Here is a 56,922-nt window from a genome sequence, read left to right as displayed (position 1 = left end):
GCGATCACGGTGGCGCTCCTGGCGTGGGCGGCCTGGTGGCTGGGCGAGTGGCAGTTCCACCGGCTCGAGGACCGCAAGCAGCGCAACGCCATCGTCGAGCGCAACGAGCAGGCGCCACCGGCCGAGGTCGGCGACGTGATGCCGCTCGACGGCGAGGTCGCCGAGACCGACGAGTGGCGGATCGTGACCGCGACGGGCGAGTACGCCGTCGACGACACGATCATCGTCCGCTACCGCACCCGCGACGGCGCACCGGGAGTCGACGTCGTCGTCCCTCTCGTCGTCGACGACGGCGGAACGGTGCTCGTCGACCGGGGATGGCTCCAGACCGACGCACGCGAGGTGACCGCTGCCGACGTGCCCTCACCGCCGTCGGGGACGGTCACCGTGACGGGCTACGTGCGTCGCAACGGCACCGGCGACAGCACCGCGGTCACCGACCAGTCGACCCGGGCCGTCTCCAGCGAGCAGATCGGCGAGGCGCTGGGCGTGGAGCTGCACGACGGCTTCGTCGACCTGGCGTCGGAGGAGCCGGCTCCCGACACCTCCCTGGCACCGCCCGAGCTGCCGGAGCTCGACAACGGTCCCCACTTCTTCTACGGGCTCCAGTGGTGGTTCTTCGGGGTGCTGGCCGTCGTCGGATTCGGCTACCTCGCGTGGGACGAGCGTCGCGGCGGCCGCGGCGGCCGCCGGTCAGAGGGCCCGCAGCATCCCACCGTCGACCGGGAGCATCGCGCCGCTCACGAATGACGCGGCGGGCGAGAGCAGGAAGGTGGCCGCGCGCCCGAACTCCTCCGGCTCTCCCTGCCGTCCGAGCGGGATGCTCGCGACGGCGCGCTGCCGGTTGCCGTCGGGGTCGCCGCTCGCTGCATCGAGCTCGGCGAGCCGGTCGGTGCCGACCCGGCCGGGCAGCAGCCCGTTGACCCGGATCCCGCCAGGTCCCAGCTCGTCGGCCAGCGACTTGGCCACCATCGCGAGCCCGGGCCGGAGCCCGTTGGAGATCGCCAGGTTGCCGATCGGCGCGCGGACGCTGCTGGACAGCACGAACGCGAGCGCACCGCCGGGGGGCAGCTCGGCCCCGATCTCACGGCCGAGCCGGACGGCGCCGAGGAAGACCGAGTCGAACGCGGCGGTCCACTGCTCGTCGGTGACGGCCAGCGTGCCGCCGGGAGGGGGACCGCCCACGGAGATCAAGGCCCCGTCGACCCGGCCCCACGTGTCCCGCGCCGCGGACAGCAGCCGCGCGGGCGTCGCCGGATCGGCGTTGTCGGCGACCACGCCGACGGCCTGCTCCTCCCCCAGCTCGGCAACGGCGTCCTCCAGCGACTCCGGGGACCGCCCGGAGAGCACCACGCGCGCCCCCTCGGCGACGAGGCAGTCGGCCGTGGCGCGGCCCAGCCCGCGGGCGCCCCCGGTGACGAGGAAGACGCGGTCGGCGAGGTCGAGGTCCATCCCTCGACCCTAGCGAGACCCGTGCCCGCGTCAGGTCGTCGCGACGTCCTCGAGGAACTGGGTGCGGTAGAGGTCGGCGTAGAGCCCGCCCTCGGCGAGCAGCTCGGCGTGGGTGCCGCGCTGGACGATGCGGCCCTCCTCGAGGACCAGGATCGTGTCGGCGTTGCGGACGGTCGAGAGCCGGTGGGCGATGACGAGCGAGGTGCGGCCCGCGAGGGCGGCGTCGAGCGCGCGCTGCACCGCCACCTCCGACTCGCTGTCGAGGTGGGCGGTCGCCTCGTCGAGGACGACGATGGCCGGTGCCTTGAGCAGCAGCCGCGCGATCGCCAGGCGCTGGCGCTCGCCGCCGGACAGTCGGTAGCCGCGGTCACCGACGACGGTGTCGAGGCCGTCCGGCAGGCCCCGGACGAGCGTGGCGACCTGGGCGGCTGACAGGGCCTCCCACATCTGCTCCTCGGTGGCGTCGGGCCGCGCGTAGTGCAGGTTGGCCGCGATGGTGTCGTGGAACATGTGGGCGTCCTGGGTGACGTAGCCGACGACGTCCTCGAGCGACTGGAGCGTCACCTCGCGCACGTCGCGGCCACCGACGAGGACGGCCCCCTCGCCGGCGTCGTAGAGCCGCGCGACGAGGTGGGTCACCGTCGTCTTGCCCGCACCGGACGGCCCCACGAGAGCGACCATCTGACCCGGCTCCGCCCGGAAGCTGATGTCGTGGAGGACCTCGCCGGTGTCGCGCGACTCGGCGCGGGCCACCGTCTCCAGCGAGGCGAGCGAGATCTCGTCGGCGCGGGGGTAGGTGAAGGAGACCGACTCGAACTCGAGCGACGACGCGTCGCGCGGCAGCGCGGTCGCACCCGGCTTCTCCTGGATCGTCGACGGGAGGTCGAGCACCTCGAAGACCCGCTCGAAGCTGACCAGCGCGGTCATGACGTCGATCCGGACGTTGGACAGGCTCTGGAGCGGCCCGAGGAGCCGGACCAGCAGCGTGCCGAGGGCGAGCAGCTTGCCGATGCTGAGGTCTCCGTCGATGACGAGGTGACCGCCGACGCCGTAGACGATCGCCAGGGCCAGCGCCGGCACCAGCAGCACCGCGGCCATGAAGATCCGGGTCATGAAGGCGATCCGGACCCCGAGGTCGCGCACCCGGCCGGCCTTGGCGGCGTAGAGCGCGTCCTCGGTGCGGCGGTCGCCGAACAGCTTGAGCAGCATCGCGCCGCCGACGTTGAACCGCTCGGTCATCGCGTTGCCCATGTCGGCGTTGCCGTCCATCTGCTCGCGCGTCAGGGCGGCCAGGCGGCCGCTGACCCAGCGGGAGGTCAGCAGCAGGATCGGGAAGAGCAGCAGGCACAGCACGGTCACCTGCCACGACAGCGCCACCATCGTGATGCCGACGACCACGACCGACACCGAGCTGGAGACGGTGTTGGACAGCGTCGAGGTGAAGGCACGCTGGGCGCCGATCACGTCGTTGTTGAGCCGCGACACGAGGGCCCCGGTCTGGGTGCGGGTGAAGAACGCCAGCGACTGCCGCTGGACGTGGCCGAAGACGCGCGTCCGGAGGTCGAGGATCAGGCCCTCGCCGATCCGGGAGGAGAGATAGCCGCCGGCCACGGACAGGGCGGCGCCGACGACGGCCACGACGGCCATCAGCAGCGCCAGCACGGTCACGAGGCCGGAGTCGCCGCCGGTGATGCCGTCGTCGACCAGGCGCTGGATCAGCAGCGGGTTGGCGACGACCAGCAGCGAGTCGAGGACGGTGACGACCAGGAAGAACGAGATGGCGCCCCGGTGGGGCCCCGCGAAGCCGAGCACGCGGCGTACGGTCTCGCGCGCGACGCGCTGGCGGCCCGCCTCGCGGTCGGTCCGCATGTGGCGCCAGGCCGGTCCCATCCCCATCGACAGCGACACCCAGCCACTCCTCTCACCCGGCGTTGCCGGGAGCTCTCCTAGCCCAGCAGCTGGGCCAGCTCGCGGAACCGGCGGACCTGCGCCTCGCGCTCGGCCCGCCGCTGCTCCTCCAGGCTGCGGCCGCTCGCGGCGAGCAGCAGCGCCTTCGTCTCGGTCACCGCGCCGGCCATCGGGGCGGTGAGGGCGGCTGCGAGATCGGCGACGGTCGCGTCGAGCTGGTCGGCGGGTACGGCGAGCGCGGCCAGGCCGATGCCGACCGCCTCGTCCGCACCGACCATCCGCGCGGTCACGCAGATCTCCAGTGCCCTGGCGTAGCCAACGCTGTCGACCAGTGGCTTTGTTCCCGTCAGGTCCGGCACGAGGCCGAGCGCGGACTCCTTCATGCAGAACTGGGCGTCGTCGGTCACGACGCGCAGGTCGCAGCTGAGGGCGAGCTGGAAGCCGGCACCGACGGCGTGGCCCCGCACCGCGGCGATCGAGACGAACCGCGGGTCGCGCAGGAAGGTGAAGCCCTGCTGGTAGGCGTCGATCGTGGCCGACATCTCCGCATCGTCCATCGCGAGCAGGCCGGCGACCGTCTCCTGCCCGTCGCCCCCGCCGGGGGTGAGCATCGCCCGGTCGAGACCGGCCGAGAACGACTGGCCCGCCCCCGTCACCACGACGACGCGGACGTCGTCGGCGATCTGCTCGCCGAGCCGTGCCAGCGCCCGCCACATGGACGGCGTCTGGGCGTTGCGCACCTCGGGCCGGTCGAGGGTGATGGTCGCGACCGGACCGTCCACGTCGTAGCGCAGTCCGACCGCGGCAAGCTCCTCAGGCGTCATGCCCGCATCCTCTCAGGGGGCACTGACGGTCCTCAGGCGAGGGAGACCAGGTCGGCGTAGTCGTCGGACCAGAGGTCCTCGTCGCCGTCGGGGAGCAGCAGGACCCGGTCGGGGTGGAGAGCGCGGACGGCGCCCTCGTCGTGGGTGACCAGGATGATCGCCCCGGCGTACTCGCGGATCGCCGCGAGGACCTCCTCACGGGAGGCGGGGTCGAGGTTGTTGGTGGGCTCGTCGAGCAGCAGCACGTTGGCGCTCGAGACCACCAGGCTCGCGAGCGCGAGCCGGGTCTTCTCCCCGCCCGAGAGCACCCCGGCCGGCTTGTGGGCGTCATCGCCCGAGAAGAGGAAGGAGCCGAGCACCGAGCGTGCCTCGGTGTCGGTGAGCTGGGGCGCAGAGCTCTGGAGGTTCTCGAGGACCGTGCGGTCGGTGTCGAGGGTCTCGTGCTCCTGGGCGTAGTAGCCGAGCTTGAGCCCGTGGCCGGGGACGACCTGCCCGGTGTCCGGGCTGTCGACGCCCGCCAGGATCCGGAGCATCGTCGTCTTCCCCGCGCCGTTGAGGCCGAGGATCACGACCCGGCTGCCCTTGTCGATGGCCAGGTCGACGTCGGTGAAGACCTCAAGGGAGCCGTAGGACTTCGAGAGCTCGGCGGCGGTGAGGGGCGTACGGCCGCAGGGCGCGGGCGCGGGGAACTTGATCCGCGCGACCTTGTCGGCCTGCCGCTCGGCGTCGAGGCCCGCCACCATCTTCTCGGCGCGCTTCAGCATCGACTGGGCGGCCGACGCCTTCGTCGCCTTGGCGCGCATCTTGTTGGCCTGGTCGGTGAGGATCTTGGCCTTGGTCTCGGCGTTGGCCCGCTCGCGCTTGCGACGCTTCTCGTCGGTCTCGCGCTGGAGCAGGTACTGCTTCCAGCCCATGTTGTAGACGTCGATCTCGGCGCGGTTGGCGTCGAGGTGGAGGACCCTGTTGACCGTCGCCCCGAGCAGGTCGTTGTCGTGGGAGATCACGATCAGACCGCCGCTGTGGGCCTTGAGGAAGTCGCGCAGCCACACGATCGAGTCGGCATCGAGGTGGTTGGTCGGCTCGTCGAGGAGCAGCGTCTCGGCGCCGGAGAAGAGGATCCGCGCCAGCTCGACCCGGCGACGCTGGCCACCGGAGAGGGTGCGCAGCGGCTGGGCGAGCAGCCGGTCCTCGATCCCGAGCGCGTGAGCCATCTGCATGGCCTCCGACTCCGCGGCGTAGCCGCCGCCGGCGTGCAGCTCGGCGTCGGCGCGCGACCACCGCTTCATCGCCCGCTCGCGCTGGTCGGGATCGTCGCTGGTCATGCCCACCTCGGCGTCGCGCAGCCGGCGTACGACGTCGTCGAGCCCGCGTGCGGAGAGGATCCGGTTGAGCGCCAGCACCTCGGGGTCGCCGATGCGCGGGTCCTGCGGGAGGTAGCCGACCTCACCGGTGGTGTGGACGTGGCCGTCGGCGGGCTGGCCCTCGCCGGCGAGGATGCGGGTGAGGGTCGTCTTGCCGGCGCCGTTGCGGCCGACGAGGCCGACCTTGTCGCCGGCTGCGACCCGGAAGCTGACGTCCGCCATCAGCAGTCGTGCCCCGGCCCGGACTTCGAGGTGCTGGGCGGTGATCATCAGGCTCGCTAGCCTAGGCGCGCGTGCGGGACGTCCCCCAATCGCGGAGGACGCTCGACGAGGAGGATCCGTGCGCTTCAACCCCAAGGCTCGGCTCGACACCAGCCGTGTGCGTGACAGCGGACGCGGGAGCGGCGGGGGTCGGTCGGGCGGGGGCATGTCCGGCGGCGGCATGCAGATCCCGATCCCGACGGGCGCCAAGGGTGGCAGCGCCGTCGGCCTGGTCATCGCCGTCATCGTCTTCCTGGTGCTGACCCAGTGCACCGGGGGCGGAGGCCTCAGCGGCCTCGGCGTGCCCGACAACCCCTTCGACCTCAGCCGCGTCCAGGGCGACGACAGCGGCCGCTACGACGCGTGCCGGACCGGTGAGGACGCCAACGACAGCGAGGACTGCGCTCGCGTCGCGGTCGAGAACTCCCTGACCGACTACTGGAGCGAGACCCTCCCGGCGCAGTCGGACGTCGGCTTCCGGCCGGAGAACGTCATGCAGACCTTCACCGGCGCGGTGGAGACCGGCTGCGGGCAGGCCACCTCGGCCGTCGGGCCCTTCTACTGCCCGGTCGACGAGAGCATCTACCTCGACACCGGCTTCTTCCGCGACGTGCTGCAGCAGCAGCTCGGCGGCCCGGCCGGCGACTTCGTCGAGCCCTACGTGCTCGCCCACGAGTACGGCCACCACGTCCAGAACGTCCTCGGCACCATGAGCCGGGTGCGTACCCAGCAGGGCCCGGACAGCGACGCCGTGCGGCTCGAGCTCCAGGCCGACTGCTACGCCGGCATGTGGACGGCCAACGCCACGGGCACCGACGACGCCGGTGGCGAGCCGCTGATCCTCGAGCTGTCCGAGCAGGACATCAGCGAGGCGATCGCCGCGGCCAAGTCGGTCGGCGACGACAAGATCCAGGACCGGACGACCGGACGGGTCAACCCTCGTGAGTGGACCCACGGCTCCGCCGACCAGCGGGTCCGGTGGTTCATGGTGGGCTACACCGAGCACAGTCTCGACGCGTGCGACACGTTCTCCGCCAGCCGTCTCTGACTAGCCCTCCGCCAGCAGCGCCTCGAGCTGGGGGAACTGGCGCTGCAGGGCCCTCAGGTGCGGGGCGACGGCAGGGTGGCGGTACTTCGAGACCAGCGCCCCCTCGCCCCCGGCGACCCTCTCGAGCGCCCACTCCGCGCGGGTGAGCGCGGTGTAGACGGCCGTGACCCGGGCGCCGAGCGCGACGTCGTCGGGGTCGAAGGCGCCGGTCGGGAGCGCATCGAGGTAGGTCTCGAGCAGCGGCTCGAACTCCTCCCGCGCAGCCAGCGAGAACTGACCGAGGTCGCCGCCGACGTGCCCGACCCCGACGGTGGCCCAGTCGACCGCCACGACCCGGTCGCCGTCACGGCCGAGCAGGTTCAGCGGCGTCGCGTCGCCGTGCTGGGCGACCTGCGGCAGTGCCTCGGTCCGCTCCAGGAAGGTCGTACGCCGCCTCCAGAGGGGGTCGGCGACGTCGGCGACCGACGTCCGGCCCAGCGTGGGCCAGCCACCACGGCGCTCCACGCGCGCGAGCCGGTCGCGCAGCTGGTGGTGGGCGAGGAACCGGGGTCGCACGGTGAGGCTGCCGGCGAAGCGGGCGAGCCCCATCGCGACGAAGAGGCCGCTCGTGGCCGCGTCCTCGACCCACTCCCGCGTGATCGTGATGCCGTCGGCGTCCTCGTCGACGGCCGCCGGGGCCGATCGCAACCCGTCGGTCGCCGACACGATGCCGGTGTCGAGGACGTCCGCCTCGCGCCGCCAGTAGGCGAAGTGGACCGGGTCGGAGAGCTCGGCAGGGTCGTGGGACGCGGGCCGCGCCAGCCGCTTGATGACGACCGGCTGCTCGCCGACGGCTGCCCGCCAGACGCCGACGGTCGACGTCCCCGTGCCGCCCGGCAGCGGATGCCAGTCGGGCTCCGGCTCCCACATGGTGGGGACGCTATCCGAAGTCGCGCCGCCTGAAGGTGAACCAGCCCGCGAACGACAGCAGCGCGGCGACACCGAGGACGACGCCGAACGACCCGGGGTCGAAGTCCTCGACCGGCATCCGGGCCAGGTGCTCGAACGGCGAGAAGCCGCGCAACCAGTCGGGGAACCGCAGGATCTCCCCCAGCACGAGCACCACGACGGCGAACGCGAGACCGAGCCAGCCCAGCGTCGCGAGCCGGCCGCGCACGCCGTAGAGGAGGCGCGTCAGCCCGGTGAGGGCGAGCACCGCCGGCAGCCACGCCAGGGTCTGCCACGTGAACTGCCAGACCGAGCTCCCCTCGCCGGTCACGAGCGCGTCGGCGAGACCGAGGCCCAGGCCGCCCAGTCCCAGGACCAGCACCGTCCCCCCCACGGTCACGCTGACGTGGGCTGCCAGCCACTCCGTCCGGGACCGCGCGGTCGCCAGCACCGCCTCGCCGTGGCCGGCCTCCTCCTCGCCACGGGCGCGGGTCGCCGAGGAGATGGCGAAGCCCGCCGCCATCAGGGCGAGGATCGTCATGGACATGGCGTAGAACCCGGCGACCAGGTCGCCGCCGCCCGCGACCATCATCTGGCGGGCGGCCTCGCTGTCGCCGATCAGGTCGCCGGCGTCGTTGCCGATCGAGCCGTAGGAGAGTCCGATGGCGAACAGCCCGAGCCCCCACCCGACGACGGCGCCGCGCTGCAGGCGCCACGCGAGACCCACCGGCGTACCCAGGGCGGCGGAGGCGTGCGGCGTGCCCGGACGCGTCGCGAGCACGCCGGCGCCCCAGTCGCGGCGGTCGAGGACGGCGTAGGCACCGACGAGCGCGAGCACCCCCGCGAGCAGCAGCAGCACCGCCGGCCACCAGCGAAGACCCGAGAAGGCGTACATCTGCTGGTACCAGCCGATCGGGCTCAGCCAGGTCAGGGTCGGTCGCCCGAGGTCGCCGACCGCCCTGAGGGCGTACGCCGCGGCGATGACGACGCCCGTCAGGGCGTAGGCCGTCCGGGTGCTCGCGGTGAGCTGGGCCGCGACCAGGGCCACGCCGCCGAAGAGCATCCCGCAGAGCGCGACGCCGACCCCGAGGGCGACCGAGTCGGCGACGGCGAGGGGCACGGTGACCAGGCTGACCGCGATCCCGACTGCCAGGAGCGCGTTGGCGACCAGCAGCACCCCGACGGTCGCGCTGGTGGTGGCGCGCCGGCCGACCACCCCGGCGCGCAGCAGCTCGTCGCGCCCGCTCTCCTCCTCCGCACGGGTGTGTCGCCCCGCGAGGAACATGCTCATCAGACCCGCGAGGATCGCCCCGAAGGCGGTCGACTGCCACGCCACCTGGCCGCCGACCGTGTTGAGCGCCCGGTCGGGCCCCGCCATCGCGATCAGCGCCGGGTTGGATCCCATGAGCTCGGCGGCCGTGTCGAACTCCTCCTGGGTGGCGTAGAGGCCGGCGACGCTGATCGCCTGCGTCCAGTAGAGGAGGACACCGGCCAGCACCCACCAGAAGATCATCCAGCGGTCGCGGCGCAGGAACGCGCGCAGGAGAAGACCCGCCCCGGTCACGGCGTGACCTCCTCCACCCGGTCGCCGTAGTGGCGCAGGAACATCTCCTCCAGCGTCGGCGGGGTCGCGGTCAGGCTGGTGATCCCGCCCTCCCGCAGCACGCCGAGCACAGGATCGAGCGAGGCGGTGTCGACCTCGAAGCGCACCCGGTGGTCGGTGTGCGCGAGGTCGTGGACGCCGGCGTGGCCGGCGAGACCGTCCGGCACCCGCTCGAGCTCCGCCGTCACCGTCGTCCGGGTGAGGTGGCGGAGCTCGGCGAGCGTCCCGGACTCCACGCACCGGCCCTCGCGGATGATGCTGACCCGGTCGCAGAGTCGCTCGACCTCGGCGAGGATGTGGCTCGACAGCAGCACGGAGTGGCCCTCGGCACGGAACTCGTCGACGCAGTCGGTGAAGACCGCCTCCATGATCGGGTCGAGGCCCGAGGTGGGCTCGTCGAGCACCAGCAGCTGCACGTCGGCGGCGAGGGCGGCCACGAGGGCGACCTTCTGCCGGTTCCCCTTGGAGTAGCTGCGGCACTTCTTGGTCGGGTCGAGCCCGAACCGGTCGACGAGCGCCGCGCGGCGCGTCGGGTCGAGCCCGCCGCGCATCCGGCCGAGCAGGTCGATGACCTCGCCGCCGGTCAGGTTGGGCCAGAGGTTCACGTCGCCGGGGACGTAGGCGAGCCGCCGGTGGAGGTCGGCGGCGTCGCGCCAGGGGTCACCGCCGAAGAGGCGCACGTCGCCGGCGTCCGGCCGGAGCAGGCCGAGCAGGACCCGGATCGTGGTCGACTTGCCCGACCCGTTGGGGCCGAGGAAGCCGTGCACCTCGCCCTGCGCGACCGTGAGGTCGAGCCCGTCGAGCGCCCGGGTGCTGCCGAAGGTCTTGACGAGGCCCGTGACCTCGACCGGTGGTGTCGTCACGTCCCCGACCCTACCCCTCTTTCAGAAGTTTCTGAATCCTGTGATACTCGTGTCGTGCCCGACCCCGAGGACTCCGCGAACCGCTACGTCGAGCGCATGGGCACCGCCCTCGCCGACGCCGGTCTGCAGCGGCTCCCCTCCCGGGTCTTCGCGGCGCTGACCGTGGACGACGACGGGCGGATGACGTCGGCCGAGCTGGTGGCCGCGCTCGACGTCAGCCCGGCCTCGGTCTCCGGTGCCGTGCAGTACCTCTCGCGCATCGGGTTCCTCCACCGGGAACGCGAGCGTGGCAGCCGACGTGACGTCTACGTCGTCGACGACGACGCCTGGCTCCAGGCCATGCTACGCGAGGAGCAGGTCTACGGCCCGATGATCGCGGCGCTCGACACGGCGCTGCGCGACCTGCCCGCGGGAGCGCCTGCCCGTCGGCGGTTGCGGCTGATGCGTGAGTTCCTCACGTTCGTGGGCGAGGAGATGGAGGGCATCGCGGACCGGTGGCTGGCGCGTCGTGCGGAGCTCGAGGCCGAGGGTCTCGACTAGCGTCCGGGCTGTGACTGCTCTCCGCGACGCCACCACCCGCGCCCTCCGCCGCATCGCCCTCGACCGCCAGCGGGTCGGCCGGGTCCCCGGTCTCTACGCCGCCGTGCAGCGCGGCGGCGCGCTGGTGTGGGGCGACGGGATCGGTCGGCGCGAGGTCACCGCGGAGGCGGCGCCGGGGCCTGACGACCAGTTCCTGGTCGCCTCGAACACCAAGACCTTCACCGCGGTGATGGTGATGCAGCTGCGCGACGAGGGTCGGCTCTCGCTCGACGACCGTGTGAGCGACCACCTGGGCGAGGTGCCCCACGGCCTGACCGTCCGCCAGGGCCTGGCCCACGTGTCGGGCCTCCAACGCGAACCCGTCGGCGACGTCTGGGCGACCCTCGTGCAGCCCGACACCGACGAGCTGATGGCTGGGTTCGCCGAAGCCGAGGCCGTCGGCCGCCCCCATGAACGGTGGCACTACTCCAACGTGGTCTACGCCGTGCTGGGCGAGCTCGTGGCCCGCCTCGACGGCCGCTCCTGGGAGGAGTCGCTGCGGGCCCGGCTGCTCGACCCGCTCGAGCTGAAGCGCACGAGCGTCGGGTTCGACGGTGGACCTCAGGCGGTCGGCTACTACGTCCCGCCCTTCGACGACGTGCCGCGGGTCGAGCCGTTCGTCGAGCTGCGCGCCATGGCCCCGTGCGGTGCCCTGGCCTCGACCGCCCGCGACCTGGCGCGCTGGTCGGCGTTCGTCGCGGCCCCGGACCCGTCCGTCCTCTCCCCCGACACGATGGAGGAGATGTGCCAGCCGCAGGTGATGCGCGACGTCGAGGACTGGACCGGCGCGATGGGGCTCGGGTTCTTCCTCGCCCGGTCACCGGGCGGACGTACGTTCGTCGGTCACACCGGTGGGATGCCCGGCCACGTCACCGGGGTCTTCACGCACCGGGAGTCGGGCACCGGCGGGATCGTGCTCATGAACTCCTCCACCCCGCCCGACCCCAGCACCTTCGCGGTCGAGATCGCCGAGCAGGTCGTGGCCCACGACCCCGTCGAGGAGCAGCCGTGGCAACCCGGGACCTCCGTCCCCGACGAGCTGGCCGGGCTGCGCGGCACCTGGTTCACCGAGGGGACGCCCTTCGTCTTCTCCGTCGTGCAGGGGCACCTGGAGGCGCGCCACCCCGACCTCGCGCGCCACAAGCAGTCCTCGGTGTTCGAGCAGATCGGTGACGACCTCTATCGCACCGTCGCCGGTCGCGAGCGCGGCGAGCTGCTCCGCGTCACGCGCGACGAGGCCGGCACCCCGGTCACGCTCCACTGGGCGACCTACCTCTGCACCCGCGCCCCCCTCTCCTTCGGCGAGGAGCTGACCGGGCACTAGGTGTCCCTGCGAGACCGCCGACCGGGCACTCCGCGTCCGCCGTGGGCACGGGAGTGACCGGTCAGCGCCCTTCATGGGCGCGCGAGTGCCCGGTCACGCGTTGTGGACGGTGACCCGGAACGCGCAGGCGTCGAGGACGGCCTGGTCGAGGACGGCACGACGCGGATCGGGCACGGCGAGCCAGGGGTCGACCACGACGAGCCCGAGGCGCGCGAGCCGAGGGTCGGACAGCACCTCGTCCACGGCCGCGTGGTCGCCGCCGGTCACGAGCGGGCCGGCGCGGAGGATCCGGGCGGCATGGTCCGCGGCCGCCTCGTAGGCCGCGCGCGCCTGGTTGTCGCGGCGCCGGGCGAACCGCTGCTGGCTCTGGCCGCCCGCCTTGGTCCGGCCCTGGACGTGACGCTGGCCGATCTTGTGGTCGACGAGGTCGGCCCCGGCCAGCCGGGCGACGGCGAAGCCTCCCTTGCGCACCAGCAGCACGCCCCAGGACTCGGGCGGGGTCGCCCGGACGGCGACCTCGGCGGCGTCCTCCGGCCCGTCGTACGCCGCGGCGAAGGGCAGCCGGGCGACGAACGTCGAGCCGTCGGGAGCCGTCCCCGCGAGCGCGCCGTCGTCGACGGACAGCGACACCCCGCCGTGGCGGCTCGCGAAGTTGTCGACCCACCGGGCGAGTCGCACCGAGGGGACGAGGACCTCGCTCACAGGAAGTCGAGCGGGTCGAACTCGTCGATCGGGATGATCCGGAGCCTCGGCAGCGTCGTGTTGAACGCCTTGACGTCGTACTCGAGGTCGATGATCTCCAGGCCGGGGAGCTCGCGGAAGCCGGCGTTGACGAACTCCTGGAAGCACAGCAGCCCGACCCGGCGCTCGCCGTCGGCGAGCCGTCCCATCTCGTCGAGGAAGTCACCGTCGTGGCTGGCGAGCACCACGTCGTCGTCGCGCTCGGCGAGCGCCGCAAGGGTGCGCTGGATCGCGATGTCGACGACCTTGCCCTCACCCTGGAGCGGGATGGGCCGATAGCCGATCGAGGTCACTGCCTGCACGAAGCCCATCGGCATCTCGCCGGCCACGGCGAGGAAGAACAGCCCCGACACGGGCTGGTCCCAGTGGCGCTCGACGTGGTCGAGCACCCGGTTCCACCGTGGCCGCTCCTCTGGCATCGGGCGCCGCTGCAGGATCGAGGTGCCGAGCGTCGCGTCGAGGTTCTCCCCGTCGACCAGCAGGTAGGTCTTGCGACCGTCCGTGACGGTCTGGCCGTCCGTGCCGTCGTCCATGGCCGCGACCCTAGCGCTCCGGCTCCCACACGACGTCGAGCCGCTCGGTGACGACGTCGCCGCTGACGTCGACCCCGGCGGTCGCCACCAGGACGCGGGGCTGGCCGTCGGCGTCGCAGACGATGCCGAGCGCACCCACCTCGGGCAGCTCCTCGCCGTACTCCTCGCGGGTGCCGCTGAGCTCGGTCGTCCCGTCGGCGAGCAGCTGCTCGAGCTGCTCCTCGTCGTCGAAGCCCCAGGCCGGCGGCGGCACGGACTCCAGCGGTGTCGGGCCGAAGTAGGACGGCATCGAGTTGAGCTTGGCGTGGAAGCGGGCGAGGTTCCAGAAGGCATCGATCGCGGGGTCGCCCTGGGGCTCGGCCAGCGGATCCACGGGGTGCTCGGTCATGTCGTCACCGTACGGCGTGGGTGAGCGCGACCGTGTCACGCACGACCGCCGCGAGGTCGCGGTCGTCCCCGGCGACCCTGCGGTGCCGGTCGGCGGCGGTGCCCTCGGCGAGCAGCGAGGCGACGACGTCGTCGACGAGGTCGCGGTCGCCGTAGGCCGCCAACGGCTCGGCCACGTGGTCGACCAGGGCCGCCACGACGTCGGCCGCCGGTCGTGGCCGGCGTGTCACGGGGTCCACCAGGTCGCCGGCGAGCCCCGAGCGGGCAGCGCGGAAGGTCATCAGGGACGCGACCACCGGGGTGAGGTCGGGCGCCGGCTCGCCGGCCGCCCAGTCCGCGGCCGCCCGCTCGACGAGGGCACGGGCGAGGACGGCCACCGCGGCGGAGACCTCGACCCGGGGGCACACGTCCGCGACGCGCACCTCGATCGTCGGGTAGTCGCTGGCGAGCCGGACGTCGAAGTAGGCCATGCCTGCGTCGACGATCGCGCCGGTGTCGACGAGCTCGGCCACGAGGCCGTGGTAGGCACCGGGCGTGCCGAACGGACCGGGCGACCCGGCGCTGGGCCAACGCCGCCACAGCTGCGACCTGAAGCTCGCGTAGCCGGTGTCGACGCCCTGCCAGAAGGGCGACCCGGCCGACAGCGCGGTCAGGACCGGGAGCCAGGGGCGGAGCCGGTCGAGCGCACCCACCGCCTCGTCCTCCGAGGACGTCGACACGTGCACGTGCATCCCGCAGACGAGCTGCTCGGCCTGGGTGATGCCGAACTCCTCGGCGATCTCGCGGTAGCGCGGGTCCGGCGTGGTGCGGGGTACGACGGGCAGCGGCGACGTCGGGAGCGCCACCACCCGGGCCCCGGCCGAGCGCGCGTGCTCGTCGGCCTGCGCCCGCCAGCGGGCCAGCTCGTCGAGCAGGTCGTCGACCGACGACACCGGCGCCGTACCGGTCTCGAGCTGCTGCTGCATCAGCTCGCCCTCGACACCGGCCCCCTCGTCGGAGCCGTCGGCCGCCGTGCGCAGGGCCGCGCCGGCGACGGCCAGCGGCTCACCGGTGGATCCGTCGACGAGGAGGAGCTCCTCCTCGACCCCGAGAGTGCGGGTCACCAGACCCGCTCAGACATTGAACCCCAGGGCGCGCAGCTGCTCGCGGCCGTCCTCGGTGATCTTGTCGGGGCCCCACGGCGGCATCCAGACCCAGTTGATGAGGACGTCGGCGACCAGGCCCTCGAGCGCGGAGTTGGTCTGGTCCTGGATGACGTCGGTCAACGGGCAGGCCGCCGAGGTCAGCGTCATGTCGATGACGGCGTTGGTGTCCTCGTCGAGGTGCACGCCGTAGACGAGTCCGAGGTCGACGACGTTGATGCCGAGCTCGGGGTCGACGACGTCCTTCATCGCCTCGGTCACGTCGTCCACCGTCACGGTCGAGGTGCCGCCGCCGGCGGCCGGGACCTCGGGCAGGTCCCCGTGGTCGACGGCGGAGCCGGTGTTCAGGTCGGTGCTGTCGGTCATGCCTTCTCCTCCAGTGCTCGGTTCGTCGCGTCCTTCCACGCCATCCACGGCAGCAGCGCGCACTTCACGCGGGCCGGGAACTTCGCCACGCCGGCGAAGGCGATGCCGTCCTCGAGGACGTCCTCGTCGGGCTCGACCTGCCCCTTGCCCTGCATCAGGGTGAGGAACGTGTCCTGCACGGCCATCGCGTCGTCGACGCTCTTGCCGATGACCAGGTCGGTCATGACCGACGTGGCGGCCTGCGAGATCGAGCAGCCGACGGCGTCGTAGGACACGTCGCTGACGGTCCCGTCACTGACGTGGACGCGCAGCGTCACCTCGTCGCCGCAGGTCGGGTTGACGTGGTGGACCTCCGCCTCGAAGGGCTCGCGGAGCCCCGCGTGGTGGGGGTTCTTGTAGTGGTCGAGGATGATCTCCTGGTAGAGCGAGTCCAGCTCGTTGCTCACGGCGTCATCCCACCTTGAAGTAGTCGCGGGTGTAGTGCAGCCCCTCGACGAGCGCGTCGATCTCGGCCGGCGTCGTGTAGAGGTAGGACGACATCCGGGTCGAGCTCTGCACGCCGAAGCGGGCGTGGGCCGGCTTCGCGCAGTGGTGGCCAGCCCGGACGGCGATGCCGCGGGTGTCGAGCACCGTCGCGACGTCGTGGGGGTGGACCCCCTCGAGCTCGAAGCTGACCGCTCCCCCGCGCTCGGCGGCGTCGAGCGGCCCCAGGATCGTCACGCCCGGCACCGTCTGCAGGCCCTCGAGGGCGTAGCCGGTGATGGCCTGCTCGTGGGCGTGGATCCTCTCGAGTCCGATGTGGCCGAGGTAGTCGACCGCGGCGCCGAGCCCCACGGCCTCGACGATCGGCGGAGTGCCGGCCTCGAACCGGTGGGGCGCCGCGGCGTAGGTCGAGCGCTCCATCGTCACGGTCTCGATCATCTCGCCGCCGCCGTGGAAGGGCGGCAGCTCGTTGAGCAGCTCCTCGCGGCCCCACAGGACACCGATCCCGGTCGGACCGGTCACCTTGTGGCCGGTGAAGACCAGGAAGTCGCAGCCCGCCTCCTGGACGTCGACCGGCAGCTGGGGTGCTGCCTGGGAGGCGTCCACGACCGAGACGGCGCCCACCGCACGGGCCCGGGCACACAGGTCGCCGACCGGGTTGATCGTGCCGAGCATGTTCGACACCCACGTGAAGGCGACGACCTTGGTGTTCTCGTCGACCAGCCGGTCGGCCTCGGAGAGGTCGAGATGGCCGTCGTCGGTCAGCCCGAACCAGCGCAGCTCCGCACCGGCCCGCTCGCACGCCAGCTGCCACGACACGATGTTGGAGTGGTGCTCCATCTCGGTGATGACGACGTTGTCGCCGGGGCCGAGGTCGATCGTGCGCGCCAGCAGGTTGAGCGCCTCGGTCGCGTTCTTCGTGAACACGACCTCGTTGCGCGACGGTGCGTTGAGGAACGCCGCAACCCGGTCACGGGCCCCCTCGTAGGCCTCCGTCGACTCCGCTCCGAGCTGGTGCATGGCGCGGGCGATGTTGGCGTTGTGGCGCTCGAGGTGGTCGACCATCGCGTCGATGACGACCTGCGGCTTCTGGGAGGTGTTCGCGCTGTCGAGGTAGACCAGCGGGACCCCTCCCGCGAGCGAGCGCGACAGGATCGGGAAGTCCTTGCGCAGGACCTCCAGATCGGGAAGCAGACCGGGGACGGTCACGGTCAGACCGCCGCCCCGACGTACTTCTCGTAGCCGTTGGCCTCGAGCTCGTCGGCCAGCGCGGGACCGCCCGACTCGGCGATCCGCCCGGCGACGAACACGTGGACGTGGTCGGGCGTGATGTAGCGCAGGATCCGCGTGTAGTGCGTGATCAGCAGGACGGCCTTGTCGTCGTCCTCCGCGAACCGGTTGACGCCATCGGACACGACCTTGAGCGCGTCGATGTCGAGGCCGGAGTCGGTCTCGTCGAGGATCGCGACCTTGGGGTCGAGCAGCTCGAGCTGGGCGATCTCGTGGCGCTTCTTCTCGCCACCGGAGAAGCCCTCGTTGACGTTGCGCTGGGAGAAGGTCGGGTCGAGGCCGGCGCGCTCGAGGGTGCCGTTGACGTCCTTGACCCAGGTGCGGAGCTTGGGGGCCTCGCCGTCGATGGCGGTCTTGGCGGTGCGCAGGAAGTTGGCGACCGAGACGCCGGGCACCTCGACGGGGTACTGCATCGCGAGGAACATGCCGGCGCGGGCGCGCTCGTCGACGCTCATCGCGAGGACGTCCTCGCCGTCGAGGGTCACCGAGCCGCTGGTGATGTCGTACTTCGGGTGGCCGGCGATCGAGTAGGCCAGCGTGGACTTGCCGGAGCCGTTGGGGCCCATGATCGCGTGCACCTCACCACTGGTGATGGTGAGCGTCACGCCCTTGAGGATCTCCTTGGGGCCGTCCTCGGTCTCGACGCTGACGTGCAGGTCCTTGATCTCAAGCGTGCTCACTGCGGGGTCACTCCGTTCAGGGTGGTCTCGGTGTCGACGAACACGTCTTCTCCACGGACGTCGACGGGGAAGATGGCGACGGGCTCGGTCGCCGGGAGGTGGGTGGGCTTGCCGGTGCGGAGGTCGAAGCACGAGCCGTGGAGCCAGCACTCGACGGTGCCCCCGGCGACCTCGCCCTCGCTGAGGGCGACGGCCGCGTGGGAGCAGAGGTTCTCGATCGCGAAGACCTCGTCACCGTCCCTGGCGACCGCGACCTCGTACTCGCCCAGCGTCACCGCGAGAGCGGTGTCGCCGGGGATCTCGGCCAGCGTGCAGGCGCGTTCGAACGCCATCAGATGACCTTGCCGCTGACGTTCTTCGACAGCTCGGCCTCGACGGTGGCGACCAGCTTGTCCTCGATCGCGGGGACGCCGATCTTGCGGATCAGGTCGTTGAAGAAGCCGTGGACGACCAGGCGCCGCGCCTCCTTCTCGTCGATGCCGCGCGAGCGGAGGTAGAAGAGCTGCTCGTCGTCGAACCGGCCGATCGCCGAGGCGTGGCCGGCCCCCTCGATCTCGCCGGTCTCGATCTCGAGGTTCGGGATCGAGTCGGCCTGGCAACCGTCGGTGAGGACCAGGTTGCGGTTCTCCTCGAAGGTCTCGATGCCCTCCGCCGCCTTGCGGATCAGCACGTTGCCGACCCAGACCGTGTGGGCGCCCTGGCCCTGCAGTGCGCCCTTGTAGCTGACGTGGCTGCGGGTGCGGGGCGCGGTGTGGTCGGCGAAGAGCCGGTGCTCGATGTGCTGGCCCTTGCCGGAGGCACCCTCGTCGCCGTCGGCGAAGTAGAGGCCGAGCAGCTCCGCGGAGCCGCCCGGGCCGGCGTACTCGACGTTGGTGTGAATCCGGACCAGGTCGCCGCCGAACGAGAGCGCGGCGTGCTTGACCGAGGCGTCGCGGCCGACCCGGATCGAGTCGCGGCCGAGGTGGACCGCGTCGTCGTCCCAGTCCTGGATCGTCACCATCGTCAGCTCGGCGCCGTCCTCGACCACCACCGAGGTGGCCGCGGAGTAGCGGCTCGAGCCGGTGTGGGTGAGCACCAGCGTGGCGCGGGCGTGACGGCCGACCTTGACCAGCAGCTCGCCCCAGACGAGGGCCTCGGCGTCGTCGCCGTGCAGCTCGACCAGGATCGGCTCGTCGGAGGAGAACTCCGCGGGCACGTCGATGACCTGGCAGCCGCCCGAGAGCTCCATCGCCAGCGCGGCGGGCCGCTCGTTGGGCGGCAGCGCGCCCTGCTCGCGGGCCTCCGACGAGGAGATCACCGGCATGGTGACGCCCTCGGGCAGGCTCGTGGTCCAGGTCAGGCAGTCGTCGGACGCCTCGCCGTCGAGGATGCCGCGCAGCCGCTTGAGCGGCGTGAAGCGCCACGTCTCCTCGCGGCCGGTCGGCACCGGGTGGTCGGCCAGGTCGTAGGACGCCGGCGGGTTCAGGTGGCTCTCGACGTGCTCGACCTCGAGCGCGTCGCGAACAGAGTCGGTCAGTGTCAACTGAGTCGCTTTCTACGGGTGGTGGGTCGGTCGCTGTCGGCTGACTGCGTCAGCCGACTGCTCCTTCCATTTGCAGCTCGATCAGGCGGTTGAGCTCGAGGGCGTACTCCATCGGGAGCTCCTTGGCGATCGGCTCGACGAAGCCGCGCACGATCATCGCCATCGCCTCGTCCTCCTCCATGCCGCGCGACATGAGGTAGAAGAGCTGGTCCTCGGAGACCTTCGAGACGCTCGCCTCGTGGCCCATGGAGACGTCGTCCTCGCGGACGTCGACGTAGGGGTAGGTGTCGGAGCGGCTGATCTGGTCGACGAGCAGCGCGTCGCAGAGCACGTTGGACTTGGAGCCATAGGCACCCTCGTTGACCTGGACCAGGCCGCGGTAGGAGGTGCGACCGCCGCCGCGCGCCACGGACTTGCTCAGGATCGAGCTCGAGGTGTGGGGCGCCGCGTGGACCATCTTGGCCCCGGCGTCCTGGTGCTGGCCCTCGCCCGCGAAGGCGATCGACAGCGTCTCCCCCTTGGCGTGCTCGCCCATGAGGTAGACGGCGGGGTACTTCATCGTCACCTTCGAGCCGATGTTGCCGTCGACCCACTCCATGGTGGCGCCGGCCTCGCAGGTGGCCCGCTTGGTGACGAGGTTGTAGACGTTGTTCGACCAGTTCTGGATCGTCGTGTAGCGGCAGCGGCCGCCCTTCTTCACGATGATCTCGACGACCGCGGAGTGGAGCGAGTCGGAGCTGTAGATCGGCGCGGTGCAGCCCTCGACGTAGTGCACGTAGGCGTCCTCGTCGACGATGATCAGCGTCCGCTCGAACTGGCCCATGTTCTCGGTGTTGATCCGGAAGTAGGCCTGCAGCGGGATGTCGACGTGGACACCCGGCGGGACGTAGATGAAGGAGCCACCCGACCACACGGCGGTGTTGAGGGCGGCGAACTTGTTGTCGCCGACCGGGATGACCGTGCCGAAGTACTCCCGGAAGAGCTCGGGGTGCTCCTTGAGCGCCGTGTCGGTGTCGAGGAAGAGGACACCCTGCTCCTCGAGGTCCTCACGGATCGAGTGGTAGACGACCTCGGACTCGTACTGCGCGGCGACGCCGGCGACCAGGCGCTGCTTCTCGGCCTCGGGGATGCCGAGCTTGTCGTAGGTGTTCTTGATGTCCTCGGGCAGGTCCTCCCAGGACTGCGCCTGCTTCTCGCTGGACCGCACGAAGTACTTGATGTTGTCGAAGTCGATGCCACCGAGGTCGGAGCCCCAGGTCGGCATGGGCTTGCGGTCGAAGAGCTTGAGGCCCTTCAGCCGGAGGTCGAGCATCCACTGGGGCTCGGACTTCTTGCCGGAGATGTCCTCGACGACGGCCTCGTTCAGACCACGCTGGGCGGTGGCGCCGGCGTCGTCACGGTCGGACCAGCCGAACTCGTAGCGGCCGATGCCCTTCAGTCCGGGGTTGAGCTCCTCGATGGAGGTCACGGGGTCTTCCTCTCGGTGGGGTCCGGGTGGACGGTCCGGCCGGTGGCCGGGATGCAGGTCGTGCAGACGCCGTCGCCGTGGGCGATGGTGGCGAGCCGCTGGACGTGGGTGCCGAGGATGCGGCCGATGGCCTCGGTCTCGGCCTCGCAGAGCTGCGGGAACTCCTGGGCGACGTGGGCGACGGGGCAGTGCTGCTGGCAGAGCTGCTCGCCGGCCGCCGCGACCGGCAGGTCGCGCACGCTCGCCGCATAGCCCTCGGCGCTCAGCACGCGGGCCAGCGCCTCCGCAGGCGTGAGGTCGGGCTGGTCGGCGACGAGTCGGTCGTAGTCACGTTCGATGAACGCCACGCGCCGTCGCGCGAATTCCAGGACGGCATCGTCACCGGCGGTCTCGGCGAGGAACCGGAGCGCCTCGGCCGCGAGGTCGTCGTACTGCTGGTCGAACGCGTCGCGACCGGCCTCGGTCAGTGCGAAGACCTTGGCGGGCCGGCCGCGGCCTCGCGGACCGTGGGTACGGGGGTCGCGCGGCTCCAGCACCCCCTCGGCCACGAGGTGGTCGAGGTGGCGACGTACGGCGGCCGGCGTGAGGTCGAGCTTGTCGGCCAGGGTGGCGGCCGTCGAGGGTCCGGCGACCAGGATGGAGCGCGCCACGCGCTCCCTGGTCGGACGATCCTCGCTGAATTCCACAACACCAGTGTGCCGTTATTGGTTCGGACCCTTCAAGCAAGGGTCACCTAAGTAGACCGGCGGTCCTAGTCTGGGCCGCGTGACCCCCACTGGATCCATCCTCGGCACCGCCGTCCGCCGGGTCGAGGACCCCGAGCTCATCACCGGCCACGGGACCTTCGTCGACAACCTCGCCGCCGGGCGCGAGGGCGTGCTCCACGCCGTGTTCGTGCGCAGCCCCTTCCCCCGCGCCGAGATCTCCTCGATCGACACGGCCGAGGCCCTCGAGGCCCCGGGAGTGGTGGCCGTCCTCACCGGCGGCGACCTCGACCGCCCGGTGCCGATGTTCGCCAGCGCCAGCGACAAGGTCGACCGCTACCCGCTCGCCCGCGGCCGGGTCCAGTACGCCGGCGACCCGGTCGCGCTCGTCGTGGCCGAGTCGCGCGCCCTGGCGGTCGACGCGGCCGAGCTGGTCGACGTCGACTACGAGGAGCTGCCGACCGTCGTCGACATGGAGCTGGCCGCCGAGGCGGGGCAACCCCAGCTCTACGACGAGCTCCCCCGCAACGTCGCCATCCACCGCCCCGACCCGGGCGACCCGCTCGAGGGGGCCGAGGTCGTCGTCCGCGCGCGCATCGAGAACAACCGGCTCGCCACGGCCCCGATCGAGGGCAACGCGGTCCTCGCCGACCCGACCCCCGACGCGGCCGGTCACGAGCTCACCGTCTGGCTCTCCACCCAGCACCCCCACCTCGGGCAGCGACTGCTCGCCAAGGTGACCGGGGTGGACAAGAAGGCGATCCGGGTCGTCGCACCCCACGTCGGTGGCGCCTTCGGCGGCAAGGCCGGCATCTCCCCCGACCACGCCGCCGTCGTCGCGGCCGCCGTCCGGATCGGCCGGCCGGTCTCGTGGACCGAGACCAGGTCGGAGGCGATGCTCTCCATGCACGGCCGCGGCCAGGTGCAGTACGCCGAGCTCGGGCTGACCCGCGAGGGCCGGATCACCGGCCTCCGGGCCCGGGTGGTCGGCGACTGCGGCGCCTACGCCGGCTTCGGCGGCAGCTTCGCCGCAGGGTCGACCCGCACCATGGGCCAGGGCCCCTACGTCATCCCCGAGGTGCGCTTCGAGGGCCTGTCCGTGGTCACCAGCACCGCACCGGTCGGGGCGTTCCGCGGCGCCGGGCGGCCCGAGGCCGCCGCCCTCCTGGAGCGGATCCTCGACGTCGCCGCCGACGAGCTGGGACTGGCACCCGAGGAGATCCGGCGCCGCAACTTCGTCGGCCCCGACCAGTTCCCGTGGGACACCTTCTCGGGTCGCACCTATGACTCCGGCGACTACGACCTGCCGCTGACCGAGGCGCTCCGGCTGGCAGACGTCGACGGCGCGCGCACCGAGCAGGCCCGGCGACGCGAGGCGGGCGATCCCCGCCAGCTCGGCATCGGCATCGCGTCGTACGTCGAGATCACGGGGTTCGGCGGCAGCGAGCTCGGCCACGTCGAGGTCCACGACGACGGCACGGCCACGGTCCGCTCCGGGACGTCGGCCCACGGCCAGGGCCACGCCACCGCCTTCTCGATGATCGCCGCCGAGCGACTCGGCCTCCCGCTCGACCGGATCACCTACGAGCAGTCCGACACCGCGACCGTCCCTCGTGGCGGCGGCACCGGCGGCGCCCGGTCGCTCCAGATGGGCGGCCAGGCCGTGGAGAAGGCGGCGAACGAGCTCCTCGAGCGCGCGCGGGCCCTCGCCGCCGACCTGCTCGAGGCCGCCCCCGACGACGTCGAGCTCACCGGCGGGTCCTTCTCGGTCCGTGGGGTGCCCGGCCACGAGGTCGGCTGGACCGACGTGGCCCGACGTGCCGCCGACCAGGGCGAGCCGCTGGCGGTGACCACCGACTTCGAGCAGCAGCACCCGACCTTCCCGTTCGGGAGCCACGTCTCGGTCGTCGAGGTCGACACCGAGACCGGGCTGGTCACGCCGCTGCGCCACGTCGCGGTCGACGACTGCGGCCGCGTCGTCAACCCGCTGCTGGTCGGCGGCCAGCAGCACGGCGGTGCGGTGCAGGGCATCAGCCAGGCGCTCTGGGAGGAGTTCGTCTACGACGCCGAGGGGACCCCGCTGACCGCCACCTTCGCCGACTACCCGATGCCGACGACGGCCGACACGACGGCGATCGAGGCCCACAGCACCGAGACCCCCACGCCCTACAACAGCCTGGGGGTCAAGGGGATCGGCGAGGCCGCGACCATCGGTGCCACCCCGGCGGTGCAGAACGCGGTCGTCGACGCGCTCTCCCACCTCGGCGTCCGCCACGTCGACATCCCCTGCACGCCCGCCCGCGTCCACGCGGCGATCACCGCGGCCGCGGCCGGTGAGACCGACCCGTGGCGCGAGCCGCCGTCGGCGTTCGACGACGAGAGCCTCCTCGCCGCACTGGGCGGCGAGGAGGCTCCGGACGACGTCGAGGTCTGAACCGCTCAGCCCTGCTTGCGGCTGACCAGGACACCCAGGACGGCGTAGCCGACCACGAGGTGGAGCGCGCCCACGTACTGGCCGACGGTCGCGCCGAAGATGCCCATGGCGGGGACGGTGACGACGGCCCAGCTCTCGGCGACCATCGGCCAGAAGCGGCTGAGCCCGTGCCACCGGCCCGCGATCGCGATCCGGACGCCGATGAGGAACATGCCGAGCATCGAGAGCGGCCAGCAGAGGTCGAGCACCAGCCAGCCGGTCTGCTCGAGGTTCGACAGCCCGATCGCGTCGACGAAGGTCGAGAGCATGGCGAGCGAGAGGACTCCGGCCTCGACGCGGAGGACCGTGCGGGCGACCCGCCCCGAGCCGATGGCGTTCGTGCGCCACAACACGCGGAGCAGGAACATCACGCCGACCTGAAAGAGGCCGGAGCCGATGCCGAAGACGGCGAGGCCGAGGGGGCTGTGCGGGTCCTGGCCGACGGCGAGGATCGAGACCGTCCAGGCGAGGGCGCCGGCGGTCAGCACCCGGCCGTGGACCAGGAACGGGCGGGTGGCTCCGGTCGCGGAGGTCGCGGTGGCGACGTCCGAGCGGGCCGGGGCCGGGGTGTGGGAGACGGACATGTGACTTCCTCCGATGAGTGGTGGAGCCGCGGTCTGCGGCACACCGGAACACTCGCCGTCCCGCAGCCCCGGCCGGCAGGGAGCGCGGTCCCCTCCCCGGTCCTCGGAGCCGGTCCCGACAGGTCGGGACGCTGCTCCCGGGACGCCGGGACGTCCGCGCGGTGATACTGCACGCATGACGAGCACGACGGCGCCCGGAGGGACGGCCGGCCGCGACCGGACCGGGACCGTCGCCGTGCTGCTCGCCGGCGCCACGGTCCTCGCCCTCGCGGCCTCGGTCGCGCTCGACCTGGCGACCACGGCCACCCAGCGGGACGCGTCGGGTGCGGGGACGGCGTCGTCGAGCGTCGTCCCCGGACTCCTGCTGCTGCTGGCGGCCGCGGCCGTGCTCACCGCGGTCCCGCGTCACGCCGTGGGTCGGCTGCTTGTCGCCGTCGGAGCCGTCTGGGCCCTCGACGGGGTGCTGAGTGGCTGGATCACCTACGGCTACACCCACGACCTGCCGCTGACCGGCTTCGCGTTCTGGTTCGTCGCGCGGTTCGGTGCGGTGCTGCTCTCCGGCCTGGTGGCGCTGCTCCTGCTCTATCCCACCGGTCGGCTGCTCCCCGGCCGGGCGCGCTCTGCCGGTCTCGCCGTCGCGGCGTCGTCGCTCGCGCTCCCGGTCATGTTGCTCGTCGCTCCCGACCGCATCGTGTTCCGAGAGAACGGCCCCGCCGACGTCGACACGGAGCTGTTCACCCTCCCGCTCTCCGACGCGGTGTGGACGGCACTCCTCGTGACCGCTCAGGTCCTGACCTTCGGCTCCATCGTCGGCGCCGTGGCACTGGTGTGGCTGCGTCACCGGCAGGCGTCGTCGTCCGAGCGCACCCAGCTCCGCTGGCTGCTGTGGGCCGGGATCATGTGCGTCCTGCTCGTGGTCGCCGGGGTCGTCTTCTCGATCGGCGGCCTCGCGACCACGATCGCCCTCAACGTCGCCGTCACCACGCTGGCGGCCTCCATCACCGTCGGCCTGGTCCGTCCGGGCCTCGGGGACGTCGACGCCCTCGTCGCCTGGACCCTCACCACCGCTGCGGTCGCGGCGGTGGTGGTCGCCGTCGACGTCGCTCTGCTCGCCGCGCTCGACGGCGTGCTGGGTGACCGGCTGGACCAGCGCGAGGTGACCTTCCTGGTGCTGGTCCTCGCCGTGGTCGTCTACGGCCCGCTGCGGGCCTGGCTCGGCCAGGGCGTGCGCCGCCTGCTGTTCGGCCGGCGCAGCGACCGCTACGACGCGGTCTCGGCGCTGGCGGCCCGGCTCGAGGCGACGGGATCGCTCGACGAGCAGCTGCCCGCCCTTGCCGGTGCCGTGGCCGACACCTTCAAGGTGTCCTTCGTCCGGGTCGAGGTCGTCACGCCCGACGGCGGCCTGCTGGCGGCGACCCACGGCCGCGAACCCGCTGAGGTGCAGTCCTTCGACATCGCCTACCACGACACGCGTGTCGGCCGGCTTGTGCTGCCGGTGCTCGGGGTCCGGGCCATGCTGTCGCGCCGCGACCAGGGCCTGCTGGTCGACCTCGTCCGCCAGGCGGCGATCGCGATCCGCGCCGGCCTGCTGGCGACCGAGGTGCAGGAGAGCCGCGAGCGCCTCGTGCTGGGTCGCGAGGAGGACCGCCGCCGGATCCGGCGCGACCTCCACGACGGGCTGGGCCCCGCGCTCGGTGGCGTCGCCCTCCGGCTCGACGCCGCCGGCAACGCCGTGGAGTCCGACCCCGACCGGGCGCGCGAGCTGGTCCGCCTGGCCCGCACCGAGGTCTCCGACGCGCTCGACGACGTCCGCCGGCTCGTCCACGACCTCCGGCCACCCGCGCTCGACGACCTGGGCCTCGAGGCGGCCGTCCGCCAGCAGGCCGAGCGGCTGCGCCCGGAGCTGGCGGTGACCGTCCACGCCGAGGCGCTCGCCGGGCTGCCCGCTGCCGTCGAGGTGGCGGCGTACCGGACCGTCGCCGAGGCTCTCACCAACGTCGTGAAGCACGCTGGCGCCGCGACCGCCACGGTGTCGATGCTGCGCACGAGCGGCGCGCTGTCCGTCGAGGTCACGGACGACGGACGCGGCATCGCCGACGACGTCGCCGCCGGGGTGGGCCTGCTGTCGATGCGTGAGCGGGCCGAGGAGCTCGGCGGGCAGTGCCAGGTCTCGTGCCCACCGGGTGGTGGGACCACCGTCCACGCGTGGCTTCCGTTCGCCGAGGAGACGAGGAGAGACCAGTGACCGACCCGATGCGCGTGATGATCGCCGACGACCACCCCGTCTTCCGCGACGGACTGGCGTCGCTGCTCGACCCGCTCCCCGAGATCGAGGTCGTGGCCCGCGCGGCCGACGGCGCCGAGGCGGTCGTGATGGCGGCCGAGCACCGTCCGGACGTGATCATCATGGACGTGCAGATGCCCGAGCTGAACGGCATCGAGGCCACCCGCACCATCACCGCCGCGCAGCCCGACGTCGGTGTCCTGGTCCTCACGATGGGCGAGGACGACGGCACGGTGCTCGCGGCGCTCCGGGCCGGTGCGCGCGGCTACCTCCGCAAGGGCGCCGAGCAGGACGAGATCGTCCGCGCCCTGACGACGGTCCACGGTGGCGGCGTCGTGTTCGGCGCGTCGCTGGCCGCGCGGATCGCCGAGGTGCTCGCTCCGGCCTCGCGCCCCGAGCGGCCCTTCCCCGAGCTCACCGAGCGCGAGACCGAGATCCTCGACCTGATCGCGACCGGCCGCAACAACGGCCAGATCGCCCAGGCGCTCTTCCTCTCCCCCAAGACGATCCGCAACAACATCACCAGCATCCTGTCCAAGCTGCAGGCCACCGACCGTGCCGAGGTGATCATCCGCGCCCGTGACGCAGGTCTCGGGCAGGGAGACTGAGCGGACGTCCCGCCGCGGGCCGCGCCCGGTCGATTCCTAGACTGAGGCCTGTGTCCGCCTCCGCACCCGCCGTCGAGGTCGACGGCCTCGTGATGCGGTACGCCGACACCGTGGCCGTCGACGACCTGTCGCTCACGGTCGACCGCGGCACCATCACCGCGGTCCTCGGCCCCAACGGCGCCGGCAAGACGACCACCCTCGAGACCTGCGAGGGCTACCGCGCGCCGCAGCAGGGCACCGTGCGCGTGCTCGGCCTCGACCCCCGGCGCGACCGTCGCGACCTCCTCCCCCGCATCGGGGTGATGCTGCAGGACGGCGGTGCGTGGTCCGGCGTACGGGCGCGGGAGATGCTCGACCACGTCGCGCGGCTCCACGCCCACCCGCTCGACACCGCGGTCCTCGCCGACCGGCTCGGCCTCGACGAGTGCGGTCGCACCCCCTACCGCCGGCTCTCCGGCGGCCAGAAGCAGCGGCTCGGTCTCGCGATGGCGCTGGTCGGGCGACCCGAGCTGGTCTTCGTGGACGAGCCCACCGCGGGCATGGACCCGCAGGCGCGCCGTACGACGTGGGCCCTGCTCGAGGAGCTGCGGGCCGACGGGGTGACGGTCGTGCTCACGACCCACTACCTCGAGGAGGCCGAGCGGCTGGCCGACCGGGTGCACATCATCGACCGTGGCCGGCTGATCGCCAGCGGGACCCCGCTGGAGCTGACCCGCGGCGGCGAGGTCGCCACGATCCGGCTGGTCGTCACCAAGCCGTTCCCGCCCGGGGCACCCGAGTCGCTGCGAGCGCGCCTGGGCGAGAGGACCGAGGTCCAGCAGCTCGACGAGCTCAGCCTGCTCGTCACCGGACCCGCGGACTCGACCACGCTCGCGAAGGTCTCGGCGTGGTGCGAGGAGCACGACGTGCTGCCCGAGACGCTGTCGCTGGGCCAGCGCACCCTCGAGGACGTCTTCCTCCAGCTGACCGGACGGGAGCTGACCTCGTGACCGGCACCTTCACCCCCCGGCCGGGCGCGGCTCCGCTCCCACGGATGGTCCTCGCCCAGGCGGCGATGGAGTCGCGGCTCCTGGTCCGCAACGGCGAGCAGCTGCTGCTGGCGGTCGTGATCCCCGTCATCGTCCTCGTCGGCGGGGTCCTCGCGGCGCAGCGGGTCGGCCTCGAGCTGTCGGGGCGCCCCGTCGACGTCCTGACCCCGGGCGTGCTCGCCCTGGCTGTCATGTCCACGGCGTTCACCTCCCTGGCGATCGCGACCGGCTTCGAGCGCCGCTACGGCGTGCTGAAGCGACTCGGCACCTCGCCGCTCCCCCGCTCCGGTCTGCTGCTCGGCAAGATCGGCGCGCTGTTCCTCGTCGAGCTCGGCCAGCTGGTCGTGGTCGGCGGGGTCGCTCTCGCCCTCGGGTGGTCGCCGGACGTGGCCGTCGTCGGGCTCCTGTTCACGGTCCTGGCCGGGACCTTCGCCTTCGCCTCCCTCGGGCTCCTGGTCGCGGGCGTGCTGCGCGCGGAGGCGACGCTGGCCGCGGCCAACCTCGTCTACCTGCTGCTGCTCGCCGGCGGTGCCGTCGTGCTCCCCGCGTCGTCGTACGGCGCGTGGGGGTCGCTCGCCCAGTGGCTGCCGTCCGGGGCGCTCGGCGAGGCGATGCGGTCCGCCCTCGGCGACGGCTCGCTCCCCGTCCTGCCCCTGATTGTGCTGGCCGCCTGGGGCGTCGTCGGCACCGTCCTCACCGCGAGGAGCTTCCGGTGGGAGTGACCCGACCCCGCGCCCTGTGGCCGCTGGCCGTCGCGAACCTCGTCGCCAACATCGGCATCGTCGTGACCGGCGGCGCCGTGCGGCTGACCGGCTCCGGGCTCGGGTGCCCGACGTGGCCGCGCTGCACCGACCAGTCCTACGTGCCGCACGGCGAGCTCGGCGTCCACGGCGTGATCGAGTTCGGCAACCGCACGCTCACCTTCCTGCTCGCAGCGATCGCGATCGGCTGCTGGGTCGCCGCGCTGCTGGCGCGGCGCGCCGATCCCTCCGACTCGCGTCCGTTCTGGATGGCGACCGTCATCGCGCTCGGTGTGCCCGCCCAGGCGCTGATCGGCGGCGTCACCGTCCTCACCGACCTGAACCCGTGGGTGGTCTCGTTCCATCTGCTGGTGTCGATGGGCATCATCGGCGTCTGCGTGTGGCTGCTCGACGTGCTCCGCGGGCCCGCGCGCGACGGGTCCGCACCCGGCGTACGCCATCTCGCCGTGGCGCTCTACGCGGCCGGCTGGCTGGTCCTCTACCTCGGGACCGTCGTGACCGGCTCCGGCCCGCACGCCGGCGACGAGGACTCCCCGCGCAACGGCCTCGACCCGCTCCAGCTCAGCCAGCTCCACGCCGACGGGGTCTTCCTGTTCCTCGGGCTGATGGCGGGCCTCGCCCTGGTCACCACCGGCGCAGCACGCCGGGCCGCGGTCGCCCTGCTCCTCGTCTCGCTCGCGCAGGGCACGATCGGGTTCGTGCAGTACTTCACGGACCTGCCGATCGTCCTCGTCGGCTTCCACCTGCTCGGTGCGGCGCTCGTCGCGGCGACGATGACGTGGGCGCTGCTGGCCACGCGGCCCCGCTCGACGGGCTGACCCGGCGCGGCGACGGGGCTAGGGTCCCGGCATGGACATGATGCGGGGGACGCAGATCGCCGAGGCCGGCCTCACCGACTGGCGCAAGCTCGCCCAGGGGCTGCACGCCAGCTACCTGGTGCCCGACTTCGCCGCCGCCGTGCGGTTCCTGGCCGCCGTGGGCGCCGCGGGCGACGTGCGCGACCACCACCCACGGGTCTCGATCGGGCGGGGCCGGGTCGACCTCGAGCTGGTCAGCGACGACGCCGTCTACCGCGGCGACGACGGCACCGAGCTCGTCGTGGAGTGGGTGACCCAGCAGGACGTCGACCTCGCCCGGGAGGTCGCCGGCATCGCCGCCGATCTGGGGCTCACGGCCGATCCGTCGTCGGTGACGGAGGTCGAGCTCGGCCTCGACACCGGCCAGTCCGCCACCGTCGCACCGGTCTGGGCGGCACTGATGACCGGGAATCCCGAGGACCAGGGCCGCGGCACCCCGGGCGACGAGATCCGCGACGCCGCGGGGCGGTTGCCGAACCTCTGGTTCGCGGACGCCGACGACCCCGGCGGGACCCACCCCCGCTTCCACGTCGAGGTCTACGTGGCTCCCGAGGTGGTGGCCGACCGGGTCGCGGCGGTCGTGGCGGCCGGCGGCACCGTCGTCGACGACAGCGAGGCACCCGGCCTCACGGTGCTGGCCGACCAGGACGGCAACCGGGGCGTCCTGGTCGCCGACGTCTCCGCGACGCCGTCCGCCTGACCGCACCTGTCGGGAAATGGCGACAGCGGCCTGAGTCGGACCCCCGTGGCCGAATCAGCGCCGCTGTCACCCTGATAGACGCGCCTGTCGCCGGTTCGGTTGCCCCCCACCCGAAACTTTCTGGAACTTTTTTCCGGGCGGGTCGAGTCGCGGACTTGTGACTGCCGAGTCGCGGAACAGGTCCGCGACTCACCTGTCACAGACCCGCGACTCGACCTGTCAGCGGGTCAGGAGCGGGTCGAGGGCGACGGCGACGAAGAGGAGCGAGAGATAGAGGTTGCTGGAGTGGAACAGCCGCATCGGCTGGATCTTCGCGAGGTCCTCGGTGCCGCGCGTACGACGCCACATCCGGTGGGCCTCGAGGAGGAAGGCGGCGCCCAGGACGGCGGCGACGACGGGGTAGACGAGTCCGGTGCCGGCGACCGGCCAGAGCACCAGCGAGGTCGCGACCATCGCCCAGCTGTAGAGGACGATCTGCCGACCGACGTTCTCGGCACGGGCGACGACCGGCAGCATCGGGACGTCGACGTTGGCGTAGTCCTCGCGGTAGCGCAGTGCCAGCGCCCAGGTGTGGGGCGGGGTCCAGAAGAAGACGACGAGGAAGAGGACGACCGGCGGCCACGCCAGCTCGTTGGTCACCGCCGTCCAGCCGATCAGCGCGGGGAAACAGCCCGCGAGGCCGCCCCAGACGATGTTCTGGGTCGTGCGGCGCTTGAGCAGGACCGTGTAGACGACGAGGTAGAACGCCTCGGCGGCCAGGGCCAGCATCGCCGAGAGCGGGTTGACGAACGCCCACAGCACGACGGTCGCCAGGACGCCGAGCACGACGCCGAAGACCGTCGCCGAGACGGGCGAGACGATGTGGCGCGGCAGCGCCCGGCGCCGCGTGCGACGCATCTGCTCGTCGATGTCGCGGTCGTAGACGCAGTTGAGCGCCGACGCCGAGCCGGAGGAGAGCGTCCCGCCGACGACGGTCGCGACCACGAGCCACAGCTCGGGCACCCCGCGGGCCGCGAAGAACATCACCGGGACGGTCGTCAGCAGCAGCAGCTCGATGACGCGCGGCTTGGTGAGCCCGACGTAGGCCGCCACCACGTCCTTGACCGTCGCGCGACCCGGGTGCTCGGCCTGCGACGACGCAGACGCCGGGTGGCCGACGTATGTCACGGAAGTCCTCGGGAACGGGAGAGGTCTGGAGGTTGGTGCGGCTCGCAGTCTATCGCCACCGGTGAGTAGGCTCGAAGCCGAGGCACGACCACCGGCAGGACCCCGCACGACACCCGAGAGGAACCCTCGAAGCGACATGGTGAGCAAGCTCGACTGGACCGACCTCGACGACAAGGCCGTCGACACCGCGCGAGTGCTGGCGATGGACGCCGTGCAGAAGGTGGGCAACGGCCACCCCGGCACCGCGATGAGTCTCGCGCCGGCGGCCTACCTGCTCTTCCAGAAGGTGATGCGCCACGACCCGGCCGACCCCGACTGGATCGCCCGCGACCGCTTCGTGCTGTCGTGCGGCCACTCCAGCATCACGCTCTACACCCAGCTCTTCCTGGGCGGGTGGGGGCTCGAGCTGGAGGACCTCCAGGCGCTGCGCACCTGGGGCAGCAAGACCCCCGGTCATCCCGAGCACGGGCACACGGCGGGCGTCGAGACGACCACCGGCCCGCTCGGCCAGGGGGTGGCCAACGCCGTCGGCATGGCGATGGCCGGCCGCAAGCTGCGCGGGATGCTCGATCCCGACACGGCCGAGGGCGCCTCGCCGTTCGACAGCCACGTCTACTGCCTGGCCAGCGACGGTGACATCGAGGAGGGCGTCTCGGGCGAGGCGTCGTCCCTCGCCGGCACCCAGCGGCTGGGCAACCTCACGCTGATCTACGACGCCAACAAGATCTCGATCGAGGACCACACCGACATCGCCCTCTCCGAGGACGTGGCGAAGCGCTACGAGGCCTACGGCTGGCACGTCCAGACGGTCGACTGGACCAACGGCGGCGAGGACTACGTCGAGGACGTCCAGGAGCTCTGGCGCGCGATCCAGAAGGCGCGCGCGGTCACGGACCGGCCCAGCTTCATCCAGCTGCGGACGATCATCGCCTGGCCGGCGCCGAACGCCCAGAACACCGGCGCCGCCCACGGCTCGGCCCTCGGCGAGGACGAGGTGGCCGCCACCAAGAAGGTGCTCGGCTTCGACCCCGAGCAGACCTTCGAGATCCCGCCCGGGGTCCTGGAGCACACGCGGGCGCTGCGCGAGCGCGGCTCGCAGGCCGGCGACGAGTGGGACCAGGGCCTCAACGCCTGGCGCGAGGCCAACCCCGACAAGTTCGACCTGCTCATGCGGCTGCGCGGCCGCGCGCTGCCGGAGGGCTGGAACGACGACCTCCCCACCTGGGAGGCCGACGCCAAGGGCGTGGCCACCCGCAAGGCGTCCGGCGAGGTCATCAACGCGCTCGCGAAGAAGCTGCCGGAGCTGTGGGGCGGCTCCGCCGACCTGGCCGGCTCCAACAACACCACCATCGAGGACGCGCCGTCCTTCATCCCGGCGGATCGCTCGACCGACAAGTTCACCGGCGATCCCTACGCCGGACGGGTGCTCCACTTCGGCATCCGCGAGCACGCCATGGGCTCGATCATGAACGGCATCGCGCTCCACAGCGGCACCCGCGTCTTCGGCGGCACCTTCCTCACGTTCTCCGACTACATGCGCCCCGCCGTACGGCTCGCCTCGCTGATGCAGCTGCCGGTCACCTACGTGTGGACCCACGACTCCATCGGCCTCGGGGAGGACGGCCCGACCCACCAGCCGATCGAGCACCTCGCCGCGCTGCGTGCGATCCCGGGTCTCGACGTCATCCGACCCGCGGACGCCAACGAGACGGCCGCCGCGTGGCAGGTCGTGCTCGGCCACACCGATCGGCCCTCCGGTCTGGTGCTGACGCGGCAGAACGTGCCCGTCCTCCCGCGCGGCACCGACGGGTTCGCCGACACCAGCGACCCGCAGCTGGTCGGCAAGGGCGGCTACGTCCTCGTCGATGCCGAGGACGGTGCCCCCGAGGTGGTGCTCGTCGGCACGGGTTCCGAGGTCCAGCTCGCCGTGGCGGCGCGCGAGATGCTCGCGGAGCAGGGCATCAAGGCCCGCGTCGTCTCCATGCCGTGCCGCGAGTGGTTCGACGCCCAGGACGCGGCCTACCGCGAGGCCGTCATCCCCCCGACCGTGAAGGCCAGGGTCTCCGTCGAGGCCGGCATCGCGCAGGGCTGGCGGGAGGTCGTGGGCGACCACGGCCGGATCGTGTCCATCGAGCACTACGGCGCCTCGGCCGACTACGAGCGCATCTACCGCGAGTTCGGCGTGACCGCCCAGGCGGTCGTCGACGCGGCCCACGACAGCATCCAGGTGGCCGCCGGCTGAGACCCGGCCCCGGCCACCGACAGCGACCCACAGGAGGAACCACACATGTCCACCAACCCGCTGCAGCAGCTCACCGAGGCCGGCGTCTCGATCTGGCTCGACGACCTCTCCCGGGAACGGATCGAGACCGGCAACCTCGCCGACCTCGTCCAGGAGAAGTTCGTCGTCGGCGTGACGACCAACCCGGCGATCTTCCAGGCCGCGCTCGCCGACGGCGAGCGCTACGACCCCCAGGTGCGTGAGCTCGCCGCTGCCGGGGCCGACGTCGATGCCGCGACCCGGGCCATCACCACCGACGACGTCCGCGAGGCCTGCAAGGTCATGCGGCCGGTCTTCGACGCCACCAACGGCGTCGACGGCCGGGTGTCGATCGAGGTGTCCCCCGGGCTCGCCCACGACACCGACGGCACCGTGGCCGAGGCCGCCGACCTCTGGAAGACCGTGGCCGAGCCCAACCTGTTCATCAAGATCCCCGGCACCCCGGAGGGCTGGCCGGCGATCACCGAGACGCTGGCCAACGGCATGAGCGTCAACGTGACGCTGATCTTCGGGCTCGACCAGTACCGCTCGGTGATGGAGGCCTACGTCGACGGCCTGGAGCGGGCAGCCGAGAACGGCCACGACCTGTCGAGCATCCACTCCGTCGCCTCGTTCTTCGTCTCCCGCGTCGACAGCGAGATCGACAAGCGGCTCGAGGCCACCACCGAGGGCCCCGGCACCGACCCCGCCCTGCGCGGCAAGGCCGGCGTCGCCAACGCGCGCCTGGCCTTCCAGGCCTACGAGCAGTTCTTCGCCGGGGAGCGGTGGGAGGCGCTGGCCGCCCAGGGCGCCAACACCCAGCGACCGCTGTGGGCGTCGACCGGGGTCAAGAACCCCGACTACGACGACACGATGTACGTCGTCGACCTCGCGGTGGAGAACACGGTCAACACGATGCCCGAGAAGACCCTCGAGGCCGTCGCCGACCACGGTGTCGTCCGCGGCGACCGCGTCCGCCCGTTCTACGACGACGCGCAGGCCCACATGGAGGCGCTCGAGGAGGCAGGCGTCGACTACGACGACGTCATCGCCGTCCTGATCAAGGAGGGCGTCGACAAGTTCGTGGTCGCCTGGGACGAGCTCCAGTCCACGCTCTCGGAGTCGCTGGAGGCGGCCCGCTCATGACCCAGGGGCCGGTCGACGCCACCCGTACGGAGGCCTGGGCGCGGCTCGCGTCGCTGGCCGACGGCTTCACGCCGGACCTGCGCCGTGCGCTCGCCGACGACGAGTGGGTCGAGCGGTCGACCGTGGCGGCCGCCGACCTCCACGTCGACCTGTCGAAGAACCTCGTGACGCCGGAGATCTGGAAGGCGCTCCACGCACTGGTCGACGAGGTGGGGCTCGACGCCCGCCGTGAGGCGATGTTCCGCGGCGACCACATCAACGTCACCGAGGACCGGGCGGTGCTCCACACAGCCCTCCGGCTCCCGTCCGAGGCGGAGCTGGAGGTCGACGGCCAGGACGTCGTCGCCGACGTCCACGACGTCCTCCACCGGGTCTACGACTTCGCCGAGCAGGTGCGGTCGGGCGAGTGGACCGGTGTCACCGGCGAGCGGATCGCCACCGTCGTCAACATCGGCATCGGCGGCTCCGACCTCGGACCGGTGATGGCCTACGAGGCCCTCGCGCCCTACGTCCAGGACGGGCTCGAGTGCCGGTTCATCAGCAACATCGACCCCACGGACGCCGCCCAGACGCTCGCCGGCCTCGACCCGGCGACGACGCTGTTCATCGTCTCGAGCAAGACCTTCGGCACGCTCGAGACCCTCACCAACGCCCGGCTGTGCAAGGCGTGGCTGCTCGAGGGCCTGGCCGGGCACGACGACGGTGAGGCCGTGGCGCAGCACTTCGTGGCGGTCTCGACCGCGCTCGACAAGGTCGCCGACTTCGGCATCGACCCCGACAACGCCTTCGGGTTCTGGGACTGGGTGGGCGGCCGCTACTCGATGGACTCCGCGATCGGGACGTCGCTGGTCGTCGCGATCGGGCCCGACCGCTTCGCGGAGCTGCTCGAGGGCATGAACGCGATGGACGAGCACTTCCGCACCGCACCGACGGAGCACAACGTGCCGGTGCTGATGGGCCTGCTCAACGTCTGGTACACCAACTTCCTCGACGCCCAGACCCACGCCGTCCTGCCCTACGCCCAGCAGCTCCACCGGTTCCCGGCCTACCTCCAGCAGCTGACCATGGAGTCCAACGGCAAGGGCGTGCGCTGGGACGGCACCCCGGTCACCAGCGACACCGGTGAGGTCTTCTGGGGAGAGCCCGGCACCAACGGCCAGCACGCGTTCTACCAGCTGATCCACCAGGGCACGCGGCTCGTGCCGGCCGACTTCATCGCGGTCGCGCGGCCTGCCTACCCGCTCGTCGACGGCGAGGCCGACGTCCACGAGCTCTTCCTCGCGAACTTCTTCGCCCAGACCAAGGCGTTGGCGTTCGGCAAGACTGCCGACGAGGTGCGCTCCGAGGGCACCGCGGAGCACCTCGTCAGCGCGCGGGTCTTCACCGGCAACCGGCCGACCACCTCGATCATGGCGCCGGAGCTGACGCCGTCGGTGCTGGGTCAGCTCGTCGCGCTCTACGAGCACATCACGTTCGTGCAGGGCGTCGTGTGGGGCATCGACAGCTTCGACCAGTGGGGGGTCGAGCTCGGCAAGCAGCTCGCGCAGCAGGTCACCCCCGCGGTCGCCGGCGACGCCGAGGCGCTCGCCGACCAGGACGCCTCGACCCGTTCGCTCATCGACTACTACCGGAGGCACCGCACCCGATGACGAGCCCCAACCCCCTGCGGGACCCCGAGGACCGCCGCCTCCCTCGCATCGCCGGACCCAGCGGCCTCGTGCTCTTCGGCGTCACCGGCGACCTGGCGCGCAAGAAGGTGATGCCGGCGATCTACGACCTGGCCAACCGCGGCCTGCTGCCGCCGGGCTTCAGCCTCGTCGGCTTCGCGCGGCGCGACTGGGCCGACCAGGACTTCGCCCAGATCGTCCACGACGCGGTGAAGGAGCACGCGCGCACGGAGTTCCGCGAGGAGGTCTGGAAGCAGCTCGCGGAGGGCTTCCGGTTCGTCCCGGGTGACTTCTCCGACGACGCCGCCTTCGACCAGCTGCGCCGTACGATCGAGGAGCTCGACCAGGCCCGCGGCACGGCCGGCAACCACGCGTTCTACCTCTCGATCCCGCCCAAGTTCTTCGGCGACGTCGTCCAGCAGCTGGAGGAGCACGGTCTCTCCGAGGGCCGTGACGGCAGCTGGCGCCGCGTCGTCGTCGAGAAGCCGTTCGGCCACGACCTCGAGTCGGCGCGGGAGCTCAACGACGCGCTCAACAAGGTCTTCCCCAGTGGCTCGGTCTTCCGGATCGACCACTACCTCGGCAAGGAGACCGTCCAGAACATCCTCGCGCTGCGCTTCGCCAACGCGATGTTCGAGCCGATCTGGAACGCCAACTACGTCGACCACGTCCAGATCACGATGGCCGAGGACATCGGCATCGGCGGGCGCGCCGGCTACTACGACGGGATCGGCGCCGCTCGCGACGTCATCCAGAACCACCTGCTCCAGCTGATGGCGCTGGTCGCCATGGAGGAGCCGCCCGACTTCGAGGCCACGGCGCTGCGCATCGAGAAGCAGAAGCTCCTCGGCGCAGTGTCGCTGCCGCCCCGCCTCGACCTCACCACCGCGCGCGGCCAGTACGTCGAGGGCTGGTCCGGCGGCGTCAAGGTCGCCGGATTCCACGACGAGGAGGGCATCCCGAAGTCCTCGACGACCGAGACCTACGCCGCGATCACCCTCCACGTCGACAACCGTCGGTGGGCCGGCGTGCCGTTCTACCTGCGCCACGGCAAGCGGCTCGGGCGCCGCGTCACGGAGGTGGCGGTCGTCTTCAAGCGCGCACCCCACCTGCCGTTCCACGCCAGCGCGACCGAGGAGCTCACCCAGAACGCGCTGGTCATCCGCATCCAGCCCGACGAGGGACTGACGGTGCGGTTCGGGTCGAAGGTGCCGGGCACCTCGATGGAGATCCGCGACGTGACGATGGACTTCGCCTACGGCGGCTCCTTCACCGAGTCCTCCCCCGAGGCCTACGAGCGGCTGATCCTCGACGTGCTCCTCGGCGACCCGCCGCTCTTCCCCCGCCACGAGGAGGTGGAGCTGTCGTGGCAGATCCTCGACCCGATCCTCGACCACTGGGCGAGGCAGGACGCCCGGGGCAAGGCGAGACCGGACGACTACGAGGCAGGGACCTGGGGCCCCGCGTCGGCCGACGCGATGCTCGCCCGCGACGGCCGCACCTGGAGGCGACCCTGAGATGATCGAGCTCACCGACACGAACGCCGCGGAGATCGCAGCGCAGTTCACCCGGAGCCGGATCCGCGCCGGCAGCCCGGCGATGGGGATGGTCATGACCCTGGTCGTCGTGGTCGACGAGGACGACGCCCAGAACGCCATGGAGGCGGCGCGGGAGGCGTCCCACGAGCACCCGGCCCGCGTCCTCGGCGTCATCCACGGCGACGGACGCGGCGCCGCCCAGATCAACGCCCAGGTCGGCATCGGCCAGGGCTGGAGCGGCGAGACCGCCCTGATCCGGCTGAAGGGCGAGGTCGTCAAGCACGCCGCCTCGGTGGTGCTGCCGCTGCTGCTGCCCGACTCCCCCGTCGTCGTCTGGTGGCCGACCGACCACCCCGACGACCCGGCGGCCGACCCGCTCGGTGCGCTCGGGAAGCGACGGATCACCGACTCGGCCTTCGTCTCGCGCGGCAAGCTCAAGGCCCTGCGCGGCCAGTGCGAGACCTACGCCCCCGGCAACACCGACCTGGCGTGGACCCGGATCACCCCGTGGCGGGCGTTGCTCGCCGCCGCGCTCGACCAGCAGCCGCTCAAGGTCCGCAGCGTCCGGGTGACCGCCGAACGGATCAGCCCCAGCGCCGACCTGCTCCTCGCCTGGCTGGCCGACCGGCTCAAGGTCCCCGCCGAGCGCACCAACTCGCAGGGGCCGGGCATCACCGAGGTGGTGCTCGAGACCGCCGAGGGCGACATCCGGATCGCCCGCCCGGACGGACGGCTGGCGATGCTCTCCTCGCCCGACCGTCCCGACCGCCCGGTGGCCCTCAAGCGTCGGGAGCTGCCCGAGCTCCTCGCCGAGGAGCTGCGCTGGAGCGACGAGGACGACGTCTACGCCGCCACGGCCAAGCGGCTGCTGGCCCTGACCGGGGACCGCGCGTGAGCGCCGCCGACCAGGTCGAGGTCGAGGTCCACCCCGACGCCGCGACCCTGGCGACCTCGGTCGCGGGTGAGGTCGTGCGCCGGATCGAGGATGCCCAGGCCCGGGGCGAGGTGCCCCAGGTCGGGCTCACCGGCGGGTCGATCGCGGTGAGGATCCACGCCGAGATCGGGCGGATCGGGCCCGAGTCGGAGGTCGACTGGTCGCAGGTCGTCTTCTGGTGGGGCGACGAGCGCTACGTCGACCGTGACTCCGACGACCGCAACGCCCGGTCGGCGCGGTCCGGGTTCCTCGACGCGCTCGGGGTCGACCCCGCTCGCGTGCACGAGGCTCCCGCGCTCGACTCGGGGCTGTCGCTCGACGACGCCGCGGCGGCGTACGGGCAGGAGGTGCGCGAGCACGGCGCCGGCGCGTTCGAGGTGCTGATGCTCGGCGTGGGGCCCGATGGCCACGTCGCCTCCCTCTTCCCCGGTCATCCCGCGCTCGCCGTCGACGACGCCGTCGCCGTCGGGGTGCCCGACTCCCCCAAGCCGCCGCCGGGGCGGATCACCCTCACCTTTCCCGCGCTGCGCCGCAGCCGGGCGGTGTTCTTCGTCGTCAGCGGCGAGGAGAAGGCAGAGGCCGTCGCCCGCGCCCTCGCGCCTGACGGCACCGTCGAGGAGACTCCCGCCCGCGGGGTCGTCGATCCCGGCGCCGACTCCCCCACCCAGGCCATCTGGTTCCTCGACCGCCCCGCCGCCTCCCTCCTCTGACCCGTCATTCCAAGCCCCACCCAGGTGGCCGACCGGGCACTTCCACGCCCTTCGGACCGACTGACCGGGCACTCACAGGCCCCAGGAAGTGGCCTTCGGGTCGCCACTGACCGAGCCGTCGACGCGCGCGATCCATCGACGTCCGCATCCGCCGGGACGGGTCGGCGTACGGCGCGTAGAGGTCGTCACTCCAGAACTCGTCGACCAGCCAGCCCGCGTCGGTGAGCTCTGCCGTCCTCTCCTGGTCGGCCGCGCGTGTGGCACCCGAGTGGAAGGCTCGACCGCAGTACTCCGCGGCGTAGCGCAGCTCGCGGGAGCCGAGGTCGACACGGAAGCCCCCCACCCACACCTGGGGCTCGAGCTCGGGCAGTCCGGCGTCCAGGGCGTGCAGCCTGAGCGCTGACTCCGGGACCGACTCGGCTCGTGGGTCAGCGATCGGCAGCAGCGCTCGCAGCTGGACGATCCCTCGGTAGCCCCGGAAGCGGGGAAGCTCCGCATCGAGAGCGGCCCGTGGCACGCCATGGCGCAGGAAGGCATCGAGCGCCCCGATCGCGTCGTAGCGCCGCATCAGCCGGCCGAGGTCGAGGGTGGTCCTGACGGCTGTCGTCACGGGCACCCCGTCGACCTCGGTGAGGTCCGCGGCGACCAGGTGGCGGATACCGCTGCTCACGCCGGGGCGACGAACGCGCGACTCGTCCGCGCTGAAGACGTCGATGGGTACGGGCGCGTGGACTGCAGCACGAGGCAGCACGTCGACACCGTGGAGCCATGCGGCGGTCCGGTCGGTGACGACCGCACCCGACGCGAGCACCAGACGAAGCGCCCCTGCGCGAAGTGCGATCGTGTCAGGCACCTGGGTCGCGACGTAGGCGCCCCGCACCACCTCCCGCAGCAGTCCTCGGACCAACAGCGTGCGGACCTGCTTGGCACCGACGTCGAGAACACGCGCGGTCGCAGCGGTGAAGGGTGCGTCGAGCGGCAAGGGGCATCGCGCGTCGAGCAGGGCCAGTTCGGCGGGGAGCCACGAGGGAGCAGGCATGCGCCGAGCATCGTCGCCGCGCAACCCGCCTGGTGGCCGTCATCCACAGGTGGAGCGGTGATTGCCCGGTCGGCGTACCGCAAGGGCCACCAAGTGCCCGGTCAGCGACTGACAGGGGCCTGGGAATGACCGGTCAGAAGATGAGCTCGCCGGACTTGCGGCGGGAGCGGAGGAGCTCGAGGGCCTCGTCGAGGATGTCGGCGGCCTCGGTCTCGGAGCGGCGCTCCTTCACGTAGGCCAGGTGGGTCTTGTAGGGCTCGATCTTGGGCGCCGGCGGCGGGTTGTCGGAGTCCATGCTGGCCGGGAGGCCGCACTTGGGGCAGTCCCACGAGTCGGGGACGGTCGCCTCGACCGAGAAGGTCACCACGAAGCGGTGCTCGTGGGAGCAGTAGTAGGCGACGGCCTGGCGAGGCGCGGCCTCGCCGCGCTCGGCCTCGCCCATCGGTCCGGCGCCGACGCGGCTGCCGCGAATCGCGTTTCCACCCTGAGCCATGGTCGGTCCCTCTCTCAGCCCTGGTAGGCCAGCATCAGGCCGAGGGCCACGATGCAGGCGAACCAGATCGCGCCGATACCGATCGTGATGCGGTCGAGGTTCTTCTCCGCGATCGACGAGCCACCCAGCGAGCTGGACACCCCGCCTCCGAACATGTCGGAGAGACCGCCACCGCGACCCTTGTGCAGGAGCACGAGCATGATGAGCAGCAGGCTCGTGATGACGAGCAGGATGGTGAAGAGCAGTTCCACGGTCGTAGAGCCTACGTCACACTCCGCCGCTCAGAGCAGCGGCATGTCGTAGAACCGGCAGATACCGCTGAACTCGTCGGCCTGGAGGCTCGCGCCCCCCACGAGGCAGCCGTCGACGTCGCCCTTGTCCATGATCCCGGCGACGTTCGCTGCCTTCACCGAACCGCCGTAGAGGACGCGGAGCCCGTCGGCCGCGGCGTCGCCGTGGACCTCCCGGACCCGCTCGCGGATCGCGGCGCAGACCTCCTGGGCGTCGTCGGGGGTGGCGACCTCGCCGGTGCCGATCGCCCAGACCGGCTCGTAGGCGACGACCAGGCCCGCGACCTGCTCGGCGCTGAACCCGGCCAGCGACCCGTCGACCTGGGCCAGGGTGTGGGCGACCTGCTCGCCGGCCTGCCGCACCTCGAGGCCCTCACCGACGCACACGATCGGGGTCATGCCGGCCGCGAGGGCCTTGTGGGCCTTGGCGTTGACGACCTCGTCGGTCTCGGCGTGGCAGTCGCGCCGCTCGGAGTGGCCGACGACGACGTAGGAGCAGCCGAGCTTGGACAGCATCGCGGCGGAGATCTCGCCGGTGTAGGCGCCGGAGTCCTGGGTCGAGACGTCCTGGGCGCCGTACTTCACCAGCAGCTGGTCGCCGTCGACGAGGGTCTGGACCGACCGGAGGTCGGTGAACGGCGGCACGACGACGACCTCGACCTGGCCGTAGTCGTGCTTCTTGTCCGACAGCGTCCACGCGAGCTTCTGGACCAGCACCACCGCCTCCTGGTGGTTGAGGTTCATCTTCCAGTTGCCCGCCATCAGGGGCGTGCGGGAGTCGGTCACAGCGGGTTCCTGTCTGGGTTTCGGTCGAGCACGGCGATGCCGGGGAGCTCCTTGCCCTCGAGGTACTCGAGGCTGGCGCCACCGCCGGTGGAGATGTGGCCGAACGCGGCCTCGTCGAAGCCGAGCGTCCGCACGGCCGCGGCGGAGTCGCCGCCGCCGACCACGGAGAGCCCGTCGACCTCGGTGAGCGCCTGGGCGACGGCCCGGGTGCCCTCGGCGAAGGCGGCGGTCTCGAAGACGCCCATGGGGCCGTTCCAGAACACCGTCCGGGCACCGCGGACCTTCTCGGCGAAGGCCGCGGCCGAGTCGGGGCCGATGTCGAGACCGAGCGCGTCGGCCGGGATGGCGTCAGCGGCCACCACCTGTGGCTGCGGCTCGCGGTCGCCGCCCGGGAAGGCGGTGTCGACCACGATGTCGGTCGGCAGCACGATCTCGACGCCGGTCTCGTCGGCGCGCCGGAGGTAGTCGCGGCAGGTCTGGAGCTGGTCGTCCTCGAGCAGGCTCTTGCCGACCTCGTGGCCCTGGGCCTTGAGGAAGGTGAAGACCATGCCGCCACCGATGAGCAGCGCATCCGCCTTGGAGAGCAGGTTGTCGATGACCCCGAGCTTGTCGGACACCTTCGACCCCCCGAGCACGACGACGTAGGGCCGCTCCGGCTCCTCGGTCAGCCGCTGGAGGACGTCGACCTCGGCCGCGACCAGCCCGCCCATCGCGGACGGCAGCTGCAGCGCGACGTCGTAGACCGACGCCTGCTTGCGGTGGACCACGCCGAAGCCGTCGCTGACGAAGGCGTCGGCCAGCTTGGCGAGCTCGCTGGCGAAGGCCGAGCGGATCTCGTCCTCCTTGGCGGTCTCACCGGCGTTGAACCGCACGTTCTCGAGGACGGCGACCTGCCCGTCCTCGAGGCCCGCGACCGTCTCCGTCGCGCTCGGACCGACGGTGTCGGTCGCGAACGCCACCTCGGCACCGAGCAGCTCGCCGAGGCGGGCGGCCACCGGCGCCAGGGAGTACGCCGGGTCGGGCTCTCCCTTCGGCCGGCCCAGGTGGGCGGTGACGACCACCCGGGCGCCGGCCTCGGACAGGGCGCGGATCGTCGGGACGCTGGCGCGCACGCGCCCGTCGTCGGTGATCCTTGCCCCGTCGAGCGGGACGTTGAGGTCGGACCGGACCAGGACGCGCTTGCCGCGCAGGTCGCCGAGCGACTCGATGGTGCTCACGTCAGAGCGAGGCGCCGACGTGGGTGATCAGGTCGGCGAGGCGGTTGGAGTAGCCCCACTCGTTGTCGTACCAGCCGAGCACCTTGACCTGGTTGCCGATGACCTTGGTCAGCGGCGCGTCGAAGATGCAGGACGCCGGGTCGGTGACGATGTCGGTGGAGACGATCGGGTCGGTGGAGTACTTCAGGAACCGGCCGTCGGCCGCCGCCTTGACGATCTCGTTGACCTCCTCGACGGAGGTCTCGCGGCTCGCCTCGAAGGTGAGGTCGGTGGCGGAGCCGGTCGGGACCGGCACGCGCATGGCGTAGCCGTCGAGCTTGCCCTTGAGCTCCGGCAGCACCAGCCCGATCGCCTTCGCAGCGCCGGTGGAGGTCGGCACCATGTTGAGGGCGGCGGCGCGGGCGCGGCGCGGGTCCTTGTGGATGTTGTCCTGGAGGTTCTGGTCGGCCGTGTAGGCGTGGATGGTCGTCATCAGGCCCTGGGTGATGCCGAGGCCGTCGTTGAGGGCCTTCGCCATGGGCGCCAGGCAGTTGGTCGTGCACGACGCGTTGGAGATGACGGTGTGGGACGCGGAGTCGTAGAGCTCGTGGTTGACGCCCATCACGATGGTGATGTCCTCGTTGGAGGCGGGCGCGGAGATGATGACCTTCTTCGCGCCGGCGTCGACGTGGGCCTTCGCCTTCGTCGCGTCGGTGAAGAAGCCGGTCGACTCGACCACGACGTCGACGCCGAGGTCACCCCAGGACAGGTTGGCCGGGTCGCGCTCGGCGGAGACGGCGATCTCGGTGCCGCCGACGACGATCGAGGTGTCGGTGCTCGACACGTCGGCGTCGAGGCGACCCAGGATCGAGTCGTACTTGAGCAGGTGCGCGAGCGAGGCGTTGTCGGTCAGGTCGTTGACGCCGACGATCTCGATGTCGGCACCGGACGCCCTGACGGCGCGGAAGAAGTTGCGGCCGATGCGGCCGAAGCCGTTGATGCCTACGCGGACGGTCACAGCAGGACTCCTGAGTGGGACGGGTACGGACAGCAGGGCAAGACGTCTCGACCCTATCGCCACGTGGCAGGGCTCACGAGCGCCGGTTCCGCGTACGGACGGGTAACCCCGGCCGAGGGTCGGTCCGGAGTCGGCTCAGGCCTCTTCGGCGAGCATCTCCGGCGTCAGCGAGGCCTCGGTGTCGGGGATCCCCAGCTCCTCGGCGCGCTTGTCCGCCATAGCCAGGAGCCGTCGGATCCGGCCCGCGATCGCGTCCTTGGTGAGCACGGGGTCGTGGAGCTGGCCGAGCTCCTCGAGCGAGGCCTGCTTGTGCTCGAGCCGCAGGTGGCCGGCGAGCTTGAGGTGGTCGGGGACCTCGTCCGCGAGGATCTCGAGCGCGCGCTCGACGCGGGCGCCGGCGGCGACGGCCGCGCGGGCCGAGCGACGGAGGTTGGCGTCGTCGAAGTTGGCGAGCCGATTGGCCGTGGCGCGCACCTCGCGCCGCATCCGCCGCTCCTCCCACGCCATCAGCGACTCGTGGGCGCCGAGGCGGGTCAGCAGGGCGCCGATGGCGTCGCCGTCGCGGATCACGACCCGGTCGACGCCCCGCACCTCGCGTGCCTTGGCGGGGATGCCGCCCAGGCGCCGGGCCACGCCGACGAGGGCGAGGGCGGCCTCGGGGCCGGGGCAGGTGACCTCGAGCGAGGACGACCGTCCGGGCTCGGTCAGCGAGCCGTGGGCCAGGAACGCGCCGCGCCAGGCGGCGACGGCGTCACAGCTGCCCCCGGAGACGACCGCTGGCGGCAGGCCGCGGACCGGGCGGCCGCGCTGGTCGAGGAGGCCGGTCTGGCGGGCCAGGGCCTCGCCGTCCTTGACGATCCGGACGAGGTAGCGGCTGCCCTTGCGGATGCCGTTGCCCTGCACCATCACGACGTCGGAGTGGTGGCCGTAGACCTCGGCGATGTCCTTGCGCAGGCGCCGTGCGGCCGCTCCGGTGTCGAGCTCGGCCTCGACGACGATGCGGCCACTGACGATGTGGAGACCGCCGGCGAACCGGAGCATCGAGGCCACCTCGGCCTTGCGGCAGCAGGTCTTGGTGATCGGGGTGCTGGCCAGCTCCGCCTTGACCTGTGCCGTCATCGCCATGGGGCAGAGTCTCGCACGCGCGTCAACAACCCTCGACGGCCGCTCCGGGCGTCAGGAGCCCCTGTCAGGCCTCGAAGATCTCGCGGTAGGCGGCGGCCAGGAGGGCGTGGTCGTGGCGGGGTGTGACACGGCCCTCGTCGTCGCGCTCGGCGAGGTCGGCGAGGACCAGTTCTCCCCCGGCGGAGCCGACCGCGGCCCGCAGTGTCTCGACGTCGGTGACCGTCGAGCGCTCGGCCAGGACGGTGTGGATGGCGAGGTCGGGCGCGTGCTCCAGCAGTGCCCCGAGGTGGTCCTCGGGGCCGTAGCCCCCGGTCTCGCCGTCCTGCGGCTCGAGGTTGAGCACCACGACCAGCCGGGCGTCGGTGCGCTCGAGGGCGTCGCGGAGCGCCGGGATGAGCAGGTGGGGGATCACCGAGCTGAACCAGGACCCGGGGCCGAGGACCACCCAGTCGGCGTCGAGGATCGCCGCCACCGCCTCCGGGCACACCGTCGGGTCGGGCGGGTCGAGCGCGACCGAGACGATCTCTCCCCCGGTCGTGGCGACCTCGACCTGGCCGCGGACGGTCGAGGTCGCCGTGGGGTCGGCCGCGTGGGTGCCGCGCACCCGCGCGGTGATGTCGAGCGGGGTGAGGGCCATGGGGAGCACCCGGCCATGGGCACCGAGCAGCCGGCCGACCCAGTCGAGTGCCTCGACGTGGTCGCCGAGACGCTCCCACAGGCCGACGATCAGCAGGTTGCCGATCACGTGGCCGTTCATCTCCCCCTCGCCGGCGAACCGGTGCTGGACGACGTCGGCCCAGGTCCGTCCCCAGTCGTCGGCGCCGCAGAGAGCCGCGAGCGCCATCCGGAGGTCGCCCGGAGGCAGGACACCGAACTCGCCGCGCAGACGGCCGGAGGAGCCACCGTTGTCGGCGACCGTGACGACCGCCGTCACCTGGTCGAGCGTCAGGTCGTCGTGGAGCTGGCGCAGGGCGCTCAGCGAGGCGTGGAGGCCGTGGCCGCCCCCGAGGGCCACCGCCGACTGTGCGGTCGGCCGCACGTCACTCCCGCCCGAGGTCGCGGTGGCGCGCGCGTACGTCGTAGCCCTGGGCCGAGAGCCGCGCGGTGATCTCCTCGGTCATCGCCACGCTGCGGTGCTTGCCACCGGTGCAGCCGATGGCCACCGTCATGAAGCGCTTGCCCTCGCGCAGGTAGCCCTCCGCGACCCCGGCCAGCACCGGCAGGTATCCCGAGAGGAACTCCTCGGCCCCCGGTCGCGCCTTGACGTAGTCGGCGACCTCGCCGTCACGCCCCGTGAGCTGGCGCAGCTCGGGGACCCAGAACGGGTTGGGCAGGAAGCGCATGTCGGCCACGAAGTCGGCGTCGACCGGGATGCCGTACTTGAACCCGAAGCTGGTGACCGTCACCTTCAGGCGGGTCGTCTCGGGGGTGCCGAACGCCAGCCGGATCCGGTCGGTGAGCTGGTGGACGTTGAGGCTGGTCGTGTCGATGACCAGGTCGGCGTTGCTGCGGACGTCGCCCAGCACGACCCGTTCCCGCTGGAGCCCGTCGAGCAGGCGGCCGGTGCCCTGGAGCGGGTGGGGACGCCGCGCGGCCTCCTGGCGGCGGACGAGCACGTCGTCGGTCGCCTCGAGGAACAGCAGGGTCGCCTTGCGCCCGGTCGCCCCCTGGGCGAGGTTGGCCGTCAGCGACTGGAAGAACGACCCGGACCGCACGTCGACGACGACGGCGATGGCCTGGTGGACACCGCGGTTCTCGTCGACGAGGCGGACGACGTCGCGCAGCAGCGACGGCGGCAGGTTGTCGACGACGTAGTAGCCGAGGTCCTCGAGCTCCTTGGCCGCGGTCGACCGGCCGGCCCCGGTCATGCCGGTGACGACGACGAGCTCGCCGGTGGCCGGCGGCGCCTCGGGGTCGGGCACGTCGGTCATTCAGGACTCCTCGATCTCGCCGGTGGCGGTGTTGACCTGCACAGTCTTGCGGTCGTCGGAGGACACCGCATCCTTGATGGCCGTGGCGGTGCGCTCGCCGATGCCGGGAACGGTCGCGATCTCCTCGACGCTGGCCGCACGCAGCTTGCGGAGCGACCCGAAGTGCTTGACCAGGGTCTTGCGTCGCACCTCCCCCAGCCCCGGCACGTCGTCGAGGAGGCTCTCGACCATGGACTTCGAGCGGCGGTTGCGGTGGTGGGTGATGGCGAACCGGTGGGCCTCGTCGCGCACCCGCTGGAGGAGGTAGAGGCCCTCACTGGTGCGGGGGAAGATCACGGGGTCCTCCTCGTCGGGGACCCAGACCTCCTCGAGCCGCTTCGCGAGACCGCACACCGGGATGTCGTGGAGGCCGAGGTCGGCCAGCGCGGCACGGGCGGCCGCCACCTGGGGTGGGCCACCGTCCACCACGACCAGTCCCGGGGCGTAGGCGAACTTGCGCGGCCTCCCGGTCTCGGGGTCGACCAGCATCGGACCCGACTCCGTGACCACCTGCTCGGACCGCCCCTGCTCGTCGAGCAACCGCTTGAACCTCCGGGTGATCACCTCGTGCATCGACGCCACGTCGTTCTGACCGTCGACCGACCTGATGACGAAGCGCCGGTACTCCGACTTGCGGGCCAGCCCGTCCTCGAAGACCACCATCGACGCGACGACCTCGGTGCCCTGCAGGTTGGAGATGTCGTAGCACTCGATGCGCAGCGGTACGTCGGGCAGCCCCAGCGTCTCCTGGATCTCCTCCAGCGCCCGGTTGCGCGTCGTGAGGTCGCTGGCCCGCTTGGTCTTGTGGAGGGCCAGCGCCTCGGTGGCGTTGCGCGCGACGGTCTCCTGGAGCGAGCGCTTGTCACCGCGCTGGGGCACGCGGATCGAGACCTTGCGGCCGCGCAGCTCCTCGAGGAGGGCCTCCAGGACCTCGGCGTCGGGCGGCAGCGCCGGAACCAGCACCTCGCGCGGCACCAGGTCGGGGTCGTCCTCGGCGGGGCCGTAGAGCTGGAGCAGGAAGTCCTGGACCAGGTCGCCCGTGTCGCCCTCGTCGACGCGATCGGCCACCCAGCCGCGCTGACCACGGATCCGGCCGCCGCGGACGTGGAAGATCTGGACCGCGACCTCCAGCGGGTCCTCCGCCAGGGCGATCACGTCGGCGTCGGTGCCGTCACCGAGGACCACGGCTTGCTTCTCGAGCGCCTTCTCGAGCGCACCCAGGTCGTCGCGCAGCCGGGCGGCGCGCTCGAACTCCTCGGCCGCGCTGGCGGCGTACATCTCGTCCTTGACGCGCTTGACGAACGCGGTGGTGCGACCGGCCATGAAGTCGCAGAAGTCGTCGACGATCTCGCGGTGCTGGTCCGCACTGACCTCACCGACGCAGGGCGCCGAGCACTTGCCGATGTAGCCGAGCAGGCAGGGCCGACCGATCTGGCCGTGCCGCTTGAAGACCCCGTTGCTGCACGAGCGCATCGGGAAGACGCGCAGCAGCAGGTCGACGGTCTCGCGGATCGCCCAGGCGTGGGAGTAGGGACCGAAGTAGCGGGTGCCCTTCTTCTTCGCGCCGCGGCCCACCATGACCCTCGGGAACTCCTCCCCGAGCGTCACCGCGAGCCAGGGGTAGGACTTGTCGTCGCGGTACTTCACGTTGAAGCGCGGGTCGAACTCCTTGATCCAGGAGTACTCCAGCTGGAGCGCCTCGACCTCGGTGGCGACCACCGTCCACTCCACCGAGGCGCCGGTGGTGACCATGGTGGCGGTCCGTGGGTGGAGGTTGGCGACGTCCTGGAAGTAGGAGGACAGCCGGGCCCGCAGGTTCTTGGCCTTGCCGACGTAGATCACCCGCCCGGTCCGGTCGCGGAACCGGTAGACGCCCGGCTGGGTCGGGATCGACCCGGACTTCGGGCGGTAGGACGCGGGACTGGCCACGTCTCCACCCTACGGGCGGGCGCCGACACCGGACGCCTCGGTCGTCGTGTCAACCATCCCCAATCTAAACGTTGTGTTGAGGTTTTTGTGCAGATATGGTGATCGGCATCACGTCCACCCACGAAGGAGACCCCCGATGACCCGCTCGCGCTCCACCCGCCTCGCCGCCCTCGCCGCCTCCACCGCCCTGGCAGCCACGGGTCTGGCCGCGACCGCTTCCCCGGCGTCGGCCGGCGAGTCGCCCAGCATCGCCGCACTGCTCGCCGCCGACGGGCTGTCGTTCGACGACTCCTGGCAGGACTTCGACATCCTCGACCAGGCAGTCAACGACGTGCTCACGGCGAAGCCCGACAGCCCCGTCGCCGCACTGGCCGACGGGTCGGTCCCCCTCACGGTGTTCGCCCCCAACGACCGCGCGTTCCGCAGGCTCGTCGCCGACCTGACCGGCGACCGGCCCGCCGACGAGGAGACGACGTACGCCGCCGTGGGCACCCTCGGGGTCGACACCATCGAGACGGTCCTGCTCTACCACGTGGTCCCCGACGCCACCATCACCTACAAGCAGGCCAAGAAGGCCGACGGCGCCCGCCTCGAGACCGCGGCCGGCAAGCACCTGCGGGTCAACTACCGCCCCGGTCGCCAGAAGGTCTACCTGAAGGACGCCGACCGCAACGACCGCAACGCGTTCGTCCTGAGCTCGGCGAAGAACCTCAACAAGGGCAACCCGCAGATCGCCCACGGCATCTCCGAGGTGCTGCGCCCCCTCGACCTCTGACCCCTCGACGCCGTGGGCTCGTCCATCCCCCCGGACGGGCCCACGGCCCTGTCCGGGGTCGAGCCCGACGGGCCGTCGTCAGGCCAGCGTGATCTCGTCGGCCTCGACGGAGATCTCCACCGCCTCGAGCGGCGCGGTCGCAGGCCCCTCGACGACCGAGCCGTCCGCGGCCGAGAACACGCTGCCGTGGCACGGGCACTGGATCTGGTCGCCGTCGACCTGACCGACCAGGCAGCCCTGGTGGGTGCACACCGCGGTGAAGGCCTTGAAGTCCCCCTCGCTGGGCTGGGTGACGACGACCTCCTGGTCGGCGAAGACGGTGCCGCCCCCGACCGGGACGTCGCTCGTGGCCCCGAGCACCTCGCCACTGCCGGCGGGCGAGCCGCCACCCTCCGATGCGGTCTCGTCGTCACTGCCGCACGCCGCGAGGACGGGCAGCCCGAGACCGAGGCCCGCGGCTCCCGCGATGGCGTGGCGGCGTCCGAGTCCGTGAGTGGTCATCGCGAGGGTCCTCCGGGCGTGTGGGGATGGTGTCGCCGAGAGTACTCAGCGACATGAGAGCAGGATGAGAGCGACCCTCAGCGTCGGGAGGCAGCCTTCTTCGCCGGGCGCTTGCGCGCGGGTGCCTTCGTCGCAGGTGCCTTCTTCGCAGCGGCCTTGCGCTTGGGCTGCCGGGCCTCACGCCCCTCGAGCAGCGGCTTGAGGAAGCTGCCGGTGTGGCTGTCGGGATGGTCGGCGACCTGCTCCGGGGTGCCCTCCGCGACGACGACGCCGCCCCGTGACCCGCCCTCCGGCCCCATGTCGATGAGCCAGTCGGCGGTCTTGATGACGTCGAGGTTGTGCTCGATGACGAGCACGGTGTTGCCCTTGTCGACCAGCCCGTTGAGGACCCCCAGCAGCTTGCGGATGTCCTCGAAGTGGAGGCCCGTCGTCGGCTCGTCGAGCACGTAGACGGTACGGCCCGTCGACCGCTTCTGGAGCTCGCTGGCGAGCTTCACGCGCTGGGCCTCGCCGCCGGACAGCGTCGTCGCCGGCTGGCCGAGCCGGACGTAGCCGAGCCCCACCTCGGTGAGGGTCTTCATGTGGCGGGCGATCGGCGGCACCGCGGCGAAGAAGTCGGCCGCCTCCTCGATCGGCATGTCGAGGACCTCGGCGATGGTCTTGCCCTTGTAGTGGACCTCGAGCGTCTCGCGGTTGTAGCGCGCGCCGTGGCAGACCTCGCACGGGACGTAGACGTCGGGCAGGAAGTTCATCTCGATCTTGATCGTGCCGTCACCCGAGCACGCCTCGCAGCGTCCCCCCTTGACGTTGAACGAGAACCGCCCCTGGAGGTAGCCCCGCACCTTGGCCTCGGGCGTGGAGGCGAAGAGCTTGCGGACGTGGTCGAAGACGCCGGTGTAGGTCGCCGGGTTGGACCGCGGCGTGCGGCCGATCGGGGACTGGTCGACGTGGATCACCTTGTCGACCTCGTCGACCCCGGTGATCTTCTGGTGGCGACCGGCGACCGCCCGCGAGCGATAGAGCTGCTTGGCCAGCGAGGTGTAGAGGATGTCGTTGACCAGCGTCGACTTGCCGGATCCGGACACCCCGGTCACGGCAGTGAAGACGCCCAGCGGGAAGGCGACGTCGATGTCCTGGAGGTTGTGCTCGCGCGCGCCCTTCACGACGAGCTCGCGGCCGGTGGTCCGCGGGCGGCGTACGGCGGGCACCGGGATCTCTCGGCGCCCGGAGAGGTACTGCCCCGTCATCGAGTCGGGGTGGGACAGCAGGTCGTCGACGTTGCCGGAGTGGACGACCTGGCCGCCGTGCTCGCCGGCGCCCGGCCCGATGTCGACCACCCAGTCGGCCACCCGGATCGTGTCCTCGTCGTGCTCGACGACGATGAGGGTGTTGCCGAGCTCCTTGAGCCGGACGAGCGTCTCGATCAGCCGGTGGTTGTCGCGCTGGTGGAGACCGATCGACGGCTCGTCGAGGACGTAGAGGACCCCCACGAGGCCGGCGCCGATCTGGGTCGCGAGCCGGATCCGCTGGGCCTCGCCACCGGAGAGCGAGCCCGACGGCCGGTCGAGGCTGAGGTAGTCGAGACCCACGTCGAGCAGGAAGTTGAGACGCTCGAGAATCTCCTTGAGGACCCGCTCACCGATCTGCTTCTCGCGGGCCGTCAGGTCGAGGCCGCGCAGGAAGTCGGCGGTCTCGTTGATCGGCAGCGCGCAGACCTCGGCGATCGATCGGTCGCCGACCGTGACGGAGACCGAGACGGGCTTGAGCCGGGACCCCTGGCAGGCCGGGCAGGGCACCTCGCGCATGAAGCCCTCGAACCGCTCGCGGCTGGTGTCGGACTCGGCCTCGCGGTGACGGCGCTCGATGTAGGCCTGCACGCCCTCGAACTGGGCGTAGTAGGAGCGTTCGCGGCCGTAGCGATTGCGGGTGACGACGTGGACCTTCGTCGGGTGGCCCCACAGCAGCGACTTCTGCTGCTTGGCGGTGAGGTCGGACCAGGGCGTCTCGAGGTCGAAGCCGAGCTCGGCGCCCAGCGCCTCCATCAGCCGCTGGAAGTAGTCGGCGACGTGGGCCTGGCTCCACGGCTGGATCGCCCCGTCCCCGAGCGCGGCCGACGGGTCGGGCACGACCAGCTCGGGGTCGACCTCGAGCCGGGTGCCGAGGCCGTGGCACTCGGGGCACGCCCCGAACGGGCTGTTGAACGAGAACGAGCGGGGCTCGAGCTCGTCGGTGTCGATCGCGTGGTCGTTGGGGCACGACATCTTCTCGGAGAAGCGCAGCTCACGGCCGGGGTCCTTGGCGTCGAGGTCGACGAAGTCGAGCACGACCAGGCCGCCGGCGAGGTTGAGGGCGGTCTCGACCGAGTCGGTGAGCCGGCGCTTGGCCGACTCCTTGACCGCGAGCCGGTCGACGACGACCTCGATGGTGTGCTTCTTCTGCTTGTCGAGCGTCGGCGGGTCGTCGAGCGTGTGGGTCTCGCCGTCGACCCGGGCGCGGGAGAACCCCTGGGTCTGGAGCTGCTTGAAGAGCTCGACGTACTCGCCCTTGCGGCCCCGGATCATCGGAGCGAGCACCTGGAAGCGGCGGCCGTCCTCGAGGGCGAGGACGCGGTCGACGATCTGCTGGGGCGTCTGCCGCTCGATCGGCGCGCCACAGGTCGGGCAGTGGGGGTGACCGATCCGGGCGAAGAGCAGCCGGAGGTAGTCGTAGACCTCGGTGATGGTGCCCACGGTCGAGCGCGGGTTCTTCGAGGTCGACTTCTGGTCGATCGAGACCGCGGGCGAGAGCCCCTCGATGAAGTCGACGTCGGGCTTGTCCATCTGGCCGAGGAACTGGCGCGCGTAGGCCGACAGCGACTCGACGTAGCGGCGCTGTCCCTCGGCGAAGATCGTGTCGAACGCCAGGCTCGACTTGCCCGAGCCGGAGAGCCCGGTGAAGACGATGAGGGCGTCGCGGGGCAGGTCGAGGGAGACGTCCTTGAGGTTGTGCTCCCGGGCACCCCGGATGATGAGCTGGTCGGCCACAGCGGTCCCGTCCGTCGTACGTTCGTGCAGAAGAGTAGTCGAACACATGTTCGTAGGCCGTCGCGCCCAGCACAAGCCGGCGCGCCGACCGCCCCAGCCTACGGGCGGCCAGTGACAAGGTCCTCCACGCGTTCGGGTGACGGGGACCCGTGGGACGCGTGGTGCACGATGTCCCCATGACGACTGGCGGCAGCCCCGGTCCGGGCACGGACCCCGACCTTGACCTCGACGACCTCAAGGAGGCCGAGCTGCGCCTGGCCCGCACGGTCGACGGCCTCCACGGTGACGACTGGGTGGCACCCTCGCTGCTCCCCGACTGGACCCGGGCCCACGTCGTCGCCCACCTCGCGCTCAACGGCGAGGCGCTGCGCGACGTGCTCCGCGGCGAGGTCGACCACGAGCGGATGCCGATGTACGAGTCGCAGGAGCGGCGCGACAGCGACATCGCCGAGCTGGCGCAGGCCGAGCCCGCCGAGCTGCGCGAGCGGCTCCTCGGCACCCTGACGACCTTCACCGAGTCGGTGCTCGCCGTTCCTGACGAGACCTGGGAGCGCCGCTTCGCCCGGGTCCGCGGTGCGGAGCCGACCCTGCCGCTCCGGGCGATCCCGGTGATGCGGCTGCGCGAGATCGAGATCCACCACGCCGACCTCGGTCTGGGCTACTCCCCCGACGACTGGCCGCAGCCCTTCGCCGAGCTGGTCATCGACGGCATGGTCAAGCGGCTCGACCCCGACAGCGGCTTCCGGGTCGCCCCCCTCGACTCCGCCCACAGCTGGGACGTCGACGGTGTCGGCGACGACCCGCTGGTCGTCACCGGTCCGGTGCGGCAGGTCGCGTGGTGGCTGACCGGACGAGAGCCCTCGCCCCAGGTCACGAGCAGCCGGGGCGAGCTCCCGGCGATCGGGGGCTGGTGATGGCCTACACCGGCCACGTCTCCCCCGGTGGGCCCGCCGACGTCCGCGAGCTGCCCGCCCTGACGATCACCAAGGTCGCCGTCGACCCGGAGATGTCCAACAACTGCTACCTCCTCCGCTGCACCGCCACCGGCGACCAGCTGCTGGTGGACGCGGCGGCCGAGCCCGCGACCCTGCTGCCGCTCGTCGGCGACGGCGGACTGGTCGCGGTCGTGACGACCCACCAGCACTGGGACCACCACCGCGCGCTCGCCGAGGTGGTCGCAGCGACCGGCGCGGACGTGGTGGCCGGTGCCCCCGACGCCGACGCCATCACCGAGCAGACCGGGGTCGCCGTGACGCGACGCGTCGGTGACGGCGACACCGTCACCGTCGGTGACTGCACGCTCGAGGTCATCGCGATCGCGGGCCACACGCCGGGGTCCGTCGCCCTGCGCTACACCGACCCCGACGGCCACGACCACCTCTTCACCGGCGACTCGCTGTTCCCCGGTGGCGTCGGCGCCACCTTCGGCGACAGCGCCGCCTTCGCCCAACTGATCGACGAGGTCGAGCACAAGGTGTTCGACCGGCTCGGCGACGACACGTGGTTCTATCCCGGGCACGGCGACGACGGGAGGCTCGGCGACGAGCGCCCCCACGTCGCCGAGTGGCGCGAGCGCGGCTGGTGACCGCTCACAGGTAGGCCTCGGGCACCGGCCCGAGCACCTCCATCTCGTGCTCGAGCGCGATCGCGTCGAGCAGCTCGGCCGTGGCCGTCCCGACGGCCTCTGCCCGTGACAACGCCTCGAAGAAGCCGACCATCGCCGCCGGGGAGAAGAGGTTGAGCTTGCGACCGGGCCCGTCGGAGACGACCTGGAAGGTGTGCGCCACCCCCTGCGGCACGTAGACGAAGCTCCCCGCCGGGCACCGTTCCTGACGCTCCTCGATGACCATCAGGTAGTCACCCTCGAGGACGTAGAAGGCCTCGGCGGCGTCGCGGTGGCGGTGAAGCGGCGGGCCGAACCCGGGCGGCTCGCGTCGGGTCTCCAGCAACGTGAAGGTCGCGCCGGTGTCGCCGGCGTCGGCGAGCACGCGTGCCTCGAAGCTGCCGAGGTCGAGGACCCGGCCCTCGTCGGGCCGGAGGACGAAGCCGGTGGTCATGATCCATGGTCCTGCCGGGTGCCACCGACGACAAGAGCTCTCCGCTTCGCCATACTCGGGGCCGTGTCCGACGAGCTCGCAGCCCGCATCGCCAGCTGGCGACCGGACCTGCGCGAGGGCGTCGCAGCCGTGTGGCCCGAGCTGGCCGACGAGGACGCGGAGGCGCTCGTCGACCGGATGGTCCGCATCGCCACCGAGGGGTACGCCGCGCGCCCGGCCGACCTGCGCGCGCTGGACCGGCGCCGACTCGCGGCGCCCGACTGGTTCCAGCGTCCCACCATGCTCGGCTACGCCGCCTACGCGGACCGGTTCGGCCGCGACCTCCGCGGGGTGGGCCGCCACGCGTCCTACCTGGAGGACCTCGGGGTGACCTACCTCCACCTGATGCCGCTGCTGACCCCGCGCCCGGTGCCCAACGACGGCGGCTACGCGGTGGCCGACTACCGCAGCGTGCGCGCCGACCTCGGGGACAACGACGACCTGCGCGACCTCGCCACGTCGCTGCGCGGGCGCGGCATCAGCCTCTGCCTCGACCTC

General features: G+C 72.0%; 55 protein-coding genes (2 of these 55 running past the window's edge). 21 read left to right on the top strand and 34 right to left on the bottom strand.

What is annotated here, in order from left to right:
* On the top strand, positions 1 to 750 hold the 3' portion of the coding sequence (locus tag ABD091_RS19265) for an SURF1 family cytochrome oxidase biogenesis protein (RefSeq protein ID WP_343921658.1). 45 nt of this gene lie to the left of the window's left edge; the window shows 750 of its 795 coding nt (coding positions 46–795); its start codon lies off the left edge, out of view; it ends in the stop codon at positions 748 to 750.
* On the opposite strand, the gene ABD091_RS19260 is transcribed toward ABD091_RS19265, so the two are convergent.
* From ABD091_RS19260 to ABD091_RS19245, 4 genes are read right to left on the bottom strand one after another with little or no spacing between them, the layout of a single operon-like run.
* Complete coding sequence (locus ABD091_RS19260) at positions 694 to 1,452, bottom strand: SDR family oxidoreductase (RefSeq protein ID WP_343921657.1); 759 nt, start codon at positions 1,450 to 1,452, stop codon at positions 694 to 696. The genes ABD091_RS19265 and ABD091_RS19260 overlap by 57 nt on opposite strands.
* A gap of 30 nt (positions 1,453 to 1,482) precedes the next feature.
* A complete protein-coding gene (locus ABD091_RS19255) occupies positions 1,483 to 3,342 on the bottom strand; it encodes an ABC transporter ATP-binding protein (RefSeq protein WP_379190184.1) in 1,860 nt (619 codons plus the stop codon).
* Positions 3,343 to 3,398: 56 nt separating this feature from the next.
* Entirely contained in the window at positions 3,399 to 4,184 is a 786-nt protein-coding gene (locus tag ABD091_RS19250; protein ID WP_343921655.1) for an enoyl-CoA hydratase/isomerase family protein, read from the bottom strand.
* A gap of 32 nt (positions 4,185 to 4,216) precedes the next feature.
* Positions 4,217 to 5,815 carry an ABC-F family ATP-binding cassette domain-containing protein gene (locus ABD091_RS19245; protein ID WP_343921654.1) on the bottom strand — a complete coding sequence of 533 codons (1,599 nt, stop codon included), beginning with the start codon at positions 5,813 to 5,815 and terminating at the stop codon, positions 4,217 to 4,219.
* 70 nt (positions 5,816 to 5,885) lie between these two features.
* Here ABD091_RS19245 and ypfJ point away from each other — a divergent pair, with 70 nt between their 5' ends.
* A complete protein-coding gene (gene ypfJ, locus ABD091_RS19240) occupies positions 5,886 to 6,854 on the top strand; it encodes a KPN_02809 family neutral zinc metallopeptidase (RefSeq protein ID WP_343921653.1) in 969 nt (322 codons plus the stop codon).
* On the opposite strand, the gene ABD091_RS19235 is transcribed toward ypfJ, so the two are convergent.
* From ABD091_RS19235 to ABD091_RS19225, 3 genes are read right to left on the bottom strand one after another with little or no spacing between them, the layout of a single operon-like run.
* A complete protein-coding gene (locus ABD091_RS19235) occupies positions 6,855 to 7,763 on the bottom strand; it encodes a phosphotransferase family protein (protein ID WP_343921652.1) in 909 nt (302 codons plus the stop codon).
* A 10-nt stretch (positions 7,764 to 7,773) separates the two neighbouring features.
* Positions 7,774 to 9,345 (bottom strand): ABC transporter permease, encoded by a 1,572-nt coding sequence (locus ABD091_RS19230; RefSeq protein ID WP_343921651.1) that lies wholly within the window; start codon positions 9,343 to 9,345, stop codon positions 7,774 to 7,776.
* Positions 9,342 to 10,247: an ABC transporter ATP-binding protein gene (locus ABD091_RS19225; RefSeq protein ID WP_343921650.1), complete on the bottom strand. Its 906-nt coding sequence runs from the start codon at positions 10,245 to 10,247 to the stop codon at positions 9,342 to 9,344. Before ABD091_RS19225 ends, ABD091_RS19230 begins: the two co-directional genes overlap by 4 nt.
* A 54-nt stretch (positions 10,248 to 10,301) precedes the next feature.
* Between ABD091_RS19225 and ABD091_RS19220 the strand changes: the two genes are divergently transcribed.
* Together ABD091_RS19220 and ABD091_RS19215 are read left to right on the top strand one after the other, a co-directional pair.
* Positions 10,302 to 10,787, top strand: coding sequence for a GbsR/MarR family transcriptional regulator (locus ABD091_RS19220; RefSeq protein WP_343921649.1), 486 nt, complete (start codon positions 10,302 to 10,304; stop codon positions 10,785 to 10,787).
* Positions 10,788 to 10,797: 10 nt separating this feature from the next.
* Positions 10,798 to 12,150, top strand: coding sequence for a serine hydrolase domain-containing protein (locus tag ABD091_RS19215; RefSeq protein ID WP_343921648.1), 1,353 nt, complete (start codon positions 10,798 to 10,800; stop codon positions 12,148 to 12,150).
* Positions 12,151 to 12,243: 93 nt separating this feature from the next.
* Here ABD091_RS19215 and ABD091_RS19210 read toward each other — a convergent pair whose 3' ends face one another.
* Genes ABD091_RS19210 through ABD091_RS19155 form a run of 12 tightly spaced genes read right to left on the bottom strand, consistent with a single transcriptional unit; the run spans position 12,244 to position 21,412 of the window.
* The gene (locus ABD091_RS19210) at positions 12,244 to 12,852 is read right to left on the bottom strand and encodes an acVLRF1 family peptidyl-tRNA hydrolase (protein WP_343921647.1); all 609 of its coding nucleotides are present in this window, start codon (positions 12,850 to 12,852) and stop codon (positions 12,244 to 12,246) included.
* A complete protein-coding gene (locus tag ABD091_RS19205) occupies positions 12,849 to 13,424 on the bottom strand; it encodes an NYN domain-containing protein (protein WP_343921646.1) in 576 nt (191 codons plus the stop codon). The genes ABD091_RS19210 and ABD091_RS19205 overlap by 4 nt, the downstream gene beginning before the upstream one ends.
* Before the next feature lie 10 nt (positions 13,425 to 13,434).
* On the bottom strand, positions 13,435 to 13,812 hold the full coding sequence (locus ABD091_RS19200; RefSeq protein ID WP_343921645.1) for a hypothetical protein: 378 nt from the start codon (positions 13,810 to 13,812) through the stop codon (positions 13,435 to 13,437).
* 4 nt (positions 13,813 to 13,816) lie between these two features.
* Positions 13,817 to 14,914, bottom strand: coding sequence for a glutamate--cysteine ligase (locus ABD091_RS19195; protein ID WP_343921644.1), 1,098 nt, complete (start codon positions 14,912 to 14,914; stop codon positions 13,817 to 13,819).
* A gap of 9 nt (positions 14,915 to 14,923) precedes the next feature.
* Positions 14,924 to 15,319 (bottom strand): metal-sulfur cluster assembly factor, encoded by a 396-nt coding sequence (locus ABD091_RS19190; RefSeq protein ID WP_343921643.1) that lies wholly within the window; start codon positions 15,317 to 15,319, stop codon positions 14,924 to 14,926.
* Entirely contained in the window at positions 15,316 to 15,765 is a 450-nt protein-coding gene (gene sufU / locus ABD091_RS19185; RefSeq protein ID WP_343921642.1) for a Fe-S cluster assembly sulfur transfer protein SufU, read from the bottom strand. Before sufU ends, ABD091_RS19190 begins: the two co-directional genes overlap by 4 nt.
* 4 nt (positions 15,766 to 15,769) lie before the next feature.
* Positions 15,770 to 17,011, bottom strand: a complete 1,242-nt coding sequence (locus tag ABD091_RS19180) for a cysteine desulfurase (RefSeq protein WP_379190083.1) — start codon at positions 17,009 to 17,011, stop codon at positions 15,770 to 15,772.
* Positions 17,012 to 17,013: 2 nt separating this feature from the next.
* On the bottom strand, positions 17,014 to 17,772 hold the full coding sequence (sufC, locus tag ABD091_RS19175; protein WP_343921641.1) for a Fe-S cluster assembly ATPase SufC: 759 nt from the start codon (positions 17,770 to 17,772) through the stop codon (positions 17,014 to 17,016).
* The gene (locus ABD091_RS19170) at positions 17,769 to 18,104 is read right to left on the bottom strand and encodes a non-heme iron oxygenase ferredoxin subunit (protein ID WP_343921640.1); all 336 of its coding nucleotides are present in this window, start codon (positions 18,102 to 18,104) and stop codon (positions 17,769 to 17,771) included. Before ABD091_RS19170 ends, sufC begins: the two co-directional genes overlap by 4 nt.
* Entirely contained in the window at positions 18,104 to 19,294 is a 1,191-nt protein-coding gene (gene sufD / locus ABD091_RS19165) for a Fe-S cluster assembly protein SufD (RefSeq protein WP_343921639.1), read from the bottom strand. The genes ABD091_RS19170 and sufD overlap by 1 nt, the downstream gene beginning before the upstream one ends.
* A 49-nt stretch (positions 19,295 to 19,343) precedes the next feature.
* The gene (gene sufB, locus ABD091_RS19160; RefSeq protein ID WP_343921638.1) at positions 19,344 to 20,762 is read right to left on the bottom strand and encodes a Fe-S cluster assembly protein SufB; all 1,419 of its coding nucleotides are present in this window, start codon (positions 20,760 to 20,762) and stop codon (positions 19,344 to 19,346) included.
* Positions 20,759 to 21,412: a helix-turn-helix transcriptional regulator gene (locus ABD091_RS19155; RefSeq protein ID WP_379190086.1), complete on the bottom strand. Its 654-nt coding sequence runs from the start codon at positions 21,410 to 21,412 to the stop codon at positions 20,759 to 20,761. The genes sufB and ABD091_RS19155 overlap by 4 nt, the downstream gene beginning before the upstream one ends.
* Positions 21,413 to 21,527: 115 nt before the next feature.
* On the opposite strand from ABD091_RS19155, the gene ABD091_RS19150 reads away from it, so the two are divergent.
* Positions 21,528 to 23,900, top strand: coding sequence for a xanthine dehydrogenase family protein molybdopterin-binding subunit (locus tag ABD091_RS19150; RefSeq protein WP_343921636.1), 2,373 nt, complete (start codon positions 21,528 to 21,530; stop codon positions 23,898 to 23,900).
* Between the two features lie 5 nt (positions 23,901 to 23,905).
* Here ABD091_RS19150 and ABD091_RS19145 read toward each other — a convergent pair whose 3' ends face one another.
* Complete coding sequence (locus ABD091_RS19145) at positions 23,906 to 24,523, bottom strand: hypothetical protein (RefSeq protein ID WP_343921635.1); 618 nt, start codon at positions 24,521 to 24,523, stop codon at positions 23,906 to 23,908.
* A gap of 175 nt (positions 24,524 to 24,698) precedes the next feature.
* Between ABD091_RS19145 and ABD091_RS19140 the strand changes: the two genes are divergently transcribed.
* Genes ABD091_RS19140 through ABD091_RS19115 form a run of 6 tightly spaced genes read left to right on the top strand, consistent with a single transcriptional unit; the run spans position 24,699 to position 30,761 of the window.
* Positions 24,699 to 26,768 carry a sensor histidine kinase gene (locus tag ABD091_RS19140; RefSeq protein ID WP_343921633.1) on the top strand — a complete coding sequence of 690 codons (2,070 nt, stop codon included), beginning with the start codon at positions 24,699 to 24,701 and terminating at the stop codon, positions 26,766 to 26,768.
* Positions 26,765 to 27,415 (top strand): response regulator, encoded by a 651-nt coding sequence (locus ABD091_RS19135; RefSeq protein ID WP_343921631.1) that lies wholly within the window; start codon positions 26,765 to 26,767, stop codon positions 27,413 to 27,415. Before ABD091_RS19140 ends, ABD091_RS19135 begins: the two co-directional genes overlap by 4 nt.
* A gap of 50 nt (positions 27,416 to 27,465) precedes the next feature.
* Positions 27,466 to 28,404 carry an ABC transporter ATP-binding protein gene (locus ABD091_RS19130; protein WP_343921629.1) on the top strand — a complete coding sequence of 313 codons (939 nt, stop codon included), beginning with the start codon at positions 27,466 to 27,468 and terminating at the stop codon, positions 28,402 to 28,404.
* Entirely contained in the window at positions 28,401 to 29,165 is a 765-nt protein-coding gene (locus tag ABD091_RS19125; protein ID WP_343921628.1) for an ABC transporter permease, read from the top strand. The genes ABD091_RS19130 and ABD091_RS19125 overlap by 4 nt, the downstream gene beginning before the upstream one ends.
* Entirely contained in the window at positions 29,156 to 30,022 is an 867-nt protein-coding gene (locus ABD091_RS19120; protein ID WP_343921626.1) for a COX15/CtaA family protein, read from the top strand. Before ABD091_RS19125 ends, ABD091_RS19120 begins: the two co-directional genes overlap by 10 nt.
* Positions 30,023 to 30,053: 31 nt before the next feature.
* The gene (locus ABD091_RS19115; RefSeq protein ID WP_343921624.1) at positions 30,054 to 30,761 is read left to right on the top strand and encodes a 4a-hydroxytetrahydrobiopterin dehydratase; all 708 of its coding nucleotides are present in this window, start codon (positions 30,054 to 30,056) and stop codon (positions 30,759 to 30,761) included.
* A gap of 219 nt (positions 30,762 to 30,980) precedes the next feature.
* Here ABD091_RS19115 and ABD091_RS19110 read toward each other — a convergent pair whose 3' ends face one another.
* Positions 30,981 to 31,928, bottom strand: coding sequence for a heme o synthase (locus ABD091_RS19110; protein ID WP_343921622.1), 948 nt, complete (start codon positions 31,926 to 31,928; stop codon positions 30,981 to 30,983).
* A 136-nt stretch (positions 31,929 to 32,064) separates the two neighbouring features.
* On the opposite strand from ABD091_RS19110, the gene tkt reads away from it, so the two are divergent.
* Genes tkt through pgl form a run of 6 tightly spaced genes read left to right on the top strand, consistent with a single transcriptional unit; the run spans position 32,065 to position 40,183 of the window.
* The gene (gene tkt / locus ABD091_RS19105) at positions 32,065 to 34,170 is read left to right on the top strand and encodes a transketolase (protein WP_343921620.1); all 2,106 of its coding nucleotides are present in this window, start codon (positions 32,065 to 32,067) and stop codon (positions 34,168 to 34,170) included.
* A gap of 45 nt (positions 34,171 to 34,215) precedes the next feature.
* Entirely contained in the window at positions 34,216 to 35,334 is a 1,119-nt protein-coding gene (gene tal / locus ABD091_RS19100; protein WP_343921618.1) for a transaldolase, read from the top strand.
* Positions 35,331 to 36,983, top strand: coding sequence for a glucose-6-phosphate isomerase (gene pgi / locus ABD091_RS19095; protein ID WP_343921616.1), 1,653 nt, complete (start codon positions 35,331 to 35,333; stop codon positions 36,981 to 36,983). The genes tal and pgi overlap by 4 nt, the downstream gene beginning before the upstream one ends.
* Positions 36,980 to 38,518, top strand: coding sequence for a glucose-6-phosphate dehydrogenase (gene zwf, locus ABD091_RS19090; protein WP_343921614.1), 1,539 nt, complete (start codon positions 36,980 to 36,982; stop codon positions 38,516 to 38,518). The genes pgi and zwf overlap by 4 nt, the downstream gene beginning before the upstream one ends.
* Position 38,519: 1 nt before the next feature.
* Complete coding sequence (locus ABD091_RS19085) at positions 38,520 to 39,434, top strand: glucose-6-phosphate dehydrogenase assembly protein OpcA (RefSeq protein ID WP_343921612.1); 915 nt, start codon at positions 38,520 to 38,522, stop codon at positions 39,432 to 39,434.
* Positions 39,431 to 40,183 carry a 6-phosphogluconolactonase gene (gene pgl / locus ABD091_RS19080; protein WP_343921610.1) on the top strand — a complete coding sequence of 251 codons (753 nt, stop codon included), beginning with the start codon at positions 39,431 to 39,433 and terminating at the stop codon, positions 40,181 to 40,183. Before ABD091_RS19085 ends, pgl begins: the two co-directional genes overlap by 4 nt.
* Before the next feature lie 4 nt (positions 40,184 to 40,187).
* Here the strand turns inward: pgl and ABD091_RS19075 are convergent, their stop codons facing one another.
* The 10 genes from ABD091_RS19075 to uvrC all read right to left on the bottom strand — a co-directional run bounded on the left by ABD091_RS19075 (position 40,188) and on the right by uvrC (position 50,029).
* The gene (locus ABD091_RS19075) at positions 40,188 to 41,222 is read right to left on the bottom strand and encodes an endonuclease domain-containing protein (protein ID WP_343921608.1); all 1,035 of its coding nucleotides are present in this window, start codon (positions 41,220 to 41,222) and stop codon (positions 40,188 to 40,190) included.
* Between the two features lie 133 nt (positions 41,223 to 41,355).
* The gene (locus ABD091_RS19070) at positions 41,356 to 41,715 is read right to left on the bottom strand and encodes an RNA polymerase-binding protein RbpA (protein WP_343921606.1); all 360 of its coding nucleotides are present in this window, start codon (positions 41,713 to 41,715) and stop codon (positions 41,356 to 41,358) included.
* 14 nt (positions 41,716 to 41,729) lie between these two features.
* Positions 41,730 to 41,966: a preprotein translocase subunit SecG gene (secG, locus tag ABD091_RS19065; RefSeq protein ID WP_343921604.1), complete on the bottom strand. Its 237-nt coding sequence runs from the start codon at positions 41,964 to 41,966 to the stop codon at positions 41,730 to 41,732.
* Positions 41,967 to 41,996: 30 nt separating this feature from the next.
* Complete coding sequence (tpiA, locus tag ABD091_RS19060; protein WP_343921842.1) at positions 41,997 to 42,767, bottom strand: triose-phosphate isomerase; 771 nt, start codon at positions 42,765 to 42,767, stop codon at positions 41,997 to 41,999.
* Positions 42,768 to 42,787: 20 nt separating this feature from the next.
* Positions 42,788 to 44,008, bottom strand: coding sequence for a phosphoglycerate kinase (locus tag ABD091_RS19055; RefSeq protein WP_343921602.1), 1,221 nt, complete (start codon positions 44,006 to 44,008; stop codon positions 42,788 to 42,790).
* A 1-nt stretch (position 44,009) separates the two neighbouring features.
* The gene (gap, locus tag ABD091_RS19050) at positions 44,010 to 45,005 is read right to left on the bottom strand and encodes a type I glyceraldehyde-3-phosphate dehydrogenase (protein ID WP_343921600.1); all 996 of its coding nucleotides are present in this window, start codon (positions 45,003 to 45,005) and stop codon (positions 44,010 to 44,012) included.
* 135 nt (positions 45,006 to 45,140) lie between these two features.
* Entirely contained in the window at positions 45,141 to 46,130 is a 990-nt protein-coding gene (gene whiA / locus ABD091_RS19045; RefSeq protein WP_343921598.1) for a DNA-binding protein WhiA, read from the bottom strand.
* Between the two features lie 64 nt (positions 46,131 to 46,194).
* Positions 46,195 to 47,169, bottom strand: a complete 975-nt coding sequence (locus ABD091_RS19040; RefSeq protein ID WP_343921596.1) for a gluconeogenesis factor YvcK family protein — start codon at positions 47,167 to 47,169, stop codon at positions 46,195 to 46,197.
* Between the two features lies 1 nt (position 47,170).
* Entirely contained in the window at positions 47,171 to 48,061 is an 891-nt protein-coding gene (gene rapZ / locus ABD091_RS19035; RefSeq protein ID WP_343921594.1) for an RNase adapter RapZ, read from the bottom strand.
* On the bottom strand, positions 48,062 to 50,029 hold the full coding sequence (uvrC, locus tag ABD091_RS19030; protein ID WP_343921592.1) for an excinuclease ABC subunit UvrC: 1,968 nt from the start codon (positions 50,027 to 50,029) through the stop codon (positions 48,062 to 48,064). It lies immediately after the preceding gene.
* Positions 50,030 to 50,165: 136 nt separating this feature from the next.
* On the opposite strand from uvrC, the gene ABD091_RS19025 reads away from it, so the two are divergent.
* Positions 50,166 to 50,804: a fasciclin domain-containing protein gene (locus ABD091_RS19025; protein ID WP_343921590.1), complete on the top strand. Its 639-nt coding sequence runs from the start codon at positions 50,166 to 50,168 to the stop codon at positions 50,802 to 50,804.
* A gap of 78 nt (positions 50,805 to 50,882) precedes the next feature.
* Here the strand turns inward: ABD091_RS19025 and ABD091_RS19020 are convergent, their stop codons facing one another.
* Both ABD091_RS19020 and uvrA read right to left on the bottom strand, forming a co-directional pair.
* Positions 50,883 to 51,305: a Rieske (2Fe-2S) protein gene (locus ABD091_RS19020; protein WP_343921587.1), complete on the bottom strand. Its 423-nt coding sequence runs from the start codon at positions 51,303 to 51,305 to the stop codon at positions 50,883 to 50,885.
* Between the two features lie 77 nt (positions 51,306 to 51,382).
* Entirely contained in the window at positions 51,383 to 54,328 is a 2,946-nt protein-coding gene (gene uvrA, locus ABD091_RS19015; RefSeq protein WP_343921585.1) for an excinuclease ABC subunit UvrA, read from the bottom strand.
* Positions 54,329 to 54,504: 176 nt separating this feature from the next.
* On the opposite strand from uvrA, the gene ABD091_RS19010 reads away from it, so the two are divergent.
* Together ABD091_RS19010 and ABD091_RS19005 are read left to right on the top strand one after the other, a co-directional pair.
* Complete coding sequence (locus ABD091_RS19010) at positions 54,505 to 55,242, top strand: maleylpyruvate isomerase family mycothiol-dependent enzyme (RefSeq protein ID WP_343921583.1); 738 nt, start codon at positions 54,505 to 54,507, stop codon at positions 55,240 to 55,242.
* Positions 55,242 to 55,913 carry an MBL fold metallo-hydrolase gene (locus ABD091_RS19005; protein WP_343921841.1) on the top strand — a complete coding sequence of 224 codons (672 nt, stop codon included), beginning with the start codon at positions 55,242 to 55,244 and terminating at the stop codon, positions 55,911 to 55,913. Before ABD091_RS19010 ends, ABD091_RS19005 begins: the two co-directional genes overlap by 1 nt.
* 4 nt (positions 55,914 to 55,917) lie before the next feature.
* Here ABD091_RS19005 and ABD091_RS19000 read toward each other — a convergent pair whose 3' ends face one another.
* A complete protein-coding gene (locus ABD091_RS19000) occupies positions 55,918 to 56,385 on the bottom strand; it encodes a cupin domain-containing protein (protein ID WP_343921581.1) in 468 nt (155 codons plus the stop codon).
* 63 nt (positions 56,386 to 56,448) lie between these two features.
* Here ABD091_RS19000 and ABD091_RS18995 point away from each other — a divergent pair, with 63 nt between their 5' ends.
* Positions 56,449 to 56,922, top strand: partial view of an alpha-amylase family protein gene (locus ABD091_RS18995; protein WP_343921579.1) — the start only. The gene runs 1,404 nt beyond the window's last position; the window shows 474 of its 1,878 coding nt (coding positions 1–474); it begins with the start codon at positions 56,449 to 56,451; its stop codon lies off the right edge, out of view.

The sequence above is a fragment of the Nocardioides aestuarii genome (genome assembly GCF_039527245.1).
GTDB classification, from domain to species: Bacteria; Actinomycetota; Actinomycetes; order Propionibacteriales; family Nocardioidaceae; genus Nocardioides; species Nocardioides aestuarii.
Note: the sequence above shows the minus strand (reverse complement) of the source record. Positions and strands in the feature narration are given on the sequence as shown.

Coding starts and splice junctions, on each gene's coding strand:
- ABD091_RS19260 (WP_343921657.1), bottom strand. CDS start 1,452: ATGGACCTCGACCTCGCCGACCGCGTCTTCCTCGTCACCGGGGGCGCC.
- ABD091_RS19255 (WP_379190184.1), bottom strand. CDS start 3,342: ATGGGACCGGCCTGGCGCCACATGCGGACCGACCGCGAGGCGGGCCGC.
- ABD091_RS19250 (WP_343921655.1), bottom strand. CDS start 4,184: ATGACGCCTGAGGAGCTTGCCGCGGTCGGACTGCGCTACGACGTGGAC.
- ABD091_RS19245 (WP_343921654.1), bottom strand. CDS start 5,815: ATGATCACCGCCCAGCACCTCGAAGTCCGGGCCGGGGCACGACTGCTG.
- ABD091_RS19235 (WP_343921652.1), bottom strand. CDS start 7,763: ATGTGGGAGCCGGAGCCCGACTGGCATCCGCTGCCGGGCGGCACGGGG.
- ABD091_RS19205 (WP_343921646.1), bottom strand. CDS start 13,424: ATGGACGACGGCACGGACGGCCAGACCGTCACGGACGGTCGCAAGACC.
- ABD091_RS19200 (WP_343921645.1), bottom strand. CDS start 13,812: ATGACCGAGCACCCCGTGGATCCGCTGGCCGAGCCCCAGGGCGACCCC.
- ABD091_RS19190 (WP_343921643.1), bottom strand. CDS start 15,319: ATGACCGACAGCACCGACCTGAACACCGGCTCCGCCGTCGACCACGGG.
- ABD091_RS19170 (WP_343921640.1), bottom strand. CDS start 18,104: ATGGCGTTCGAACGCGCCTGCACGCTGGCCGAGATCCCCGGCGACACC.
- ABD091_RS19145 (WP_343921635.1), bottom strand. CDS start 24,523: ATGTCCGTCTCCCACACCCCGGCCCCGGCCCGCTCGGACGTCGCCACC.
- ABD091_RS19140 (WP_343921633.1), top strand. CDS start 24,699: ATGACGAGCACGACGGCGCCCGGAGGGACGGCCGGCCGCGACCGGACC.
- ABD091_RS19115 (WP_343921624.1), top strand. CDS start 30,054: ATGGACATGATGCGGGGGACGCAGATCGCCGAGGCCGGCCTCACCGAC.
- tkt (WP_343921620.1), top strand. CDS start 32,065: ATGGTGAGCAAGCTCGACTGGACCGACCTCGACGACAAGGCCGTCGAC.
- tal (WP_343921618.1), top strand. CDS start 34,216: ATGTCCACCAACCCGCTGCAGCAGCTCACCGAGGCCGGCGTCTCGATC.
- pgi (WP_343921616.1), top strand. CDS start 35,331: ATGACCCAGGGGCCGGTCGACGCCACCCGTACGGAGGCCTGGGCGCGG.
- zwf (WP_343921614.1), top strand. CDS start 36,980: ATGACGAGCCCCAACCCCCTGCGGGACCCCGAGGACCGCCGCCTCCCT.
- ABD091_RS19085 (WP_343921612.1), top strand. CDS start 38,520: ATGATCGAGCTCACCGACACGAACGCCGCGGAGATCGCAGCGCAGTTC.
- ABD091_RS19075 (WP_343921608.1), bottom strand. CDS start 41,222: ATGCCTGCTCCCTCGTGGCTCCCCGCCGAACTGGCCCTGCTCGACGCG.
- ABD091_RS19070 (WP_343921606.1), bottom strand. CDS start 41,715: ATGGCTCAGGGTGGAAACGCGATTCGCGGCAGCCGCGTCGGCGCCGGA.
- tpiA (WP_343921842.1), bottom strand. CDS start 42,767: ATGGCGGGCAACTGGAAGATGAACCTCAACCACCAGGAGGCGGTGGTG.
- whiA (WP_343921598.1), bottom strand. CDS start 46,130: ATGGCGATGACGGCACAGGTCAAGGCGGAGCTGGCCAGCACCCCGATC.
- rapZ (WP_343921594.1), bottom strand. CDS start 48,061: ATGACCGACGTGCCCGACCCCGAGGCGCCGCCGGCCACCGGCGAGCTC.
- ABD091_RS19025 (WP_343921590.1), top strand. CDS start 50,166: ATGACCCGCTCGCGCTCCACCCGCCTCGCCGCCCTCGCCGCCTCCACC.
- ABD091_RS19020 (WP_343921587.1), bottom strand. CDS start 51,305: ATGACCACTCACGGACTCGGACGCCGCCACGCCATCGCGGGAGCCGCG.
- ABD091_RS19010 (WP_343921583.1), top strand. CDS start 54,505: ATGACGACTGGCGGCAGCCCCGGTCCGGGCACGGACCCCGACCTTGAC.
- ABD091_RS19005 (WP_343921841.1), top strand. CDS start 55,242: ATGGCCTACACCGGCCACGTCTCCCCCGGTGGGCCCGCCGACGTCCGC.
- ABD091_RS19000 (WP_343921581.1), bottom strand. CDS start 56,385: ATGACCACCGGCTTCGTCCTCCGGCCCGACGAGGGCCGGGTCCTCGAC.